Origin of the sequence: Caballeronia sp. S22 (assembly GCF_964261745.1) — a bacterium.
Taxonomy (GTDB): Bacteria; Pseudomonadota; Gammaproteobacteria; order Burkholderiales; family Burkholderiaceae; genus Caballeronia; species Caballeronia jiangsuensis.
In genome coordinates this window covers 57,672-113,282 of the sequence record NZ_OZ180035.1, presented here as the reverse complement: position 1 = coordinate 113,282, position 55,611 = coordinate 57,672, and the positions used below count along the sequence as shown (strand labels likewise).

The following is a 55,611-nucleotide window of genomic DNA, read 5'->3' as shown; positions in this document are numbered from 1 at the left end:
CGCCCGATTCGAAGGACGCGCCGGGCGGCCATACGGTGCGGCGTCTTCTGGACGCCTACGTGCGACATCCGCTCTTCGCGGAATTCGCGACATCGCCCGACGTGCGCGGATGGATGGAGCTGTATTTCGGCGAGACGCCGTATCTGTCGCGCGCGCATCACAACTGCATGATGACGAAGCACCCGGCGTACGGCAGCCTGACCGGCTGGCATCGTGATGTGCGCTACTGGGCGTTCGAGCGCGACGATCTGGTGTCCGCGTGGGTCGCGCTCGGCGACGAAACGGTGGATAACGGCGCGCTGTGGTTCGTGCCGACTTCGCACAAGCTGCCGTTCACGTCCGATCGTTTCGACGAAGCCAAGTTCTTCCGCTCCGATCTGCCCGAGAACGCCGCGCTGATCCGCACGGCGGTGTCGCCCGAACTGGAACCGGGCGATGTCGTCTTCTTCCACTGCAACACGTTGCACTCGGCGGGCAAGAATTTGACCGATCAGGTGAAGTTCTCGCTCGTGTTCACGTATCGCGGCGCGAGCAACGTGGCGTTGCCCGGCACGCGCTCGGCATCGAAACCGGAAGTGCCGCTGGTCTGAAGGTCAGCGCTTCGAAGGAATCGCGAGGCCGATCAGCCCCGCGAGCGACGCGACGATCCCGCCCGCGATCAGCCAGATGGTCTTGTTCGTGGGCGAGCCGGTGAAGAAGCGCGCGACGTCGTTGGAGAGCGAATGAAACGACTGGCCGCCGAAATACAGCAGCACGACGCCGCCGACAAGCAGCGCAACGGAAATCGCTCGGGTCATATCGTGTTCTCGTAACTTGAGGGCGCGTCAGGTTAGCGGGTCTGCGCGGGCGCGTCCACTGCGCTCAGGCGGCTTGCGCTTCCTCGCGCGTGTAGGGCTGGATCTTGCGCAGCAAATCGGCCATCACGTACTGATGATCGCTCCTGTTCGTCCACGCGCCGAGGTTGTACTTGACGCCGGTATCCGTGTAATCGGTGACCGCGACCCACGGCGCCGACGGCCCGTCCTGCACGATGCGCGAATCTTCGCTCATCAGGCTGCGCAATTCCGCGAGCACGTGCTCGACCTTCAGCCCATGCTGCGCCTGAAAATTGATGACGACGCGACGGCGATCGTTCGCGCTGTAGTTCGTGATGGCATTCGCCCAGATGAGGCTGTTCGGCACGAACATGACGATGCCGTCGGCTTTCGTGAGGCGCGTCGTGAAGAGTCCGATCTCGTTGACCGTGCCCGCCGTCGTGCCAACGCCTTCGATGTAATCGCCCACGCGAAACGGTCGCAGCAGCAGAAGCATCAGACCGGCCGCGATGTTCTGCAGCGTGCCTTGCAGCGCGAGGCCGATGGCGAGGCCGGCGGCGCCGAGCACGGTCAGGATGCTGGCCGCGGCGATGCCGAATTTGCCGAGCGCCGCGACAATGGCGACGACGCGGATCGCCCACATCGCCAGACTGGCCAGCACCGGCGTGAGCGTGGCGTCCACATTGGTGCGGGCGAGCGCGCGACGCATGGCGTTCGCGACGGTGTTCGAAATCCACCATCCCACTGCGAGAATCAGCAGCGCCAACAAGATGTCGATGCCGTAAGTCACGGCGATGGCGGTGAAGGAATCGTAGGCGGGGCGCAGTCGGTCGATTGAATCCATGGGTCAGGCTCCTTGCAAAAGAATCTGCATTGGTCCGGATTCGCGTTGGATCGTTCCCCTTGCTGACCATCCGGCCGATGCCGAATAACGGGACGTCGCGCGTGCCGTGCGCGCTCAGCCCCGATTGGCTTACCATTGACGCCCTTGGCAGGGCGCGGGCGCGTGCTCGTTTCCTGTCGGTCGCCGTCCGATCAATTAGCAATCCGCAGAGGAAATCCGTCATGGCCTACGAAGCAGCGTCCGAGCGATATACGCAGATGCAATACCGCACCTGCGGCAGGAGCGGGCTGAAACTGCCCGCGTTGTCGCTTGGTTTGTGGCATAACTTCGGCGATACCACACCGATCTCCACGCAACGCGACATTCTTCGCGCCGCGTTCGATCTCGGCGTCACCCATTTCGATCTCGCGAACAACTACGGCCCGCCGTACGGCAGCGCAGAGGCGAACTTCGGGCGCATTTTCAAGGACGACTTCCGGCCGTATCGCGACGAACTGCTGATTTCGTCGAAAGCGGGCTGGGATATGTGGCCCGGTCCGTACGGTCAGGGCGGCGGCTCGCGCAAGTACGTGCTCGCGAGCCTGGATCAGAGCCTGAAGCGCATGGGCCTCGATTACGTCGATATTTTCTACTCGCACCGCTTCGACGCCGATACGCCGCTCGAAGAAACCGCCGGCGCCCTCGCGACCGCCGTGCATTCGGGCAAGGCGCTGTACGTCGGCATCTCGTCGTATTCGGCGACGAAAACGCGTGAAATGGCCAAGCTGCTCGCCGAGCACAAGGTGCCGCTCCTGATCCATCAGCCGTCGTACAACATGCTGAACCGGTGGATCGAGGAAGAACTGCTCGACACGCTCGACGATGTCGGCGCCGGCAGCATCGCGTTCACGCCGCTCGCGCAAGGACTGCTGACGAGCAAATACCTGAACGGCGTGCCGCAGGACGCGCGCGTGAACAAGCCGGGCGGCGGCTCGCTCAAGCAGGAGCATTTGAGCGACGCGAATCTCGCGCACGTGCGCAAGCTCAACGAACTCGCGCAGAAGCGCGGCCAGAGCCTCGCCCAGATGGCGCTCGCGTGGGCGCTGCGCGGCGGGCGCGTGACCTCGGTGCTGATCGGTGCGAGCCGGCCGGAACAGGTCGCGGAGAACGTCGGCGCGCTGAAGAACCTCGAGTTCACGAAGGAAGAGCTCGCGGAGATCGACCAGCACGCGCAGGAAGGCGGCATCAACCTGTGGGAAAAACCTTCGACGGATCAACGCGTCTGACGCGCCGAGCCTTTCGGCAGAAGGGTATTTCGGGATAGGACGGCATCCGTTGCTATCATGCGGGCTCGGCGGCTTGTCGGCAGCGATTGCGATCGCAGCCAATTCAGGCCGCCGTCCGTGCAGCCAGCCGAAAGCGCATTTCTTCAGCACGCACGTTCGCCCACGAGGCGCACGTGCGCGCCTTTGCCGCCGAAACGACGTTCGGACCGCGAAACGACTATCGGGTTAAAATAGCCGATTGCGCCGGGCTGTCTGGTTTTTTGCGCGATCTTCACGCATGGCGCGGCGTGAAACGCTGTCTTCGAATCTCGGGTTTCGGGTCAAATCGGCAACCTTCACCATTCGATCGTCCTGTTCGGGCAGCGCAGCGCCCTCGTAGCGCCCTTTATGTTCGACGCCGGCCCGGCGTGGCATCGGCTGCAATCAGCCGCGAGCGTCAGAGCGTCACCGCTTTCGCACAGTTAGAGCACAGTTCAAGAAGCCATGAGCAACCTTAATTCTCAAACCGTTCTGAGCGTCCATCACTGGACCGACACGCTTTTCAGTTTCACCTGCACCCGCGACAGCTCGTTCCGCTTTGAGAACGGCCAGTTCACGATGGTGGGTCTCGAAGTCGAGGGCAAGCCGCTTCTGCGCGCCTACAGCCTCGCGAGCGCGAACTACGAAGAGCATCTCGAATTTCTGAGCATCAAGGTTCCCGACGGCCCGCTCACCTCGCGCCTGCAACACTTGAAAGTGGGCGATTCGGTGCTGATCGGCAAGAAGCCGACGGGCACGCTCGTCGCCGACAACCTGCTCCCCGGCAGGACGCTGTGGCTCCTGTCGACCGGCACCGGCCTCGCGCCGTTCATGTCGATCATCAAGGATCCGGACGTCTACGACCGCTACGAAAAGATCGTGCTAACGCACACCTGCCGTTTCGTCGATGAACTCGCGTATAAGGATTTCATCACCGAGCACCTTCCGGCGCACGAGCATATCGGCGAAATCGTCTCCGAGAAGCTCGTGTATTACCCGACGGTCACGCGCGAAGAATTCGCGAACCGCGGCCGCATCACCGATCTGATCGAGACGAAGAAGCTGTTCGCGGATCTCGCGCTCGAGCCGTTCTCGATCGAAAACGATCGCGTGATGCTCTGCGGCAGCCCGCACATGCTGCGCGACACCCGCGAGTTGCTCGACTCGATGGGCTTCCAGGAAGGCAGCAACAACCATCCTGGCCACTATGTCGTGGAAAAGGCGTTCGTCGGCTGAGTCGATACGACAGCACGTTCGCAAAGACCGGAGCCTCGCGCTCCGGTTTTTTTTCGCCTGCGCCAAATTCGCCTTGTTACAAATTGGCGGTCGCCAGTAAGTGTTTTTCCTACGCATTAGATGCAGCGAACTTGGTAAACGACATGAAGTTCACCCGTCGAAGCCTTGTCGGACATGGATTTATAATATTTTTGAGATATGATCCGTTTACGCTGAGACGGCGCGCACGACCGTGTAGTCCGTCATCGATGTTACAGAGTGTAAATTCAGTTACGCCTCTCGTGAGTTGGCCGAGGACGTAGCTCCAGTTGCGCTCAACGCGAGGATAGTGAATGAATCCGTCGGCCACGATCACGCTCGATGAGAGCCCGATTCGCCGCGCCCCGCTGCGCGGGGTTCCGTCACCGTTGCCGGAACGCTCCGGCGCGTCGTTTGCCTCTCCGTATTCCGCGCTGATCGACGCCAAGCTCAAGGGCGATCGTCAGATCCAGCGCCTCGCCGCCCGCGTCCAGGAACTCGCCGCGCTGCTCGCCGTCACGGAAGAGCGCGCGCGTCAGGCGCTTGCGCAGGATTTCCATGACGGAACCGGCGCCGCGCTCACCGTCGCCAGTCTCGCGCTCGCGCGCGCCGAGCATCGCCTGCCCACCGACGCGCCCGCCGCGTTCGGCGACGCGCTGCTTCAGGCGCGCGCGGCGCTTGCGGAAGTCTGCGAGACGAGCCATCGCATCGTCGAGGGGCTGCAGACGCCGGCCTTCGACGCGAACTTCGCCGCCACGCTTACCGACTGGATCGCGAGCTTCGGCGCCCGCACGGCGATTTCCGTCGATTTCTCCTGTCCCGACGATGCGCGGCTGGATCGCATGTCGCACGACATGTCGCTCGCGCTCTTTCGCGTGATGCAGGAAGCGCTCGGCAACGTCGCGCGTCACGCGCAGGCCGCGCACACGAGCGTGACCGTTTCGCTCGACGGCCAGGGCGTGACGCTCACCGTCACCGACGACGGCGTCGGCATCAGCGCGGCCGCGCGGCGCAAGAGCGGGCGCTTCGGTCTCTCGGGGATGCGCGCGCGTTGCGAGGCGCTCGGCGGCACTCTGCGCGTCGCGGCGGCGAAGCCCGTCGGCGCATGCGTGCGCGCGCGTCTGCCGTGGTCCGCGGCGCGTCCCGGTCTTTTCACGCTCGGCTCGCTGCACGTGTTCAGCGCCTGAGGCCGCCCGCGATGCTCCGAATTCTGCTCGCCGACGACCACGCCATCGTACGCCGCGGCGTCGCGCAATTGCTGCTGGAACGCGGCGTTGCATCCGAAGTGTCCGAGGCTGAGACCGGCATGCAGGCGCTCGCGCTGGCCGCGCGCCGTCCGCTCGATGTCGCGATGCTCGATATCTCGCTGCCGGACGTCAATGGTATCGACGTGCTCAAGCGTCTCAAGCGCGAAAACCCGCGTTTGCCCGTGCTGATGTTCTCGATGTACCGGGAGGATCAATACGCGGTCCGCGCGCTGAAGGCTGGCGCGTCGGGTTATTTGTCGAAGACGGCGGACCCCGCGCTGATGATCGGCGCGATCCAGCAGGTCGCGGCGGGCCGCAAGTATGTGAGCCCGGAAATGGCCGAAGCGCTCGCGACCTACGTTTCGCTCGACACCGACCGCCTTCCGCACGAAAAGCTGTCGGACCGCGAATATCAGACGCTTTGCATGCTGGCGTCGGGCAAGCGGCTGACCGATATCGCTCTCGCTTTATCGCTGTCAGTTAAAACGGTGAGCGTTTATCGCGCGCGGTTGTTGGAGAAGATGAAGCTCGCCAATAACGCCGAGCTTACGTTCTATGTGATGAGCAACCGTCTCGTCGATATGAACCCGGCGATCGCGGGATAGCTTTATCTTAATCAAGATAAATTTGTAGCAAATCACCGCAACATTGCGTCGCGTGCCCGATAACCGGGCAATCTTCGAGTCTCCGATAAAATGTCGGGTTTTCCCGCAGCCGGGCGCCCGCGCGCGCCAGAAGGAGACTCATCGCAATGTCGTTGTTCCGCAAGAAAAATATCGAGCACATGCTGGCCGGCGCGCACAGCACGTCGCTCAAGAAGACGCTCGGCGCCCTCGATCTCAGTTTTCTCGGGATCGGGGCCATCATCGGCACGGGGATTTTCGTGCTGACCGGCACCGGCGCCGTGCAAGCCGGTCCGGCGCTCATGATTTCGTTCATCGTCGCGGCGATCGCGTGCTGTTTCGCCGCCCTCGCGTACGCCGAATTTTCCTCGACGATTCCCGTCGCCGGCTCCATCTACACCTATTCGTACGCGACGCTCGGCGAACTCGCGGCGTGGATCATCGGCTGGGATCTGATGCTCGAGTACGGGCTCGCGACGTCGGCGGTGTCGGTCGGATGGTCGGGCTATCTGCAATCGCTGCTGTCGGGCTTCGGCATTTCGCTGCCGACGGCCCTGTCCGCCGCGCCCGGCGCGCTGCCCGGCCATGCGACGCTCTTCAATCTTCCCGCGTTTCTCGTGATGATGGCGATCACCGCGCTGCTGTCAGTCGGCGTGAAGGAATCCACGCGCATCAACAACATCATGGTCGCGATCAAGGTGACGGTCGTGCTGCTCGTGATCGCCGTGGGCGTGTTCCATGTCAAGCCGGCGAACTGGCATCCGTTCATGCCGCACGGCTGGTCCGGCGTGTTCGGCGCGGCGGCGGTGATGTTCTTCGCGTTCATCGGCTTCGATTCGGTGTCGTCGGCGGCGGAGGAAGTGAAGAATCCGAAGCGCGATCTGCCGATCGGCATCATCTCGTCGCTCGCGGTGTGCGCGGTGCTGTACGTGGCGGTCGCCGCTGTCGTGACGGGTATCGTGCCGGCAGCGCAGTTCGCGAACAATCCGCATCCGGTCTCGTTCGCGCTTCAAATGGCGGGACAGAACTGGGTCGCGGGCTTCATCGATCTCGGCGCCGTGCTCGGCATGCTCACCGTGATTCTCGTGATGAGCTACGGCCAGACGCGCGTCATCTACGCGATGTCGCGCGACGGCCTTTTGCCCGCGCGGCTGTCGAAGGTGCATCCGCGCTTCGCGACGCCGTTCTTCACGACATGGATCGTCGGCATCTTCTTCGGGCTGATCGGCGCGCTCGTGCCGCTCAACGTGCTCGCCGAACTGGTCAACATCGGCACGCTCGCCGCGTTCTCGATGGTCTCCATCGCCGTGCTGATCCTGCGCCGCACGCATCCGGAACTGCCGCGCGCGTTCCGCTGCCCGGGCGTGCCCGTGGTGCCCGTTCTTGCCGTGGCGTCGTGCCTGTTCCTGATGGCGAATCTTCAGGCGATGACGTGGATCGCGTTCGCGGTGTGGCTGGTGATCGGCCTCGCGATCTACTTCGCGTACTCGCGCCGTCACTCCGTGCTCGGACGCGCGCCGCTCGAAGCGCCGCACGCCGCCGCCTCCGCCACGCAGAAGAAGCGTGAAACCGTGACGCACTGAGCGTCGTCGTTCCTCGCGAAAGCGCCGCCCGAGAGGCGGCGCTTTGCTTTTGCGGCCGAGTTTCCGTGAATATGGGACGGACGTTCGCGCCGATAGCGAGGCCCGCCGATTTGTGTTTTACTCGATGTCACAAACACATAACACCAAATCCGGCTGAACGCTCACGGCGGCAGTAGGCGGTGCGTGGCGTGAAGCTGGTCATCCCCTAGGAGACAGTGAAAATGGCGCTCAGCATCAGCCTGACGGTCAACGGGAAATCCGTGACCGCCACCGTCGAACCGCATCTGCTTCTCGTCCAGTTTCTCCGCGATCAACTCAGGCTCACCGGCACGCATATCGGCTGCGACACCGCGCAGTGCGGCGCGTGCACCGTTCATCTCGACGGCCGCGCGATCAAGTCGTGCAACATCCTCGCCGCGCAGGCGGACGGCATGAGCGTGACAACCATCGAAGGCATGGCGAAAGACGGCCAGCTTCATCCGATGCAGGCGGCCTTCAAGGAATGTCACGGTTTGCAGTGCGGCTTCTGTACCCCCGGCATGGTGATGAGCGCGTGCGCACTCGCCACGCAATCGCCCGATCTTTCCGAGGAAGACGTGCGCGAACAGCTCGACGGCAATCTGTGTCGCTGCACGGGGTATCACAACATCGTGAAAGCGGTTCTCCAGGGCGCGCAGGCGATGAAATCCAGCGCCTAACGCCACCCAGACTCCCTCCCGAAAACGATGAATCGCGCCTTGAACAGGAGACCGCGATGAATGCCCCTGAGCAACAGAAATTGATCGGCGCCGGCGTCAAACGCAAGGAAGACTATCGCTTCCTGACGGGCGCGGGCCAGTACACCGACGATGTCGTGATGCCGCAGCAAAGCTACGGCGTATTCCTGCGCTCGCCGCATGCGCACGCGAAGATCAAGCGCATCGATATCGACGCGGCGATGAAGTCGCCGGGCGTGATCGGCATTTTCACCGGCAAGGATATGGCGGGCGAGAACGTCGGCGGCCTGCCATGCGGCTGGCTCATCCACAGCACCGACGGCTCGCCGATGCACGAGCCGCCGCATCCCGTCATCGCGCACGACAAGGTGCTACATGTGGGCGATCAGGTGGCGCTCGTCGTCGCGGAATCGGTGAAGGAGGCAAAGGACGCGCTCGAACTGATCGAAGTCGACTACGACGAACTGCCCGCGACCGTCGATACCGGAAGCGCATCGGATGCCGGCCGGCCGCTCGTGCACGACAGCGTGCCGAACAACGTCTGCTACAACTGGGGCCACGGCGACAAGGCGAAGACCGACGCCGCGTTCGCGCAGGCCGCGCACGTGACGACGCTCGATATCGTGAACCAGCGCCTCATGCCGAACGCGATCGAGCCGCGCGCCGTCAACGCGAGCTATTCGAGGCACGACGACAGCTACACGGTCTATGTCGCGAATCAGAATCCGCACGTCGAGCGTTTGCTGATGGCGGCGTTCGTGCTGCAACTGCCGGAATCGAAACTGCGCGTGATCGCGCCGGATGTGGGCGGCGGCTTCGGCTCGAAGATTTTCCTGTATCCGGAAGATGTCGCGCTAACGTGGGCATCGAAGAAAGTCGGGCGGCCGATCAAGTGGACCGCCGAGCGTTCCGAAGCATTCCTCTCCGACGCGCACGGCCGCGATCACGTGACCAAAGCCGAGCTCGCGCTGGACAAGGACGGCAAGTTCATCGGCATGCGCGTGCACACGACGGCGAACATGGGCGCGTATCTGTCGACGTTCGCATCGTCGATTCCGACCGTGCTCTATGCAACGCTGCTCGCCGGTCAGTACACGACACCCGCGATCTACGCCGAAGTCAAAGCCGTGTTCACGAACACGGTGCCCGTCGATGCATATCGCGGCGCGGGCCGTCCGGAAGCGACGTATGTCGTCGAACGCCTCGTGGAAACGGCGGCGCGCGAGCTGAACATCGATCCGGTCGAATTGCGCCGCCGCAACTTCATCCGCGAGTTTCCGTACGCGACGCCGGTCGGTCTCACCTACGACACCGGCGATTACGACGCGTGTCTCGATCGCGCGCTCGAACTCGCCGATGTGAAAGGCTTCGCGGCGCGCAAGGAGGAATCGAAGAAGAACGGCAAGCTGCGCGGCATCGGCTATTCGTGCTACATCGAGGCTTGCGGGCTCGCGCCGTCGAACGTGGCGGGCGCGCTCGGCGCGCGTGCGGGCCTCTTCGAAGCGGGCGAGGTGCGCGTTCATCCGACCGGCTCGGTCACGGTCTTCACCGGCTCGCATAGTCACGGGCAAGGGCACGAAACGACTTTCGCGCAGGTCGTCGCGGACCGGCTCGGCGTCTCGATCGAGAACGTCGAGATCATTCACGGCGATACCGGCCGCATTCCGTTCGGCATGGGCACGTACGGCTCGCGCTCGATCTCAGTCGGCGGCTCGGCGATCATGAAGGCGCTCGACAAGGTCGAAGCGAAGGCGAAGAAGATCGCCGCGCACCTGCTCGAAGCGGCGGCGGAGGACATCGAGTTCAAGAACGGCATATTCAGCGTCGCGGGCACGGATCGCACGAAGACCTTCGTCGATGTATCGCTCGCCGCGTACGTGCCGCACAACTTCCCGCTCGAAACGATGGAGCCGGGCCTCAACGAAAACGCGTTCTACGATCCGACCAACTTCACCTATCCGTCGGGCGCGTATGTGTGCGAAGTCGAAGTCGATCAGGACACGGGCGAAACGCGCATCCAGAAGTTCACGGCGGTCGATGACTTCGGCAACGTGATCAACCCGATGATCGTCGAAGGACAGGTGCATGGCGGGCTCGGGCAGGGCATCGGCCAGGCGATGCTGGAACGCTGCGTCTACGACGACAGCACCGGCCAGTTGCTGTCCGGCTCGTTCATGGATTACGCGATGCCGCACGCGATCGATCTGCCGAGCTTCACCGTCGAGACCGCGAAGGGCACGCCGTGCACGCATAACCCGCTCGGCGTGAAGGGTTGCGGCGAGGCGGGCGCGATCGGCTCGCCGCCGGCGGTCATCAACGCGATTCTCGATGCGCTCGCGCCGGTCGGCGTGAAGGATTTGCAGATGCCCGCGACGCCGCACCGCGTCTGGACCGCGATGCACAACGCTGCTCAAAACGCCTGAGGGGACCGACATGTATTCGTTCGATTATCAAAAGGCCGACGAAGCGAAAGCGGCGGTCGCGGCGCTCGGCGCGGACGGCGACGCCAAGTTTCTCGCGGGCGGCCAGAGCCTTCTGCCGACGATGCGCCTGCGTCTCGCGCAGCCATCGGCGCTGATCGACGTGACGCGCATCGCGTCGATGAAAAGCGTCACGCTCGATGGCGACAAACTCACCATCGGCGGCGCGGTGTGCCATGCGGACGTCGCGTCGAACGCCGACGTGAAAAAGGCGCTGCCGGGCCTCGCGGACCTCGCGAGCCGCATCGGCGATCGACAGGTGCGCGAGCGCGGGACGATCGGCGGCTCGCTCGCGAACGACGATCCGGCGGCGTGCTATCCGTCCGCCGTGCTCGCGCTGAACGCGACCGTCGTGACGGACAGGCGGCGCATCGGCGCGGACGATTTCTTCATCGACATGTACACGACCGCGCTCGAACCCGATGAACTCATCACGGCCGTCGAGTTTCCGCTCGCCGAGCGCGCGGGCTACGAGAAGTTTCGCAACCCGGCATCGCACTTTGCGCTCGTCGGCGTGTTCGTCGCGAAGTTCAAGGATGGCGTGCGCGTCGGCGTGACGGGCGCGGCCTCGTCGGTGTTTCGGCCGGCCGAGCTGGAAGCGGCGTTGTCGAAGGACTTTTCGGTGGCATCGGCGCGCGGCGTCAAGATCCTGCCCGACGAACTGAACTCGGACATGCACGCGAGCGCCGAATATCGCGCGCATCTGATTCCGGTGCTCGCGGGCCGCGCGATCGAGCGCGCGATGTCCTTCTGATCGCGATGCAGGGCGAGCCCGCTTCCATCGACGATACGCTCGCGCGTCTGCGCGAGCATCAGTACTTCGCGAACCGCGAACTCGCGACGGCGCTCTTTCTCGCGTTCAGGATGCAGCGGCCGCTGTTTCTCGAAGGCGAGCCGGGCGTCGGCAAGACCGAGCTCGCGAAAGCGGCGGCGGGCCTGTGCGGCACCACGTTGTTGCGCCTGCAATGTTACGAAGGACTCGATACGGCGAGCGCGCTCTACGAGTGGGACTATCCGCGGCAGATCATGGCGCTGCGGCTCGCGGAGGCATCGGGTGAAACGCCGTCGAACGATTCGCTGTATCGCGGCGAGTTTCTGCTGAAGCGTCCCTTGCTTCAGGCGTTGCTGCCCGATCCCGCGAATCCCGACGCGCGCCGCGTGTTGCTGATCGACGAAATCGATCGCGCCGACGAGCCGTTCGAAGCCTTCCTGCTCGAATTGCTGTCGGACTTTCAGGTATCGATTCCGGAGTACGGCACGGTGCGCGCGGCGCGGCCGCCGCTCGTCGTGATGACGTCGAACCGCACGCGCGAAGTGCACGATGCGTTGAAGCGCCGCTGTCTCTATCAGTGGATCGGTTATCCCGAGCGGGACGTGGAACTCGCGATCGTCGCGGCGCGCGCGCCGGAAGCGGGGCAGGCTTTGCAGAAGCGCGCCGTCGAGTTCGTGCACGCGTTGCGCACGCTGGATCTGTTCAAGGCGCCGGGCGTCGCGGAGACGATCGACTGGTGCCGCGCGCTCGCGGCGTTGTCGGTGTCGGAGCTCGATCCGCAATCGGTTCAGGACACGCTCGGCGTGCTGCTGAAGTATCAGGACGATCTCGCGCGCATGGACGCCGACACGCTCGCGCACTGCCTCTCCGCCACGCCATGACGATGCAACCGTTCGCCCGCAACGTCGTGCACTTCGTGAGGCTCCTGCGGGGCGCGGGTCTCGGCATGTCGCCCGCTCACGCGGTGGACGCGCTCGATGCGCTGCGCTTCGTCGATCTGAACCGCCGCGACGACGTGCGCGCGACGCTCGCGTGCCTGCTCGTTCACGCGAGCGACGAACGCGATATCTTCGACGCCGCATTCGATCTCTTCTGGCGCGATCCCGATTGGGAAGGCAAGCTGCGCGCGCTGTTGCTGCCGAAGGTGAAGGGCGGCATACCGCCGCCGAAGCGCAACAACCGTCTCGCCGATGCGCTGGCGGCGCGCGCCGCGGCATCGAAGGCGCAGACGTCGGAATCGAAACCGGAAGAGGCGCACGCGCGCATCACGTTCAGTTCGCAGGAACGGCTGAGTCACCGCGATTTCGATACGCTCAGCGCCGACGAATGGCGCACGCTGCGGCATCAGATCCGCGCGCACCGCATGCCGCTCGCGACGGAGCCTACGCGCAGGCTGAAGGCGGCATCGCGCGGCACGCACGCCGATCTCAAGGAAAGCGCGCGTCATGCCGTGCGCTCGGGCGGCGACTGGACCGTGTGGAAGTATCGCGCGGCGGTCGAGCGCAGGCCGCCGCTCGTCTTGCTGCTCGACATATCCGGATCGATGAGCGCGTACTCGCGCGCCGTGCTCTATTTCTGCCACGCGCTTTTGCAGTCGCGCGAGCGCCTGCAGGTATTCCTGTTCGGCACGCGCCTGACCAACGCGACGCGCGCATTGCGCGAACGCGATCCCGATGTCGCCATCGCGGCGCTCGGGCAGAACGTGGCGGACTGGTCGGGCGGCACGCGCATCGGCGCGACGCTCGCGGAGTTCAATCGACGCTGGGCGCGCCGCGTGCTGGCAGGTCGGGCGACGGTGCTGCTCGTCACCGATGGCCTCGATCACGAAGCCATCGACGTGCTCGACGCCGAGATGCAGCGGCTCAGACGCTTCGCGCATCGGCTCGTGTGGCTCAATCCGTTGTTGCGCTTCGCCGATTTCACGCCGCGCGCGCGAGGCGTGCGCGCGATCCTGCCGCACGTCGATGCGATGCTCGCGGCCCATAACCTCGACAGCCTCGGCGCCGTGGGCCGCGAACTCGCCGTCCTGTCGCAACACAAGCCACTGGGAGCACCGCGATGGAACTGACCGAAACACACACGTTGCCGGTGCCGCAGGCGCGCGCGTGGGAAGCGCTCAACGACACGTCGATCCTGAAGGCCTGCATTCCGGGCTGCGACAGCATCGACGCCGACGGCGAGAATGCCTACAACGTCGCGATGACGGCGGCGGTCGGACCGGTGAAGGCGCGCTTCAAGGGCAGAATGGAGCTCACGAATATCGATGCTCCGCATACTTACACGATCGTGTTCGAAGGGCAGGGCGGCGCGGCCGGCTTCAGCAAGGGCAGCGCGACCGTGAACCTCGAACCCGGCGACGAGGCCGACACGACGAAGCTCAGCTACAGTGCGAACGCGCAGGTCGGCGGCAAGCTCGCGCAAATCGGCTCCCGGCTCGTCGACGGCGCGGCGCGTAAGATTGCGGGTGAATTTTTCAAGCGGTTCGGCGCGCAGTTGCAGGGCGCGCCGGAATCACAGGATGCAGCTGCCGCCGATGAAAACGGCGGAGAAGTGCAGGAAGGGCAGGAGAAAGGGAAGAAATCATGGACAGCGTGGATCTCGAAGTCCTGAAGAACAGCGCGCGATGGCTCGAAGAGGGGCATCGCGTGTTGCTCGTGACGGTGGTGAAGACGTGGGGTTCGTCGCCGCGGCCCGAAGGTGCGATGCTCGCCGTGCGAGGCGATGGTCACGTCGTCGGCTCGGTGTCGGGCGGATGTATCGAGGACGATCTCATCGATCGCGTGCGGCAGCGGGGCATCGAGCAGACGAAGCCGGAGGCGGTGAAGTACGGCATCAGCGCGGAAGAAGCGCATCGCTTCGGCCTGCCGTGCGGCGGTACGATCCAGCTCGTGCTGGAACCTTTGACGATGTCGAGCGGCATCGCCGAGCTGTGCGCGACGGTTGAGAGCGGCAGGCTCGTCGCGCGCATTCTCGACATGGCGACGGGCGGCGTGCGCCTCGAACCCGCGCAAGCCACCGATGGCGTCCTTTTCGACGACGAGCGGCTCCTGACGATTCACGGTCCACGCTATCGCATGCTGGTGATCGGCGCGGGGCAGTTGTCGCGCTATCTGTGCAGCATCGCGGTCGGGCTGGACTATCAGGTCACCGTCTGCGATCCGCGCGAGGAATACACGGAAGAGTGGAACGTGCCGGGCACGACGATCGTGCGCTCCATGCCCGACGACACCGTCATGGACATGAAGCTCGACGAGCGCTGCGCGGTGATCGCGCTCACGCATGATCCCAAACTCGATGATCTCGCGCTGATGGAAGCGTTGAAGACGCCCGCGTTCTATGTCGGCGCGCTCGGTTCGCGGCGCAATAACGCGGCGCGTCGCGAGCGTCTGAAGGAGTTCGATCTGAGCGAAGCCGAGCTCGCGCGGCTGCACGGGCCGGTGGGAATCTATATCGGCAGCAGGACGCCGCCGGAGATCGCCGTGTCGATCCTCGCGGAGGTGACGGCGGCGAAGAACGGCGTGTCGTTGCCCGAACTGCTTCAGGTCGAAGGCGCGAAGGCGGCGCGCGAGGTCGCGGGGAAAGGCGAGGTGTGCGGCGTCTGAGTGCGTCGCACGGCTATATAATAATCGTTCTCATTTGCTCGGCCGGATCGGCTGACGCGAAGCCTTTTCCTCTCAGTTCAACGTCTTCATCGAATGCCCGGCAAGGTTTTGACCGGCGACGACCGGCGCGCTGTCGCGTCGGCCGCATCGCCTCGCGTCGCCGACGAACATACGGCCCGGCGCCACATGAGCCAGCGCGCGCTGCGCATCTGGTCGATCGTGCATCGCTGGACGAGTCTCGTGTGCACGGCGTTCATGTTGCTGCTGTGTCTGACCGGGCTGCCGCTCGTGTTCGGCCACGAGCTCGACATCCTTACCGGCGATGCGATCGAAGCGCCCGAGCTGCCTGCATCGCAGGCAAATGCGCGCGCGAGCTACGACGCCGTGCTGCGCGCCGCGCTTGCGGGGCATCCCGGACATGTGCCGCAATACATGATCTGGGAGCCGGATGACCCGCTCTTGCCGATCGTCGTCACGGCGCCGCACGCCGACACGCCGCCCGACGATACGTTGAGCACGACCGTCGACGCACGCACCGCGCGGCCGCTCGGCATGCCGCCGGGCAAGGGTTCGCTCAAGTTCGTTCTGCTGAAGCTGCACGTCGACATGTTCGCTGGACTCTTCGGCAAACTCTTTCTCGGCGCGATGGGTGTGGTGTTTCTTGCCGCGATCGTGTCGGGCGTCGTCGTGTATTTGCCGTTCTGGCGCAAGGTCGGTCTGGGGCGCGTGCGCCTGAAAAAGAAGCGGCGAGTCGTCTGGCTCGACTGGCACAACGCGATCGGCATGTTGACGCTTGCGTGGGCGTTGCTCGTCGGCGCGACCGGATCGATCAACACGCTCGCCGATCTGATGCTCGAAGCGTGGCGCAACGACCAGCTCGCGCAGATGGTCGCGCCGTATCGCGGGCAGCCGCCGGTGACCGTGCGCGCTTCAGTCGATGACGCCGTGAAGACCGCGCGGCAGGTCGCGCCGGACATGATTCCGTCGTTCGTCGCGTTTCCGGGGACGCGTTTTGCCAGCCCGCATCACTATGCGGTGTGGATGCGCGGCGACGGTATCCTCACGACGCGCATGCTGCGGCCGGTGCTCGTCGACGCATCGACGGGCGCGCTCACCGACGCACGTGAGTTGCCGTGGTATCTGAAGGTGCTGCTCGGCTCGCAGCCGCTGCATTTCGGCGATTTCGGCGGGATGCCGCTCAAGATCTTCTGGGCGGCGTTCGATGTGCTGACGATCGTCGTGCTGGGGAGCGGGCTTTATTTGTGGCTTACGCGGCATAACCGGGGGAAGGGAAAGCGCGCCGCGTAACCGGGAATCACATCAACCCGCAAACAATCGCCGCGATCAGCGATGCCGCCACGATCACCACGCCCGCCGTGCGTTTCTTGTTCAACTCCGTCCACAGCAGCACACCCGTCAGTGAAAGCAGAATGATGCTGCCCGCGAACGTATCGATGAGCAGCACCCAGCCCACGCTGAGCCCCACGCCCTTGTGCAGGTTGGTCATCATCGCGAGGAAGGTGTTTTCGGTGCGTTTCACCGACACGAAGTTATTGCCCACCCAATACTCGGCCATCACGCTGCCGCCCGGCGATGCGACCATCACCGACCATTGCTCCGGCTGCATCGTGGTCTTGTCGCCCCAGCCGACCGGATGCGCCGGCTCGCGGCGCGTGCGCCCGAGATTGCCTTCGATCTTCAATTCCTTCTTCAGCCACGCGCCCATGTCGCGCGGTGTCTTGAAGCCGTCGGCAGGCAGCGGCATCTGCATCTGCGAAACCTGCGGCTCGCCGGTGGAAATGCGCAGCGGCGGCGCGCGGTGATTCAGCAGAAAGCCCGTCGTCCCGAAAAGCAGACCAAGCAGCGCGCCCCACAAGCCGATCCAGCCGTGCACCTTGCGCAGCCACTTCAGGAACGTCGAGCGGCGCGAGCGGTTTTTGCGCACGAATTGCTCGGCATCGTCGATGAGGCGCCCGTGCGGACGATAGTGCGTCGGGCCGCTCGTCGTGGGCGGCTGCGGATTGAGGGTTTCAGGCGCGTTCACGCGTCTCTCCAGAATTCGGGCGTTGGCAGGCAAAGCCGCGCCCCGATCCGCTAGTCGCGAATGAACGCGCAGCAATCGACGAAAGGCGGGCAAATGAGAATTGTTATCATTACATGCGCAAAAGCACTTTTCAATGGTTTGCGATTGCCTGACAGTTCGTGAATGTCACGAAAAATTTCAGACGGGCCAGAGCGGCCCTTCCTGCATCGCGCCGACTTGCTCGCGCAATTCGAGGATGCGGTCTTCCCAATAGCGCTGCGTGTTGAACCACGGGAAGGCGGCGGGAAACGCCGGATCGTTCCAGCGCCGCGCGAGCCACGCGGAATAGTGGATTAGCCGCAGCGTACGCAAGGCTTCGACCAGATGCAGCTCGCGCGGATCGAACTCGCAGAAATCTTCGTAGCCGGCGAGCAAATCCGTGAGCGCGCGCGATGCGTCCGCCCGTCCCGCTGGAAGCAGCAGCCATAGGTCCTGGATCGCCGGGGCCATGCGGCTATCGTCGAAATCGACGAAATGCGGACCCGCGTCGGTCCACAACACATTGCTCGGATGACAGTCGCCGTGCACGCGCAAATGCCGCACGTCGCCCGCGCGGTCGAAGCAATGCGCGACGCCTTCCAGCGCCATCGATACGACGGTTTCCCAGGCTTCGCGCACATCGTCGGGGACGAAGGCGTGCGTCAGCAGAAAGTCGCGCGGCTCGTGGCCGAACGTGTCGATATCGAGCGTCGGCCGCTCGCGATAAGGCTCGATCCCGCCCACCGCATGAATGCGCCCGATGAAGCGCCCGAGCCATTCGAGCGTATCGCTGCGGTCGAGATCGGGCGCGCGTCCGCCGCGCCGCTCGAAGATCGAAAACCGAAAACCCTCGAATTCGTGCAGCGTCGCGCCTTCGAGCACGCGCGCCGGAACTGCCGGAATTTCGCGCGCAACGAGCTCGGCGACGAACGCGTGTTCTTCGAGAATGGCCGCATTCGACCAGCGTTTCGGACGATAAAACTTGGCGACCACCGGCGCGCCATCTTCGACGCCCACCTGATACACGCGGTTTTCGTAGCTGTTGAGGGGCAGCAGGCGGCCATCGGTGCGCGTGCCCGTGGGAAGCAGCACGCTGTCGAGCGCATCGAGCACGCGCTCGGGCGTGAGGCCGGAGAAGGGCGGCGCGTCATCGGCGGGCGCGCCCTGGGAATCGGGCTGGATCGAGTTCATCCCGGCATTGTGCCCGGCCTTCGCGCGGGCGGCATCATTACATCAATGCGATGCGGCGCCGTTCAATGCACGACCGTGTTCGACGGGCGCACAACATCGCCCGTGTCGATCAGATCTTCGAGGAAGAACGGCTCCGTGTTGAGCAACTGGGTCACGCCGGGCTCGCCCGCGTACCAGGCGACCATCGCCATGTCACCGAGAATGCGCATCACGATGCCGCGCGCCCCTTGAGGCACGGCAATATGCACAGAGCGGACAATCGAACCGATTTGCATGATGAATCCCCGTTTCAACGCCGGCTGAGGATAAAACGCCGGTCATATATTTCACCAAGCACAGGCTTTTAACGGCTCGTGCACCAGACAATCGCCGCGTCTTTGTGGCGGGAAGCGCGACATGCGGCTTTCATGAACGATTGTGCTCTTACTTTAGCGCATCGCGACGCGTCGGCGCGACGCCATTCGCCTCGTTATGTTGCCGATCGCAGACGGCTAGCACTAATTACTGGTGATCGTCGGCGAAATGCGTGTGTCGCATTAGGCAAAACCCTTAGGATCGGCGTATCGTTGAAAGTTTTTCAGCGGAGACTTCATTCGTGAACGCTTCACCGGCGCCGCAGCGCCCTAACGCCGACGACAACGCAGCCCGGACCGCCGACGCCGCGCCGTATCTCGAACGCGGTTCGCGTGCCTACTGGCGTGCATCGCTCGCGCTGCTGTTCGCCGGCTACGCGACGTTCTCGCTGCTGTATTGCGTGCAGCCGCTGCTTCCCGAGTTCACGAAGGCGTTCGGCGTCAGTTCGGCGGTCAGCGCGCTCACGGTATCGGTGAGCACGGCGGCGCTCGCGATCGCGATCTTCATCGCGGGATTCGTTTCGGAAAGCTGGAGCCGCCATCGTTTGATGACGCTTTCGCTGCTTGCATCGTCGGTGCTGACGGTTGTCGCGGCCGTGTTGCCCGACTGGCACGCGCTGCTCGTCGTCCGCGCGCTCGAAGGCTTCGCGCTCGGCGGCGTGCCCGCCGTTGCAATGGCGTATCTCGCGGAGGAAGTGCATCCGGAAGGCCTCGGTCTCGCGATGGGCCTCTATGTCGGCGGGACGGCCATCGGCGGAATGGCCGGGCGGGTGATCAGCGGCATCCTCGCGGATCTCTTCGGCTGGCGCATCGCGATCGGCGGCATCGGGCTGCTCGGTTTGCTCGCCACGTTCGCGTTCCGCTCGCTCCTGCCGCCGTCGCGACGGTTCAAGCCGCGGCGCGGCGTCGGGTTTGCGCATCATCGGCGCTCGCTTGCCGGTCATCTGCGGCACGGCGGTTTGCCGTTCCTGTTTCTCATCGGCTTCGTGCTGATGGGCAGCTTCGTCACGCTCTATAACTACGTCGGTTATCGGTTGCTAGGCGCGCCGTTTGAGTTGAATCAGACGCAGATTGGCGCGATCTTCACGGTGTATCTGGCGGGCGTCGTCGCGTCGCCATGGTCCGGCAAGATGGCCGATGCCTTCGGACGCGGCCGCGTGCTGATCGCGAGTCTCGTACTGATGATGCTCGGCATTGCGCTGACATTGTCGAGCGCGTTGGCGGTGATCATCGCCGGAATCGCGTGTTTGACGTTCGGGTTCTTCGCGGGGCACGCGGTCGCGAGCAGCTGGGTCGGGCGTCTCGCCGCGCAGGCCAAAGGGCAGGCGGCAGCGCTTTATCTGCTCGCTTATTACGTCGGGTCGAGTGTGATCGGATCGTATGGCGGCCACTTCTGGACCGCGTTCGGATGGACGGGCGTGGCCGGGCTGATCGGCGCGCTGCTGCTTGTCGGGCTCGCGGGCGCGGCGTACCTGAATCGGCGCGAGCGCGCGACCTTCTTCTGAAAATCGAAAGCCGGTTGAAATGGAACGAAGCTAAGGGTTTTCCGCGCCCGCTTAAAAAGATCCGCCTCTAAATCCTTGTTACGCAAGGCTTTCGTATATCGGGCAGGTTTCTCATCGCACGAAGATCGGCCGACGTCTTCGACAGAGACGCCTATACTCGAATCGTCGATGCAGGTTTCAACGCGCGACGCTCGAAGCCAGAAAGCAAGACGATGGGAGACGCACTATGACGTACTTCACGATCGGCGACTTCATCCTGATCATCCCGATGGCGCTCGCTGGCGCGCTCTTCCTCGGGGCCATTCCATGCGCGACGCATTTCAAGAACAACGCGCTACGTGTGTTCGGCGCGCTGCTCGGCGTGCTCGCGGCATTTCTCCTCGTCGAAGGCTTGCCCGCACTGATATAGCGAGCGCCCCGTGCGGGCGCGCTCGCCATAGCGGTCGATTACACGTGCTCGCCGAGGAAGCTCAGCGTGCGCCCGTGCGCGAGCGCTGAAGCCTTGGCGTTGTACGACGCGCGATCGCCGCAGTTGAAGCCGTGATCGGCCTGCGCATAAACGTAGAGTTCCGAATTCTCACGGCCAGCGAATTTCTGACGCACGGCGTCCACCGCATCGGGAGGAATGTGCGCATCGAGTTCGCCGTAGTGGAACTGCATCGGAACCTTCACTTGATCGGCTTTATCCAGCGCGTTCTGGATGCCGCCGCCGTAGTAGGCCACCGCCACATCCACCGAACCCTGCGCCGCCGCGAGATACGCGAGCCGGCCGCCGAAGCAATAGCCGATCGCCGCGATCTTGCCCGTTACCTCGGGTAGCGCGCGCAGCGCCTTCGCGGCCGCGCCGACATCGGCGACCGCGGTATCGAGCTTGGTCTTTTGCAGCAGTTCCATCGCCTTTTCACGATCCGCGCCTTCGTAGCCCAGCTCGACGCGCGGCTGCGTGCGCCAGAAGACATCGGGCGCGAGCGCGACATAGCCATCGGCGGCGTATTGATCGGCGACGCTGCGAATGTGCGCATTCACGCCGAATATCTCCTGGAGGATGATCACGGCGGGTCCGGTGCCTGTCTTGGGCAGCGCGAGATAGCCCTGGAAGCTGTCGCCATCGGCCGGAATGTCGATCCAGCGGGAAGTCACGGATACGGTCACGTCGATACTCCTTGCGTTTGTAAATAGGTTGGCCGGGTGAGTTTGCCAGCTTTCCCTTTCAGTCGCCCTGAACGCTCGCGCGCGCTTGGCACGCGGTTTGACGCGTGGCCGGTTTTTAGAGGCATCGATCTAAACGCAAGCTGAAAAAAGCCTTAATAAACAGGCTAATGACGCAGGCGGGCAGGGATTATCGGCGCGCGCCTGTCAAACTTGAATGACGGTCAAACCTTTGCCCGCCGATGTCGCGGAAACCCGCATGTACAGGGCGTCTTCGCGGGAACACCACCACAAATGGCGGCGCATCACAACTAGCCGTTAATTGGTAGTGACACCAGTATCTTAAAAAACTTCCCTAAATTAATTTGACAACCCTACACTTGCGCGCAGTGCGGATGGCGGCTGCCACGAACGGCCTGCCGGAAGGACTTGCCAAGTGCATGACGATGCATCCGGCGTGGTCGTCCACGGGACTGAGCGATCGTGATGAAAGACGGGGCACAGGGCGATTACGTTGTTTTTGGGACCGAAACTGGAGACTTACATGAACACCAAGCTTCACAAACTGTTGCCGATCAGCGCTGCAGCCGTGCTGTTCGCTACGTTGGCAACGTCCGCAGCAGCCGACCAGGTCGTCAAGATCGGTCACGTCGCTCCGCTGACCGGCGGCATTGCTCACCTGGGCAAGGATAACGAAAACGGCGCGCGGCTCGCAGTCGAAGAGATCAACGCCAAGGGTCTGACGATCGGCGGCCAGAAGATCACGCTGGAACTCGACGCGCAGGATGACGCGGCCGACCCGCGTACGGCTACTCAGGTCGCACAGAAGCTCGTGGATGACAAGGTCGTCGGCGTTGTCGGTCACCTGAACTCCGGTACGTCCATTCCGGCTTCGAAGATTTACAGCGACGCGGGCATCGTGCAGATTTCCCCGTCGGCGACGAACCCGACCTACACGCAGCAAGGCTTCAAGACGACGTATCGCGTCGTCGCGACCGATGCGCAGCAAGGCCCGGCGCTCGCCAACTACGCGGCGAAGCAACTGAAGGTGAAGACCGTCGCCGTCGTCGATGATTCGACCGCTTACGGCCAAGGTCTCGCGAACGAATTCGAGAAGACCGCCAAGTCGCTCGGCTTGAAGGTGATCTCGCATGACGCGACCAACGACAAGGCTGTCGACTTCCGCGCCATTCTGACCAAGATCAAGGGCGAAAACCCCGACGCGGTGATGTACGGCGGCATGGACGCGACCGGCGGCCCGTTCGCCAAGCAGGCGAAGCAGCTCGGCCTGCGCGCGAAGGTTCTCGCGGGTGACGGCGTCTGTACCGAAAAGCTGTCGGATCTGGCAGGCGACGCAACCGACAACGTCGTGTGCTCGGAAGCGGGCATGGCGCTCGAAAAGATGGACGGCGGCAAGGCTTTCGCGGACAAGTTCCAGAAGCGCTTCGGCCAGCCGATCCAGATCTACGCGCCGTTCACGTATGACGCGGTGTACATCATCGTCGACGCGATGAAGCGCGCGAACTCGACCGATCCGGCCAAGATCGTCGCCGCCATGCCGAACACGGACTACAAGGGCGTGATCGGCCAGACGACCTTCGATTCGAAGGGCGACCTGAAGCACGGCGTGATCTCGTTGTACAACTACAAGGGCGGCAAGAAGACGCTGCTCGACGTCGTGAAGATGTAATCGACGCGGGACTTCGGTCTCAAGAAGCGCGCGGAGCCGAAAGGCCCGCGCGCTTTATATTTTCCAGCGCTTCAGAATGCGCGGCCCGATTACGGTGATGACCAGGCAGCACGCCGCCACGACGCACAGGCCGATCGGCAGCGTGCTGATCTGCGCGACGCCGCCGATCAGCACCGGCCCGAGCAGCAGGCCGAAGTACGCGAGGCCCGCGACCTGCGCGAGTCCTTCGGCCGCCGTGACCCCTTCAACGCGCGCCGCGGCCGCGAAAAGCACCGGCATCATGTTCGCGAGACCGAGGCCCATCAGCGTGAAGCCGGTCATCGTGACGATGGTGTTCGGCAGCACGAGCGCCATCACCATGCCGATGAACGCGAGACCCGCGCTGCCGAAGATCAATTGCGGCGCGCCGAAACGCGCGCGCACCGCGTCGCCGCCGAAGCGGCCGGCTGCCATGCCGCCGGAAAACGCCGCGTAGGCCGCGCTCGACACCGACGGCGTGGCCTCGACGATATCGCGCATATAGACGGTGGCCCAGTCGTACATCGCGCCTTCCGCGATCAGCGCAATCAGCGCGAGACCGCCGAGCGCCCACAGCGCGCCCGATCGCCAGCGATTCGACGACGACGCCTTCGCGTGCTCGTCGTGATGAGGAACGTGCGGCAGCACGGCGGGCATCGAAACGAGCAGGACGACCAGACTTATGCCCGATGCCAGCGCGAGATGCGCGGCGGGCGAGAGTCCGTGCGCGAGCAGCGCGCCGCCCACGGCCGCGCCCGCCATGCCGCCGATGCTGAACATGCCGTGCAGCGACGACATGATCGGACGACTCAATGCCTGCTCCACCGCGCTCGCCTCGGCGTTCATCGCGACGTCGAGCGTCGCCATGCCGAAGCCGAAGATCGCAAGGACGATCAGCAGCAACCAGAAATTGGGCGTCACCAGAATCAGCGAGCCGCAGATCATCATCGTGATGCCGCCCGCCAGGCAGGCGGTGCGCGTGCCGGCGCGCGCGATCCACGGTCCGGCCGTGAGCATCGCGAAGATCGAACCGCCCGCGACGGCGAGCAGCGCGAACGAAAGCATGCCGGGGCTAAGCGCGAACTTGTCGCGCACGGTCGGCACGTGCACGCCCCACGACGCGTACATCATGCCCGCGATAAAGAAGACGGCCATCGTCGCGTAGCGCGCGCGCACGCGCGTGCCGTGCGGAAGGCTGCGATGCAGCGCGAGCGTCGGATTGGATTCGCAGGCGGCGGAAGCGGTAGTCGAGTCGGACACGAGAGAAGCCGTTTGAAGATTGCGTGAAACGAGAAAGCGACCGGACATGATGCCATCGGACGCGAAGGCTTTCGATTCTATCGAACGGCCAGGCGACACGCTCGCACGCGCTGCATTACCATCGTTCGACGATCGACCAACGAACGAGAACCGGATGAACATTCCGTCGCAAGCGCCGCTTCATCTGCTGCATCGCGTGTCCGAAGGCACGCTTGCCACGCATTCGCGCGAGCCGCGCGGCTTTCCCTATCCGACCGCGCTGCCGTTTGCGCCCACCGCTCGCCACGTGCCGATGTTGCTCATCAGCCATCTCGCCGAGCACACGCGCAATCTTCACGCCGATGCGCGCGCCGGTTTTTTGGTCGCGCACGCCGCGGAAGGCGGCGTGCTGGACGGCCAGCGCCTGACCATGCTCGGCAGCTTTGCGCCAGCGCGGCCGGAGGAAAGCGGGGAACTCGCGCAGCGTTATCTGCGCTATCACCCGGATGCGGCGCGATATCTGGAACTCGGCGATTTCTCCTTCTGGGTGATGTCGGTGGAACGCATGCGGTATATCGGCGGATTCGGTGCAATGGGCTGGCTCGCCGGCGAAGAACTCGATTCGCTGCCGCCGCTTTGTGCAGCGGACGAATCGTCGCTCTGCGAATATTTTGATGCTTACACGGGCCAGCCGGAGAATCTCCGTTTATTGGGGGTCGACCGGTACGGCTGCGATTTGCTGCTTACCGGGACGCGCAATCGTTTTACTTTCGATTACCCGAAACAAACGAACGAGGATTTGAAGGCTGCGCTTATCGATTGCTTCGAGCGGCAAGGCGACTTTTCCGTGCGATAAATCCGAATTTGTTGCGACCCGATTTCGCTTCGAGTGACCAGATGTCTCAACGATTCGCCGCAAGTTGCCATCTCATGAAATTTTCCGGTCGAGTTTATTGGCCTTGTTTTCATTCGATGCCATGACGCCAACGAAGGATCGTTTCATCAACGCGTTTTAGATCGGATCAACAACCGCTCCAATCTCAGAATTTTCGGCAAATGTTACGAAGAAAGTCGCTAAACTTTTTATTAAGTGGCAATACGCACATGCCGCGTTAATGGGAACTGTGTTAATCTGCGTCCCAGTCCGAGGCTTTACAGATACTGATAACTGAAAGCGAGCGCGTTGATTCGCAAAGTCAGCAAACCACTTAGGGAATTGCCATGCCGTCATACAAGGAACTCCTCGCACAACGCGAGTCTCTCGAACGTCAGATTGAAGAAGCGAAGTCGCGCGAATACGCCGAAGTGCTTAATGAGATCAAGCAGAAGATGGCGGATTATGGCATCACGCTTCAGGAACTGGCTGGCGGTCGGAGTGCGAAAGGCGCGAAGGCCGCGCGTAGCCGTTCGGGCGTGGCGCCGAAATATCGTGATCCGGAAAGCGGCAGCACCTGGTCGGGCCGCGGCAAGCCGCCGAAGTGGATCGCCGGACAAGATCGGGACAGCTTCCTGATCGGCAAGTAAATTCTGAGCCGAATCATGCGAAAAATAGGCCGCGTTACATGACGCGGCCTTTTTTATTTCGCAGGCTGATAAATTGGTATCGCCGGTCGCTCGACGGCTGATCCTGAACCAAAATACCGCAGGCGCCCAGAAGCTCCGAGACGCACCCGCTGATAAAATTCGAAGGTGAAAGGCTCGAGTTCAGTTACATGTCGCTTTCGACGACGCGCACCGCGGAAAAACAGGAGGTCGCCCGACGAACCACCTGGCGGAGCATTGCGCTAAATAGCGTGCTAACCACGGCGCAACTCGTCGTAGGCTTTCTTGCTCACTCTCAGGCACTGATAGCGGATGGCGTTCATTCGCTGGCGGACATTGTGTCTGATTTTATCGTGCTGATTGCGAACGAGCACGCGGGCGCTGCCCCGGACGTCGATCATAACTACGGCCATAACCGTTATGAGACGGTGGCTTCATTGTTCCTCGGCGGATTACTGGTCGCGGTGGGCGTCGGAATGTTGTGGCGCGCCGGGTCGCGAATCGTCAACCTTCAGGATATTCCGCCGGTAAAGGTCGGCGCGCTGGCGGTTGCGATAATCGTGCTCGTTTCCAAGGAAGCGCTGTTTCGCTATATGCTGCGCGCCGCTGAACGGGTGCGTTCCGCGATGCTCGTCGCAAATGCGTGGCATGCGCGCTCGGATGCCGCTTCTTCGCTGGTCGTCGCACTCGGGATAATCGGCAGTTTGGCGGGATTCCGGATTTTGGACCCGATCGCCGCCGCGCTCGTCGGCTTCCTGATCGGCAAAATGGGATGGACGTTCGCGTGGGACGCATTACAAGATCTTTCAGATCGGGCACTCGATCAAGCGACCACCGAAGATTTGCGAGCCATTTTGCTGACGACGCCCGGCGTGCGCGAAGTACACGAGTTCCGGACGCGCAAAATGGGCGATCTCGCCATCGTCGATGCCCACATTCTCGTCGACCCGCTCATTTCGGTTTCGGAAGGTCATTACATCGCCGAATCGGCGCGCGCGAACATGCTGGCCGACACGCGGGTCATCGATGCGCTCATTCATGTCGATCCCGAACTCGATGAACTCAATCCGTTGCCGGGCAATTTCCCGTTGCGTTCGACCGTCAGCGACGCTGTGCGCGCGGCGTTCGCGCGACAGGGTTTGGCAGTGGAGACCTTGAATCTGCACTATCTGAGCAGCGGCTTCAATGTGGATGTCATGCTGCCCGCGCCAGGCGCAGAGGACACCGCCGCGAAGCTGAAGTCGATCGATCTCGATGCGCTCAAACGCAAGATCGGCGCGCGTGAAATTAACATCGCGCAGGCGCTCGATCCCGCGCCCGCGTCGACGACGAAGCGCGCGATCGATACGCCACGCTGAACGCCGCTCAGAGCGGCAATTGCGTGTCGAACTTGATTTCGCGAAGCACGACGCTCGTTCGCACCTGCGCGACGGCAGGAATTTTGAAGATGCGATCGTGCAGGAACGCGTCGTACGCCTTGATATCCGGCGCAACGATCTTGAGGATGTAATCGGACTCGCCGGTCGTGCTGTAGCACTCGGTCACTTCCGGGCAGGTGGCGATCTCGCGCTCGAACTGCTCGACGCCGCCCTCGGTATGACGCGTCAGGTGTATATGTGCGAGCGCGCAGACGTGCAGGCCGAGCTTCTCGCGGTCGAGCAGCGCCGTATAGCGCTGAATGACGCCCGATTGCTCCATGTCCTTGATGCGCCGCCAGCACGGCGTACTCGACAAGCCGACCTGGTCGGAGATTTCCTGAACGGAGCGCCGTGCGTCGAGCTGCAGAAGACGCAGGATTTTTTGTGAGAATGTATCGAGAGTCAACTGCGCCTCCGTTCGGTCGCGATTTGACTCTCATGGTAGAGGCGCCGGAAAAGAAACGCAATGCAAAGCGCCTGCACTGAGGGAGTTTCCCTAACTCATTGGCCTGACTGCGCGGTTTTACCTTCGCCGATGTCGTCCGATCCGGCCGATGTCCGCGCCAGCGCGGCCTGCGACGTCCGCAGTTCCGCGAGCATGTTGCAAAAGAGCGCGCCTTGCTCGATCGCGTCGTCGAGCGCGACGTGCGTATGCGGCAACTCGTCGAACCAATGTTTCGGCAGGCGCGGCTTGATCGCCTTCCGGTATGGCAGGCCGGTCATCGCGAAGGCGAGCGTCTTGATGTCGAGCGCCGACCACGAGAAAGGACAGCGCTCGGCAAAACGCATCATGTACCAGAACATATAGGTGAAGTCGAAGCCCGCCGGATACGCGACGAACACCGGCTTGCCCGGCAGCGCCTCCACCCATTCGACATAAGCCGGCAGTGCGATCTCCGGCTTTTGCAAATCCTTGCGGCACGCGGCCCACGCGTCGGGCTGCGTTTTCCACCATGCGGCCTGAACCGGATGCGGCGCCGCGCCTTCCAGCGTTTCGAGATTCGCGGAGAAGGTGCCGATGAGCTGCTTGTCGGCCGTGAAGGCTGCCGAGGCGAAGCTCAGCATCGAATGCGGGCCGGGAATCGGGCCGTCGGCTTCGACATCGGTGCTGACATAGATTTCGGGAATCGCGTTCACGCTGTCACTCCGTCGCGCACGAACGGGTTGGTGCGCCGCTCTTCGCCGAATGTCGATGCCGGGCCGTGACCGGGAACGAAGGTGACGTCGTCGCCGAGCGGCCAGAGCTTTTCGCGGATCGAACGGATGAGTTCCGCGTGATTGCCGCGCGGAAAATCGGTGCGGCCGATGGAGCCGGCGAACAGCACATCGCCGACGAACGCGAGCTGGTGCGCGCGGCTGAAAAACACGACGTGGCCCGGCGTGTGACCCGGACAGAAATAGACTTCCATCGACTCGTCGCCGAACTGCACGGTGTCGCCGTCGGCCAGCCAGCGTTCGGATGTGAACGCCTCGGCGTTCGAAAAGCCGAAGCGCTGAGTCTGCGCGGGCAGCTGATCGATCCAGAACGCATCCTCACGATGCGGTCCTTCTATTTGTATGCCGTAATGGTTGGCGAGCGCCTTCGCGCCGCCGCAATGGTCTAGGTGACCATGCGTCAGAAGAATCTTTTCGACGGTCACGCCCTGCCGCTCCACTTCCGCGATGATGCGTTCGATGTCGCCGCCCGGGTCCACGATGGCGGCGCGCCTGGTCGCCTCGCAGATCACGATGGAACAGTTTTGCTGGAAGGGCGTCACGGGAACGAGAATGACTTTCATATGACTGTCGTCGGTACACGCAGGCCTGTAAAAACGTTCATTGTACCGGTGCCATAACGCGCGCAAGGGTGACGGTTCGAGCGCTGGAAAACCCGTAAATATCGGCAATTCTTACGCTCATAGCGAAAATCAATGACTGATCGTTGGGTTTGGCGAGACGAACCGCTGTTTTTTTGTATAATGGCACTACTTGTGCATGGATCCAACCATGCCGTCAATAAGCGATGGTTAAAACGCTAGTGCGTTTTTACAATCGCTGTCAGTACGCTGTTCGGGGCCAAAAGCCTCGCAATTGCAACTCAAGCACCTCCAGTGGGTGCACACGTCTTGTCCGGCCAGACGCGGCGCGTCTGTCAGATGGCTTTGCAGCCGTTACGCCGGATGGGGCCTACGCCGCCGTTCCTGCGCTTAGATGAATTTTTCAGCGCACGAATGTGATGCCACGTTCGATGGCGGCTTGTGGGGTCTGGTCAGGCTGCCGGGGACAGGTTGCGCCAGACGTGAACAATAACCGGGCGTTTGCGGCACGAGTGCGCCGCATCCGAGCACAGTTCGCCGTTCGCTTGACCGAGCGGCGTTCTGCTTTGCACGGCAAAGCCTCGAGCAGCCATGCGCGCGCCGACCAGCGCAGCGCGGCCGCTCCTTTTATCGTAAACACGTCTATGAATGCTCGATTTATTCGACATGTCGGAAGCCTGCTGGCAGTTGGTGTGCTGGCGGGTTGCGCCGCGCCGGGTTCGGGCGATGTCGCAGCCAATCCTCAGAAGACAGACTCTCTGAGCACGAGCAGTGCCCGCTCGACGGCGCCGCTCGCGTTCGATTCGCACCTTTCCGCACTTCCGGCCGACAAGCCGAACCAGGCTCAATCGCTTTCGAGCGCCGAGCCGATCACGACCGGTCCCGACGCCGGCAGCTTCGAACAGAAGGGTAAGGCGTCGTGGTACGGCCGCATGTTCCATGGCCGCAAGACCGCGAGCGGCGAAAAGTTCAACATGAACGCGATGACCGCTGCTCACCGCACGCTGCCGCTCGCGTCGTGGGTGCGCGTGACGAACGAGTCCAATCACAAGACGGTCGTCGTGAAGATCAACGACCGTGGACCGTATGTGCGCGGACGCGTGATCGACTTGTCGTACGCCGCCGCGGCGGTGCTCGGCATGCGCGGCGCAGGCACGCAGAAGGTGAAGATCGAAGGTCTCACGCAGCAGGAAGCGCGTGCGGCGCGCGAAGAGCAGGCGCAAGCGCTTGCCGACGACAGCGTCAACTGATCCGACATCGCGCCTTGCAGCACCCGAACGGGCCGTCTCGCGACGGCCCGTTTTCTATTCCGCTTCGCTTTCGTCGCGCTTCGAGAGCTTGAGCGCGCGTTCGTACAACGCGTTGCGCGATGCGCCCGTCAACGTCGCGGCGATGCGCGCAGCGCTTTTCACCGACAACTCTTCCAGCAGCGTCGCGAGCAGCGCATCGTGGGCGTCGTAGGCATCCTGCGTTTCGGGCGCGCCTTCCACCACCAGAACGAATTCCCCGCGCTGACGATTCGTCTCCGCTTCGAGCCACGCTGGCCCTTCGGCCAGGGTGCAACGATGCAGGCTCTCATGTAACTTCGTCAGCTCACGGGCGATCAGCAACTGCCGTTCGCCGCCGAATGCCTCGCCGAGCGCACGCGTCGTTTCGACGATGCGATGCGGCGCTTCGTAGAACACCAACGCCATCGGATGGTTCGCGAGCGTGCGCAATTGCGTGGCGCGCTGCTTCGACTTCGTCGGCAGGAAGCCGATGAACGAGAAGCCGCGCACCCACGCGCCCGCTGCCGAGAGCGCTGTCGTGAGCGCGCTCGGGCCCGGCAGCGGAATGACGGGCAGTCCGGCTTCGCGCACGGCATCGACGAGACGCGCGCCGGGATCGGAAATGCCGGGCGTGCCGGCGTCGGATACGCAGGCGATGCGCTCGCCGTTTCTGAGATGCTCGATTACCCGTTCGGCGGCGCTGCGCTCGTTGTGCTCGTGCACGGCGATCGACGGCTTCGAGATGCCGTAGCGCGCGAGCAGTTGCGCGGTGTTGCGCGTGTCCTCGGCGGCGATGCGATCCGCGAGCTGCAACACGTGCAGCGCGCGCACGGTGATGTCGGCCGCGTTGCCGATGGGCGTTGCGACGACATAGAGCGCGCTTGTCGGATAGTGCTGCCCGGCGGCGAGTTCGGAGATCTGAAGCATGAGCGCGGGCGTCGAAGGAAAGGACGTCATTTTGCCACGCGCGATCCGCATGTCTCGTCGACAACTTTTATGGAGGAGTCTTGTCCAAAACGCTCGGCGATGTTTTCGAGTCGCATGCGCTCGAGTTTCTGCAGCGACAGCGGATGCGCCTCGTCGCGCGCAACGTGACATGCCGGGGCGGCGAGATCGATCTCGTGATGCTCGATGAACGCGGCGCGCTCGTGTTCGTCGAAGTTCGGGCGAGGAAGAGCAGGCGTTACGCGAACGCCGTTGCGAGTGTGGACGCGAGAAAGCGTGCGCGCCTCGTGCATGCCGCGCAGCATTTTCTCGCGAGCTGGCGCGGTGCGTTGCCGGCGTGCCGCTTTGATGTCGTCGCGTTCGATGCGGGTCGTGTGCGCTGGCTGCCCGATGCGTTTCGCGCCGACGAAGCATGAGCGAGGTTCGCTGCATGATGCATGCGGTAAACTGCGCAACAACCGACGCTTTGAGCGTTCAAGTCACATATTGCCGCGCGCCGCGGCCGATGATCGAGAGTCGATGTCAGTCGAACGTATTCAACAGCACTTCCGCGACAGCGCGGCACTCAAACTCGAAGCACTCGACGCGCTGGCGGTTCCGATCGCGGCCGCCGTCGACACGCTGTTCGGCGCACTCGCCAACGGCAACAAGATTCTCGTGTGCGGCAATGGCGGCTCCGCTGCCGATGCGCAGCGCTTCGCCGCGCAGCTGATCGGCCGTTTCGAGCGCGAGCGCCCGGGCTTGCCGGCCATCGCGTTGACGACCGATACATCGATTCTCACGGCCATCGGCAACGACTATGCGTTCGAACAGATCTTCTCGAACCAGGTTCGCGCGCTCGGTCAGTCGGGCGATGTGCTGCTCGCGATCAGCACGTCGGGCAACTCGGTCAATGTGCTCGCGGCGATTCAGGAAGCGCACGAGCGCGAGATGATCGTGATCGCGCTGTCGGGCAAGGGCGGCGGCGCGATGTCCGAAGTACTCGCCGAAACCGACATTCACATCTGCGTGCCGTCCGATCGAACGGCGCGCATCCAGGAAGTCCATCTGCTGACCATTCACTGTCTGTGCGACGGCATCGATGCGATGCTGCTCGGAGACGACTGAAACTGAAAAGGGGAACGGAGTTGACGAACAAGACACGCGTCAAGGCGACGCTGGCCCAGGCCACGCTCGTGGTGAGCATGTTGTCCGGAGTCGCATTGACGTTGCAGGGCTGCGCCCTCGCGGTCGTCGGCGCGGCGGCGGGCGGCACGTTGATCGCCACGGATCGCCGCACGCTCGGTGCGCAGACCGAAGACCGCGAGATTCAGGTGAAGGCGCTTTCGCGGATCAACGAGAACCTGCCCGATACGGCGCATGTCAACGTGACCGTGTTCAACCGGCGCGTGCTGCTGACTGGCGAGGTGCCTGATGAGGCGTCGAAGCAGAAGGCCGAGGCCGTCGTACGCGACATCAACAACGTGGGCAGCATCGTCAACGAACTGTCGATTCAGGGCGCGAGTTCGATCTCCTCGCGCGCGAACGACTCCTATCTCGAGACTCGCGTGAAGACCGCGATGGTCGGCGAGAAGGACTTGCGTGCGAACTACTACAAGGTGGTGTGCGAGCGCAGCGTCGTCTATCTGATGGGACTCGTCACGACGGACGAAGGCGCGCATGGCGCGGATGTCGCCGCGCGCGTGCCGGGCGTGGAGCAGGTCGTGAAGGTGTACCAGTACATCAAGCCTGAAGAAGCGCAGGCGCTGGAAGCGGCGGCCGCATCCGATGCGAGCGCGGTCTCCGCGTCGAATCCGCCCGCGCCTGCTGATGCGACGGTCGGCACGGTGCCTGATTCGGGCGTGACGTCGCGTCCGCTCGATTCGCAGTCGCCCGCACCCGTGAAGAACTCGGATGTGCATCCGGGCAATCCCAATCCGGTTCCCGCGACGAAATGAGCATGGCGCGTTTGATTTGCGGCGTGGCGTTGATCGCCGCGTCTTTCGGTGTTGTCGCGGCAGAGCAGGCCGTGTCATCCGCGAATGCGATGGCGATCGCGCGAAGCAATGCGTGCATGGGCTGTCACGCGATCGATCGCAAGCTCGTGGGACCGTCGTTTCAGCAGGTCGCCGAGAAGTACAAGGGCGATCCGCAAGCGAGCGCGAAGCTTGAAAAGAAGGTGAAGAACGGTGGCGCGGGCGTGTGGGGTTCCATTCCGATGCCGTCACATCCCAGGATGAACGATGCGGATATCAAGGTCGTCGTCGCGTGGATTTTGGCGGGGGCGCCGTTGAAGTAGTGCTGCGGCGAATCGTCGGGAGGCTTGCCTGCAGGCGATTTCGCTGTGATACAATTTTGGTTCGTTGGGGGGGTAGCTCAGCTGGGAGAGCGTCGCGTTCGCAATGCGAAGGTCGGGAGTTCGATCCTCCTCCTCTCCACCACGAATTCAAAGGGCTTGGCTTAAACGCCAAGCCCTTTTTCATTCCCCCGCCCGCCTGCCTCTTCACCCCATCGCGCTAAACTGAATCTCACATCGACCGTGAGAGAGCGCCATGCATATCCACATCCGCGAAATCGATCACGTCGTGATCCGCTGCGCCGATCTCGACAACATGGTGAACTTCTATAACACCGTGTTGGGCTGTCCAGTCGAGAAAGAACAGCGCGAACTCGGCCTCGTGCAGATGCGCGCAGGCCGTTCGCTGATCGACTTGCTGGCGGTCGGCGCGAAGATCGATCGGCCCGAGAGCGGCCAGCCCGGCGCGGGCCGCAACATGGATCACCTTTGTGTGCGCGTCGAGCCGTTCGATGCAGATGCGCTGCGCGCGCATCTGGAAAAGCACGGCGCGCGCATCGGCGATGGGGCGCGGCGCTACGGCGCTGAAGGCTTCGGGCCGTCCCTCTATCTGTTCGATCCCGAGGGCAACATGGTCGAACTCAAAGGGCCGCCCGACGCCTGAACGCCGGCCATCAAGCCGCCCCTGCCTTGAGCACGTTCCAGCGAATCGCGACGGCATCGACGGTCTCGCTGCTCAGCGACACGTCGGCGTCCTGCACCATTAACTGCAAACGCATCGTCCGTGCGGCCAGCTTGCCAAGCGCTTCGGCGACGCCCTCGGCGAGCGACCAAACAGTCACGTTCTGCAGTCGCTCGACCTTGCCCTTCACGCCGTTCCACCAGATGTCCGCGGTCCTGCCGGCGTAGGCGATGACGATCACGCGATCCGAGCGCCCGCTCGCTTTCGAGATGCGTCGCTCGTCAGGCTGACCGACTTCGATCCAGGTCTGAATCTGGCCGGTGAGATCTTTCTGCCACAGATCGGGCTCGTCGGTATCGGAAAGGCCCTTGCAGAATTCAAGTCGCTCGTCGGCGAACAGCCCGAACGCGGCAACACGAACCATCATGCGGTCGTCGGTCTCCGACGGATGGCGTGCAATGGTCAGGGAATGATCGCCGTAGTAGTGGCGGTCCATGTCGGCAACCTGAAGGTCAGCCTTGTAGATGGTGGATTTGAGAGCCATTCAGCGTGATGCGCCGGTTCGTTGGCCGGCGGAGAAGGAATGTCGAGGCGCGGCGGTCTATTGCGCGCGAAACCGACATTGTGCGGCGAATCGGCGGAAATGTGGAAGGCAGCGAGAGACGCGCGCTCGAAAGCGCGGGGAGAAGACCGCATCCGATTCATCCCGACGATTAATTCGCCGATAAATCGAAACGCCGGCACGATTCAGAGAATCGCGCCGGACTGCGGAAATGAATTAAACGCGAAAACCGCTTATTGGTCGATGAATCGATCCGCGGTCCACATGCCTTGCGTGTCGCTATTGGCGGCGTTGACGAATTCGACGTCATGGCCCACCACGCGAATCACGCGAAAATGCGAATCGACTGGAGTCGAAATGCATTCGAAGCCTTCGAAAAACTGCTGCATCTGTTGATGCTCGCCGGCTTTCGCGTGCTGATCGGCCGAATCGAACTTGTCCTTGGACAAGCAGCCATACGAATTAGGCCTGAAAGTGAATGTCTGCTGAGCCTGAATGACGCTGTCCTGGGCCTGCGCCGTGGAAACGACTGCACACAAACCCATCATCGCGAAAAGAGTGCCGACGCGTTTCTGCATGTATAGCCTCCCAAACGAAGCCGTTTCGAAATTAGCTATGTATTTAAAAGCGGAAGACCGCAAGACTCATGCTAGATGAGTAAGGCAAACTTGCAAGCATATGTTGTGTGCGATCGCAACACGACAGACTGTCGCAGGGTTTTTAAGCGAATCTGACAAACAGCGGATTAATTGAAAATCATCGAAATGCCGCTTAGAGCAGAACGAAAGGCCGCGTATATGCGAGCGAAAGTGCGGCAATTTGCCTCGCCTGCGTTTTGGTGCACCGCATTAGGCGATATCGAGGTGCATCCAACAGTTCGCGAGCGGAGGCGCCGTGGCGTCAAGCTGACTGAACGGCCTATTGCAAGTGCTCCACGTTCATGGATAAATCCACCCATCCAACTCAGGAGAACACGCGTGACCCTTGCTCAATGGCTGCCGTTTGCGATCGCGTCGGCGATTCTCGTCGCGATTCCAGGCCCGACCGTGCTGCTCGTTGTGTCCTACGCGCTCGGCCACGGTCGCAAATATGCATTCGCGACGACCATCGGTGTCGCGCTCGGCGACCTTACCGCGATGACCGCGTCGATGCTCGGCCTCGGCGTGCTGCTGGCGGCATCCGCTGAACTGTTCATGGTGGTGAAGTGGATCGGCGCGGCGTATCTCGTCTACCTCGGCATCAAGTTGTGGAGCGCGCCGGTCGTCGATACGGACGCCGTGCAGCCCACCGGCGAACTGCGCACGAGCCGCATCATGGCGCACGCCTACGCTGTCACGACGCTGAATCCGAAGAGCATCATTTTCTTCGTCGCGTTCGTACCGCAATTCGTCGATGCGCACACGGCGAGCGTCTCGCAGATCGCGATTCTCGAAGCGACCTTCGTCGGGCTCGCGGCGGCCAACGCGTTCGCTTACGCGCTGCTCGCGTCGGGCGCGCGCAAGGCGATTCGCAAGCCTTCCGTGCAGCGCGCGGTGAACCGCACGGGCGGCGCGCTGCTGATGGGCGCGGGTGTTTTCGCAGCGGCGTGGAAGAAGGCGACATGAGCCAGCCCGACGATTGGACCGCAAGCGCACGGCGCGTGTATGCCGGCCTGCTCCACGACTGGAACAGGCAGGACGCCGCCGCGATGGCAGCGCGTTTCACCGAGCGCGGCAGCCTGGTCGGCTTCGACGGCAGCGCGATCGATGGGCGTGCCGCCATCGAGACGCATCTTCGGCCGATCTTCGCCCAGCATCCGACACCGCGTTTCGTCGCGAAGGTGCGTGAGGTGAGACGCATGGCGAACGGGCAGACGTTGCTGTTGCGCGCCGTCGCGGGGATGTGGCCGCGCGGCGCGACGGAACTCGAACCGAGTCTGAGCGCGATTCAGACGGTGGTCCTGTCGCTCTGCGATGGCGTGTATCGGATCGAGATGTTTCAGAACACGCCGGCGGCGTTTCACGGGCGGCCGGACGAGGCAGAGAAACTCAACGCGGAATTGCGTGAAATCGGCAAACCCGAGGGCGCCTAGTCCGTCTACGTTATTTTCCGATGCAGAAGCGGCTGAAGATCACGCCGAGCAGGTCGTCAGACGTGAATTCTCCCGTAATCGAATTGAGATCGTCCTGCGCGAGCCGCAACTCTTCTGCAAACAGATCGAGCACCTGCGAATTCAGTTCGGCATGTTCGGCGGCGAGTGCGAGATGGTCGCGGGCCTCGCGCAAGGCGATCAAGTGACGTTCGCGCGCGAGATACACGCTTTCCGCGCCCGCCTGCCAGCCAGCGATTTTCAGCAGCACATCGCGCAGCAGCGAAATGCCGTCGCCGGTTTTCGCCGATAGGTTGACCTCGCGCGCGTGTCCTTCAGCGTCGTGGGCCGAGGGCGGCGTGCCCGCGAGATCCGTTTTGTTCATCACCCGCACGACAGGCACGCCCGCCGGAAAGCGCGCCGCGATGGCCCGGTCCTCCGGCGTCGTGCCCTCGCGCGCGTCCAGCAGATGCAACACGACATCGGCGCGCTCGATTTCCCCCCACGTGCGTTCGATGCCGATTCGCTCCACTTCGTCCTGCGTTTCGCGCAGACCGGCCGTATCGATGATGTGCAGCGGGATGCCTTCGACCTGAATCGTTTGCGCGACCTTGTCGCGCGTGGTGCCGGCGATAGGTGTGACGATCGCGAGCTCCGCGCCCGCGAGCGCATTGAGCAGCGACGACTTGCCCACGTTCGGCTGTCCCGCGAGCACGACCGACAAGCCTTCGCGTAAAAGCGCGCCTTGACGCGCATCGGCGAGCACGGTGTCCAGGCGCGTCCGAATCCGCGTGAGTTTGCCCCGCGCATCGGCCGCTTCCAGGAAGTCGATCTCTTCCTCGGGAAAATCCAGCGTCGCTTCGACGAGCATGCGCAGCGTGATCACGTCTTCTACGAGCGCATGAATCTCGCGCGAGAACGCGCCATCCAGCGAACGGCCAGCCGAGCGCGCGGCGGCTTCCGTGCTGGCTTCGATCAGATCGGCGACAGCTTCTGCCTGCGCCAGATCGAGCTTGTCGTTGAGAAAAGCGCGCCGCGTGAATTCGCCGGGCTCTGCGAGTCGCAGGCCGAAATCGCGACCGGCTTCGATCGCTCGTTGCAGCACCAGTTGCAGCACGATCGGGCCGCCGTGGCCTTGCAGCTCCAGCACGTGCTCGCCCGTGTACGAATGCGGCGCAGGGAAATAGAGCGCAATGCCGCGATCGAGTGCCTCGCCGTTACCGTCGATGAACGGCACGTAGCTCGCGTGACGCGGCGCCAGCGCCTGACCGCACAACGCGTGCATCGCTTTTTGCGCGGCGGCTTCGGCTGCACGGCCGAACGACAGACGCACGACGCCGATTCCGCCACGCCCGGGCGCGGTGGCGATTGCGACGATCGGATCGGTGTCGTTGCTCAGCATGTCGGCGATGTATTCGGATGGTTTCGGAGTGCGGGCATTGTATCGCGGGGTGCGGAGCGGGCCGCCTCGCGCTAGCGCTGCGACAGCGCGAGCGTTAGCTTTTTTGAGATAAAAAATTACACTGAAGTCAAAACGGAAACTGTGCACCACTGGAATCGCCAAGGTACGCGGTGACTCGCATCGTGTCGGAAATGCGCTGCCAAGCGGCAATCAAATCGAGTGCTTATTCAAGATAAAAATGTGCGAAGCCGCGACAAATGTAGCGCAATTGGTTGACTGGTAAGCAGCGATTGCCTCGCACAATCCAGCCCATGCCCACACCACAAGAAAAGGCCGATTTCTCCGAGCGGCTTAAATTCTCGATGACCCGTGCACCCGAAAGGATGCGCGGCGCGACTGACCTCGCATTGCATTTCAACCTGCGCTATCAAGGCGAATCGGTTTCGCCACAGACGGCGCACAAGTGGCTCACCGGCCGCTCGATTCCAACGGTCGACAAGCTGGAGACGCTCGCCGATTGGTTCAAGGTCGATCAGCACTGGCTGCATTACGGGCCGCCGCCAAGCGGCAACCCGCAAGTGACGCCGAAGCCGCTCGCGCGCGACGAGCGGTATCCCGCGTCCGAGGAGACGCTCGAGCTGGCGACGAAGATCGAGGCGCTGTCGCCGCATCATCGGTACTTGCTCGAAGAACTCATCGATCAGTTTTATGGTTCGATGAAGCGGTAAATTCTGTCCCACAAAAGCAAAACGCCCGGCGAGCCGGGCGTTTCCACATCGGGGAGCGAAGCAGCCGCTTACGCCGGCTTCTTCCTGTTCTTGCCCATCATGCGCGTGATGTAGTACTGCTGCGCGATCGACAGCACGTTGTTCACCACGTAGTACAGCACGAGACCGGCGGGGAAGAAGAAGAACATGACCGAGAACGCGATCGGCATGAACATCATCATCTTTGCCTGAACGGGGTCCGGCGGCGTCGGGTTCAGCTTGGTCTGCACGAACATCGAGACGGCCATCAGCACCGGCAGGATGAAGTACGGGTCTTGCTGCGACAGATCGTGAATCCAGAGAATCCACGGCGCGCCGCGCATTTCCACCGACGACAGCAGCACCCAGTACAGCGAGATGAACACCGGAATCTGCACGACCACCGGCAGACAGCCGCCGAACGGATTCACCTTCTCGGTCTTGTAGAGCTCCATCAGTGCGGCGTTCATCTTCTGCGGATCGCTCTTGAAGCGCTCGCGAAGCTGCTGCATGCGCGGCGTGATTTCCTTCATGCGCGCCATCGACTTGTAGCTCGCCGCCGACAGCGGGAAGAACACGGCCTTGATGAGCAGCGTCAGGAGCACGATCGCCCAGCCCCAGTTGCCGACGTAGCTGTGAATCTTCTCGAGCAGCCAGAAGAGCGGCTTGGCGATGATCGTCACCATGCCGTAGTCCTTCACCAGCTCCAGACCCGGCGCGATGCCTTCGAGCATGCGCTCTTCCTCCGGACCGGCGAAAAGACGCGCATCGACGTTCGCGGACTGTCCCGGCGCGATGGTCTGCGCGGGCAGCGTCATGCCGACGCGATACAGGTCCGGATCGATCTTCTGCACGTAGATATCGCGCTTCACGCCTTGCTGCGGAATCCACGCGGACGCGAAGTAGTGCTGGACCATCGCGACCCAGCCGTTATCCGACGAAGGCTCGAACGTTGCCTTGTTCTTGTCGATGTCGGAGAAGTCGATCTTCTGGAAGTGCTTCTGATCCGTGTAGACCGCCGGCCCGATGAACGTGTGCGAGAAGCGCGGCGTCTCGACCGGCGTGTTGTCGCGCACGAGCTCCATGTAGAGCTTCGGCGAAACCGGCGCGGTGCCGACGTTCTCGATCTTCGTGTCGACGTTGATCACGTAGCTGCCACGCGTGAACGTGTAGGTCTTGATGACCTTCACGCCACCCTTCACCGGCGATTCGAACGCGATCTTCAGCGTCTTCTGGTCGCCCGTCAGCGACGTCTGGCCGGGAACCGGCGTGAAGATGTCGTTGTGGTTCGGGAAGTCGCCGCCCAGGAGGCCCGTGCGCGCGAGGTACGTGTGGTTCGCGGTGTGATCGAAGAGCGTGATGTAGAGATCCGGCTGCTTGCCGTCACCTTCCTTCATCAGCGCGAGCTTCGAGAGCGTGCCGCCGCGCGTGTCGATTTCACCGGAGTAGACGTCCGTCGTGAACTTCACTACCTGGGCTTGCGCCGTGGCGGGGGGCGTCGTCGTGCCGGGCGCGGCCGTGCCTGCGGGCGCGTTCGGCAGCTCGGACGGCTGCGCGCCGGATGCGGCCGAGCCCGGTGCCGGGTTGCTGGCGGTCTTGGCCGGTTGCGTCGCGCTCGGGAAGAACATCGACGGGCGCCCATGGTCCCGTTGCCAGTTGTCGAACAGCAGGACAACTGACACGAAGAAGATGACCCATAGGACGGTGCGTTTGATATCCATGCGTTGTCTCAGTGTCGATCGGAAAGCGCTTCAGCGCCGTTTAGTGTTGAAAACTTGTCTTGCCCCGAGTCCGGGCGCGATTCGGACGCGTCGTCAGAGCCGACGTGTCCGCGGGGAGGCGGCACGAGATCGACGCCGCCCGCCGAAAGGGGATGGCAGCGGCACAGCCGCTTTACGGCGAGATACGTGCCATGCGCGGCGCCATGATACTGGATTGCTTCGCGCGCGTAGTCGGAACAGGAAGGATAAAAACGGCACCGGTTGCCGAGCAGCGGGCTCACAGCAACCTTGTAGAAGCGCAACAACGCGATGAGTGCCGTTTGCATAGTCTTCGCGCCGCACGCCAGACACGCCGTGAAAGGCAAACGTCTGGCGCAACCGCGCTTCATGACCCTGACGGGCCGGGTGATTCGTCGACGGCGGGCGCCTCGGGCGGCACCGCCACGGTTTCGGCCCTGCGGCGCGCGGCTTCGCGCACGGCACGGTCGAACAATGTTTCCAGCTCGCTGCCGACGAGCGCCCGAAGCGGCGGAGAGCTCGCGCTCGGCATCGCCTTGCGGTCGATCTTCGCGTGCAGCCGCACGAGGATATCGAACCCGTTCAACTGCGCGCGCCGCAGCCGGAATATGTCGCGCGCAAGCCGTTTGATCAGATTGCGCGTGACGGCGCGCGGCGCCTGCTTTTTGCCGATCACCAGCCCGAGCCGCGCTTCCTGCCCGGACGGCTTGCCGTACAGAACGAAGTGCGGCGAACGCCGCCAGGGGCGCAAACGAAAAACGGATGAGAACTCATCCGTTTTCAGCAGCCTTGCGGCCTTGGGGAACGTGGCCTGCGCCGGCAACTGAACGATGTCCTGTCTCAAGACTTCTGTGCGGCGCGTAAGCGGCTCGCCGTCGAGTGCAAGATCCAAACGCGAGCGTGCACTCGGCAGACTTAGATGGCCAGGCGCTTGCGACCCTTCGCGCGGCGAGCGTTGATGACCTTGCGGCCGCCAGCGGTCTTCATGCGAACGCGGAAGCCATGGGTGCGCTTGCGGCGCGTCACGGAAGGTTGGTAAGTACGTTTCATGGTGCTCTCACTTGAGTTGATTGACCGCGCGGGCTTGGCTCCAGTGTGGTCACTGCAAGCGCGATGGCCGGAGGTTCAGGAATTCTGTTTTCGCGGAACCCGCTATTTAAACCGTTTTCCTATTGACCGTCAATAGGTTAGCGCAAGCGAGCGCGTATTCCGGCAGATTTCCGGCCTGTTGGACGTGCTGATTTGACCCTGTGGATAACTCGCGCGCCACCCTCTTTTGGCGTTAGAATCTCGCCTTACTCCCAAATATCCGCCCGCTGCTTCGGCCCGCCATCCGCCCGCAAACCCTTGCGGCGTAAGCCTCCGGAGCATGCCTGCTTGGCTGTGCCGGGACTTGTCCGAACGTTCGGCAAGCACGGCCCGCAGGTGCGGAGCAACCATAACGACCGCACTCGATGAACGATTTCTGGGAACACTGTTCCGCACTGCTTGCGCGTGAACTCACGCCGCAGCAGTACGTCACGTGGATCAAGCCGCTGACCCCGGTCGACTTCGATGCCGACGCGAACACTCTGCGCATCGCCGCTCCCAACCGCTTCAAGCTCGACTGGGTGAAGAGCCAGTTTTCGGGCCGTATCGCCGATGTTGCGCGCGATTTCTTCAGCGCGCCTGTCGATGTTCAATTCGTGCTCGATCCCAAAGCGACCGCGCGCAACGCGATCGGCGGCGGCCTGAGCGCCGCGCCGCGCCCGACCGCGAGCGCGCCCGCCGCGCCGCGCGCTCCGGCGCCGTCGGCGGCCGTGCCGCAGGCGCCTTCCGTCGTCGCGCACGCGAACGCCACCGCGCACATCAACGCGCTCGCAGCCGAAGCGGCACAGCAGGCGCAAGCCATGCAGGAAGACCAGGCCGATCTCGATCTCCCGAGCCTCGACGCCAACGAAGCCGCCGCAGGCCGACGCACGTGGCGCCCCGGCGGCGCTCCGTCGGCGGGTGGTGAAACCGATTCCGCCTACGAGCGTTCCAAGCTGAACCCGGTGCTGACGTTCGACAACTTCGTCACCGGTAAGGCGAACCAGCTCGCGCGCGCGGCCGCCATTCAGGTCGCCGACAATCCGGGCATCTCGTACAACCCGCTCTTCCTGTATGGCGGCGTGGGTCTCGGCAAGACGCACCTGATTCACGCCATCGGCAATCAGTTGCTGATGGACAAGGCAGGCGCGCGAATCCGCTACATCCACGCGGAACAATATGTATCGGATGTCGTGAAGGCGTACCAGCGCAAGGCGTTCGACGACTTCAAGCGCTACTACCATTCGCTCGATCTGCTGCTCATCGACGATATTCAATTCTTCTCGGGCAAGTCGCGCACACAGGAAGAGTTCTTCTACGCGTTCGAGGCGCTCGTCGCCAACAAGGCGCAGGTCATCATCACGAGCGATACCTATCCGAAGGAAATCTCCGGCATCGACGATCGCCTGATCTCGCGTTTCGACTCCGGCCTGACGGTCGCGATCGAGCCGCCCGAGCTGGAAATGCGCGTCGCGATTCTGATGCGGAAGGCGCAGTCCGAAGGCGTGAGCCTCTCGGAAGACGTCGCGTTCTTCGTCGCGAAGCATCTGCGTTCGAACGTGCGTGAGCTCGAAGGCGCGCTGCGCAAGATCCTGGCGTACTCGAAGTTCCATGGCCGCGACATCACGATCGAGCTGACCAAGGAAGCGCTCAAAGACCTGTTGACGGTGCAGAACCGGCAGATCTCGGTGGAGAACATCCAGAAGACCGTGGCCGATTTCTACAACATCAAGGTCGCCGACATGTACTCGAAAAAGAGGCCGGCCAACATTGCGCGCCCGCGCCAGATCGCGATGTATCTGGCGAAGGAGCTGACGCAGAAAAGCCTGCCCGAGATCGGCGAACTGTTCGGCGGGCGCGATCACACTACCGTGCTGCACGCGGTGCGCAAGATCGGCGCCGAGCGCGGCACCGATGCGCAGTTGAACCACGAACTGCACGTGCTCGAACAGACGCTGAAGGGCTGACGAGCCAACAAACGCTTTGCCGTGAACGCACGCGTCATTTATTGCGTTCGACAGCCTGTTTTTTGGTGAAATCGCCCCCAATTTTAGGGGGCGGTTCCGTTTTGAGGCACAATATAGGTTTAGCCGTCCGTGGCCTGGGCGGCTTTCGAGCGAAGTTTTCGCGAGTGACCGGCGGGGGGCCGGCAACGCGTGTTACGAGGTTGTCCGCTGGGCAAATCTGGTGGCGAAACCGGCGGACAGGCCGTCACATCAACGAAGGAACTCTATGCAACTGGTCAAGACCGAACGAGATAATCTTCTAAGGCCGCTGCAAACCGTGAGCGGCATCGTAGAACGCCGCCATACGTTGCCGATCCTCGCGAATTTGCTGATTACCAAGAACGGCGCCGATGTGTCGTTCCTCTCGACCGACCTCGAACTCCAGATCACGACACGCGCCGATTTCGGCGTCGGCAGCGACCAGGTTGCCACCACGGTCGCCGCGCGCAAACTGCTCGACATTCTGCGCGCGATGCCCTCGGGCGAAGTGGTGCTGGACCTCTCCGACAAGCGCCTCACGGTGCGTTCCGGCAAAAGCCGTTTCGCGCTGCAGACGCTCGCCGCCGACGAATTTCCCACCGTCAACCAGGCTACTGACTTCGGCGCGAGCCTTTCGGTTCCGCAGAAGACGTTCCGCCAGTTGCTCGGCATGGTCTATTTCGCGATGGCCCAGCAGGACATTCGCTACTACCTGAACGGCATGCTGCTCGTGGTCGATGGCGACGAATTGATGGCGGTCGCGACCGACGGCCACCGTCTCGCGTTTTCGTCGATGAAGATCGAAGGCTCGTTCCCGCGCCAGGAAGTGATCATCCCGCGCAAGACGATTCTCGAGCTCCAGCGTCTGCTCGAAGACATCGACGATTCCCTGAACATCGACATCGCGGCGACGCAGGTGAAGTTCAGCTTCGGCCAGGTGGAACTCGTGTCGAAGCTCGTCGAGGGCAAGTTCCCCGACTTCCAGCGCGTGATTCCGAAGTCGCACAAGAACACGTTCGAAATCGGCCGTGAAGAATTGCAGCGTTCGCTGCAGCGCGCGGCCATCCTGACTTCGGACAAATTCAAGGGCGTGCGTTGCCTCGTCGAGCCGGGCCAGTTGAAGATCATGTCGACCAACGCCGACCAGGAAGAGGCGCAGGAAGAGCTGGAGATCGCATATCAGGGCGATACCGTCGATATCGGATTCAACGTCACGTATCTGCTCGATGTGCTCGCGAATCTGAAGGTCGACACGCTCAAGGTGAGCCTCGGCGATGCCAATTCCAGCGCGCTCATCACGATTCCCGAGAACGAGGAATTCAAGTACGTGGTGATGCCGATGCGCATCTGACGCACGCAATACCGAGAACACTCCAAGGGGCGGCGCGCCCCTTTGGCGTTTTTAAGGTGATTTGAAAAGTTCGAGCAGCAACCCAGGCAGTGACGCAGAACCGGAAAATTCCATGACTGAAAACACAAATTCGCAGCCCGACAACAAGCCTGACAATAGCTATGGCGCGTCGTCCATTCAGATCCTCGAAGGTCTGGAGGCGGTGCGCAAGCGCCCGGGCATGTACATCGGCGATACGTCGGATGGCACCGGTTTGCATCACCTCGTTTTCGAAGTGCTGGACAACTCCATCGACGAAGCGCTCGCCGGCTATTGCGACGACATCCACGTCACCATTCACGCCGACAACTCGATTTCCGTGACCGACAACGGCCGCGGCGTGCCGACTGGTCTGAAGCGCGACGACAAGCACGATCCGAAGCGCAGCGCCGCCGAAATCGTGATGACCGAGCTGCACGCGGGCGGCAAGTTCGACCAGAACAGCTACAAGGTGTCCGGCGGCCTGCACGGCGTGGGCGTGTCGTGCGTGAACGCGCTGTCGGCATGGCTGCGCCTCACGGTGCGCCGCGACGGCAAGAAACACTTCATGGAATTCGCGCGCGGCGTCGTGCAGAACCGCGAGATCGTCGAAGAGAACGGCGTGCAGTATTCGCCGATGCCCGTCGTCGGCGATACCGAGAATCGCGGCACCGAAGTGCACTTCCTCGCCGACGCCACTATCTTCGGCAATGTCGAATTTCACTACGACATTCTCGCGAAGCGCATGCGCGAACTCTCGTTCCTGAACAACGGCGTGCGTATCCGTTTGACGGATCAGCGCACCGGCAAGGAAGACGATTTCGCTTTCGCGGGCGGCGTGAAGGGCTTTGTCGAGTACATCAACAAGGCGAAGCAGGTGCTGCATCCGACCGTGTTCCATGCGGTTGGCGAGCGCGAGAACGTGACCGTCGAAGTGGCGATGCAGTGGAACGACAGCTTCAACGAAAGCGTGTTGTGCTTCACGAACAACATTCCGCAGCGCGATGGCGGCACGCACCTGACCGGTCTGCGCGCGGCGATGACGCGCGTCATCAACAAGTACATCGTCGATAACGAGATCGCGAAGAAGGCGAAGGTCGAAACCACCGGCGACGATATGCGCGAGGGTCTGTCGTGCGTGCTGTCGGTGAAGGTGCCGGAGCCGAAGTTCAGTTCGCAGACGAAGGACAAGCTGGTGTCGTCGGAAGTGCGCGCGCCGGTCGAGGAAGTCGTGGCGAAGGCGCTCGAAGATTATCTGCAGGAGACGCCGAGCGACGCGAAGATCATCACGGGCAAGATTGTCGACGCCGCGCGTGCCCGCGATGCGGCGCGCAAGGCGCGTGAGATGACGCGTCGAAAGGGCGTCCTCGATGGCGTCGGCTTGCCGGGCAAGCTCGCGGATTGCCAGGAGAAGGATCCGGCGAAGTCCGAGATTTATATCGTCGAGGGCGACTCGGCGGGCGGATCGGCCAAGCAAGGGCGCGATCGCAAGTTCCAGGCCATTTTGCCGTTGCGCGGGAAGGTGCTGAACGTCGAGAAGGCGCGCTTCGACAAGCTGATTTCGTCCGAGCAGATCGTCACGCTGGTCACGGCGCTCGGCTGCGGTATCGGCAAGGATGATTACAACCTCGACAAGCTGCGCTATCACCGCATCATCATCATGACCGATGCGGACGTCGACGGCGCGCACATCCGGACGCTGCTGCTGACGTTCTTCTATCGGCAGATGCCGGAGATCGTCGAGCGCGGGTTTATCTATATCGCGCAGCCGCCGCTTTACAAGATCAAGGCGGGCAAAGACGAGCGGTATATGAAGGACGCGCACGAGCTCAATCAGCACATGCTGAAGCTGGCGCTGCAAGGGTCCGAACTTATTCCGAACGAGGGCGCCGATCCCATTTCAGGCGATGCGCTGGGTGAGTTGGCGCGTGCGTATTTGCTCGCGCAGGCGGTCGTCGATCGTTTGAGCCGTATTTACGACGCGGCCGCGCTCGAATCGGTGATGGATGGCATCGTCATCGATCTTTCGTCGCAGGAGGCGGCCGATGCTTCGGCGAAGCGTCTGCAAGAGCGGTTGCGCGCCGATCCGTTGAAGCCTGAAGTGACCGTCGAAGCGGCTTATGATCAGGTGCGCGAGTTGCGCTCGCTGCACGTCAAGCGGCGTCATCATGGCAACGTGAAGGTCACCGTGCTCGATGAAGACCTCCAGTTGACGGCGGACTACAAGCAGCTCGTCTCGACGGCGGATACGTTCAAGGGCTTGATCGGCGAAGGCGCGTTGATCAAGCGCGGCGAACGGTCGATGGCCGTGACGGATTTCAAGACCGCGATGAAGTGGCTGATCGCCGATGCGGAACGCAATGTCAGCAAGCAGCGGTATAAGGGGCTCGGAGAGATGAACCCCGAGCAGCTCTGGGAAACGACGATGGATCCGAATGTGCGGCGTCTGTTGCGCGTGCAGATCGAAGACGCGATTGCGGCGGATGGCATCTTCACGACGCTCATGGGTGATGATGTCGAACCGCGCAGAGCGTTTATCGAGAGCAATGCGTTGCGGGCGGGGAATATCGACGTTTGAGTGTCTGCTTGACCCACTCCGCTTCATTCAAACCCGTGTGCGCGCAGAGCCACACGGGTTTTTCTTCGTCGCTGATCAGGATGAAAGATCGCTTGGCAAAGCTTGCCGTCACGCCTCCGTTCTCAAAGGCATCCAGATCTCCGTAACCAACTCACTCGCCACCGTCTCCCTCGGATCGTTGACATAAACCTCGAACACCGGCGCCTCGCCCGTTTCCCTTCCCGACTTCGGCAGCCATTCCCCATAAAGCCACTGATACGCGAAGCAAAGCTGCGCATACGGCCCGACGTGCGTCAGCACCGCGAACTCCCCGCCCGCGACCTCCACGCGCGACACCGGCGCTTCGAACTTCACGGCATCCGCATCGAACAATTCACAACAGGCCATCGAACGCAAATCGTCTTCTGCGACGGCGGAAGGGTCATCGAAATAAATGCCGAGCGAACGCGCGCGAGGATCGATCAACTCGCGCGTCGCGAGCCAATGAAACAGCATTTCGAACGCCCGCCCGATGTTCATATACGACCCGCGATGCTCCATCGCGGCGACGGTAAAACCATTCTGGGTACGAATATCGACTTGATGCATCGCCGTATCTCCTGATCGAACTTCATCGAAAGGGACAAACATGGAAGCGCCGCCTTCGTTGCGAAACTGCCCCGGCGCCATCCGGTAACTCGCCTGAAACGCCCGCGAAAACGCCTGCACGCTGCTATATCCGGCGCGCTCGGCAATAGAGTCGATGGGCACGGCGCCATGCACCAGCTCATTGGCCGCCCGATGCAACCGCAACCGCCGCACGGTTGCCGCCGCCGTCTCGCCATAAAACGCGTGATAGATCCGATGCCAGTGATAAGGCGACAAACAAGCGACCTCCGCGAGCCGATTGAGATCCAGTTCATCATCGAGATGATCGTGGATATGTGCGACCACGCGCGCGAGCCGCGCCTCATAGAGCCTGCTGCTCATCGTTCGCTCCGGAAAGAAAACTCGATGAAAGAAAAGTAGCACGACCCGCTTTAGCATTTCTTGCGGACTTGCGTGGACCGCGTCGGCACGATAGACGCGTACACTTTCGCCTTTGAGCGCACGATCGCGCCACGAACCAGAGAATTACGAACATGTTTACCTGTCGAAACCAGTCCTGCGGCGCAGAGTGGGCGCTATCGGACGTCGTCATCAAGAACGAGGGCCAGGGCCTGCTGTTCCGCTGCCCGATGTGCGGCGCGCGCAACTACGTCTCGCGCACCGACGCCGACGACGGCACCGCCACGTACGAGCAGATCACCGAAATCCCGCCGCGCGGAACACGCTGAAATCATGACGACCGAAACTTCCTTCAGCAGTCTGCCGCTCTCGCCGGCGATGCAGTCGAACCTGCAGCAACTCGGCTATCTGTCGATGACGCCGATCCAGGCCGCGAGCCTGCCGCCGGCGCTCGCGGGCCACGATCTCATCGCGCAGGCGAAAACGGGCAGCGGCAAGACGGCGGCCTTTACGCTGCCGCTGCTTTCCAAGCTCGACGCAAGCCAGTTCGATGTGCAAGCGCTCGTGCTCTGCCCGACACGCGAACTCGCCGATCAGGTCACGCAGGAAATCCGCCGCCTCGCGCGCGCGGAAGAGAACGTGAAAGTGCTGACGCTGTGCGGCGGCACGCCGATGCGCCCGCAGATCGCGAGCCTGGAACACGGCGCGCATATCGTCGTGGGTACGCCGGGCCGCATCATGGATCATCTCGACCGCGCGACGCTCGCGCTCGACGCCGTGCGCACGCTCGTCCTCGACGAAGCCGACCGCATGCTCGACATGGGCTTCTTCGACGATATCGCGTCAGTCGCGCGCAAGTGCCCGAAGGATCGCCAGACCTTGCTGTTCTCGGCGACGTATCCCGAAGGCATCGCGAAACTGAGTCAGCAATTCCTGCGCAATCCGCGCGAGATCAAGCTCACCGAACAGCACAGCAACGCGAAGATCAAGCAGCGCTTTTATCAGGTCGAGGATCACGAGCGGCTGCACGCGGTCGGCCTGCTGCTCGATCATTATCGTCCGGTGAGCACGCTCGCGTTCTGCAACACGAAGCAGCAATGCCGCGATCTGCTCGACGTACTGCTCGCGCAAGGCTTCGAAGCCCTGACGCTGCACGGCGAGCTGGAGCAACGCGAGCGCGATCAGGTGCTCGTGCAGTTCGCGAATCGCAGTTGCTCGGTGCTCGTCGCGACCGATGTCGCCGCGCGCGGCCTCGACATCGCGCAACTGGAAGCGGTGATCAACGTCGACGTGACGCCGGACCCGGAAGTGCATGTGCATCGCATCGGCCGCACGGGACGCGGGGAGGAGGAAGGCTGGGCGCTGTCGCTCGCGAGCATGGACGAGATGGGCCGCGTAGGTTCGATCGAACAGGCGCAGCGCGCGGAAGTGGAATGGCATCCGCTCGACGAACTGACATCGGCGGAACCGGGCCATCTGAAGCCGCCGATGGCGACGCTGCAAATCCTCGGCGGCCGCAAGGACAAGATCCGCCCCGGCGACGTGCTCGGCGCGCTCACCGGCGAAGCGGGTTTCGACGGCAAGCAGATCGGCAAGATCAACGTGATGGACATGGTCACCTACGTGGCCGTCGAGCGAAAGGTCGCGGACGACGCGGTGCGCAAGCTGGGCGCGGGAAAGCTCAAGGGCCGCAAGGTGAAAGTGCGGCGGATGTGAGCGCGCTCAGGCCTCGCGCGACGGCCCTCCGACGATTCGTTCCGACGACGGACCGCGCGTCACGAGGCGCAGACCGCTCGCGACACTGCCCGCGCCCGCGAACGCCGCACCCAGCGACAGCGCGAGCGCCGGGCCATGCTTTCCGGCGATGCTGAAGCACAGCGCGACGAGCGCCGCGCCCGTCGCCTGTCCGATCAGCCGCGATGTCGCGATCGTCCCGCTCGCGCCACCGCTGCGTTCGCGCGGTGCGCTCGACATGAACGCCTTCAAATTCGGCGATTGAAAGAACCCGAAGCCGGCACCGCAGATCGCCATGCGGATGCAGATCTCCAGCGCATGCGGCTGCGCCGGCAACATCGCGAGCGACACCATCCCGACGCATAGAATCGCCAGCCCGACGCCGCCCAGCAAGCCGGGCGCGTGGCGATCGGAGAGGCGTCCCGCGATCGGCGCCATCAATGCGACGAGCGCGGACCACGGCGTCATCAGAAATCCCGTCTCGACCTGGCTGCGTCCCAGCACGCTTTCGAAGAAAAACGGCAGCGACACGAACGCGAGCCCTTGCGCGGCGAACGAGCAGATGGCGGTCATCGTCGAGAGCGCGAACATCGGACGGCGAAAAAGATCGACGGGCAGCATCGGCGCGGGATGGCCACGTTCGCGTCGCAGCAGAAGAACGCCGGCGACGAGCGCGACGCCGAACGCCGTCAGCACGGTATGAGCCGGTGCGCGCTGGGCCGCTTCGCCGAGCGCGAAAATCAGCGACGCGAACGTGACGACATTGAGCAGGGCCGCGATACGATCGAAGCCATGCTCGGCGCGCTTGGTCTGCGGCAGCGATGGCCACGCGATCATCAGCGCGAACACGCCGACGGGCAGGTTGACCGCGAAGAGCCACGGCCACGTGCCGAGCGAGAGCACGATCGACGCGACGGTCGGTCCGACTGCGAACGCGATGCCGACGACGAGCGCATTCAGCCCGACGCCGCGCCCCAGCCGATGCGGTGGAAAGATGGCGCTGATGAGCGCCGCGTTCACGCTCATGATCGCGCTCGCGCCGAGGCCTTGCAGCAAGCGCGCGGCGACGAGCGTCGGCAGCGACCAAGCGAAGGCGCACACCGCCGACGCGACGAGAAACACGATGAGTCCGCCGAGATACACGCGCCGATGGCCGAGGATGCCGCCGAGCGCCGCGAGGGGAAGCAGCGTCGCGACCATCGCGAGCTGATAGGCGTTGATGATCCAGACCGACGCGGCGGGCGTCGTATGCAGATCGGCGGCAATGGCGGGCAATGCGGTGTTGGCGATCGCGGTGTCGAGCGTCGCGAGCGCCACCGAGAGCAGGATCGCGGCCATGCCACGGCGCTCGAGCGGGGTCATCGGGGCGTCGGGATCGTGCGGGAGATTTTCGATGCGTTCTTCGGTGGGCACGGCGGCAATTCCGGATGTAAGCGAACGGAGAATAATCCGAAACGATACGGGAAGATGGCGGGTTTTGCTCTGCGGATGCCCGGGAGCTTTCAAAGCGATGTCAGCGGTTATGCTTTGCAGACGAGTATCGAAGGAGACCGGGGAATGAGCATTCGAATCGTCAGATTGGGGACACCGCGCGCTGAGGATGAAGGGTTGCGTATCGGCACGGTGCGTCGGCCGCCGCGCGGGGTGCCGAAGGCCGAATTCGCGAAGCGCGATTTTTACGACGTGTGGTATCCGGTGCTTTCGCCGACGCAGGACTTGGTGACGGAAGCGCTGCACGCTGAAGACGACAAGGCGTGGCGCGCGTTCGTGAAGAAGTTCAAGGCGCAGATGGCCGAGCCGGATGCGAGCAAGACGCTTGACCTGCTCGCGGCGTTATCGCATCGGACGAATATGTCGGTGGGGTGTTATTGCGAGGAGGAGGCGAGATGTCATCGCTCGGTGTTGCGCGAGTTGTTGGCGGCGCGTGGGGGGGATGTGGTGTAGGTTTTTCGCTGCATTCCATCGTTGATCGGCATAGATGCAGGTCGGGCAGTGAAGGAAAAACACCCCGGAGTTGAGCGGAAGGCCACCTTCCGGGGTGCTTTTCCGTTGGCGTGCGGATGGCCAATCCCGCGCGGCTGTCGTCCGACGCAAACGCTACGCGTCTGACTCGAACTGAGATTGCCTGAATTTGAGCGTATGGCAATTTTCACGCAGCGTGCGCTGGAACTCTCCATCAAAGCCCGAGGCCGATTTCGCTTGAATCTCGATCGTGACGGTCACGTCCACGCCTGATTGATCCGTGAGCAACTTAAGCACCTCGTCTGAAACATCGCCGATATGCTTCGTGATCGTGTACGGATTTAGATCAACCGAGGCGAAGAAGCGTGTCTTTGGCCTTGGTGATGGCGCGGGCTTCGGACCCGGCTTGGAATTCGGACTCGGATTCGGCGCTGAGTGAAGCTCAGGCTTAGTGTGAGGGCCAAGGTCAGGGTCGGGTTCTACGACCCTGGTTGCCTCTCGAAATGCCGCCGCCGCCTTGGGCTCGATGAGCAACAACGCGTCATCGAGAATAGGCGCCGCTCGTGTGCCGAACGTGAAGCCTAGATAGCGATTCTCTTCCCTGCCTTGCGCCAGCCCGAAGAAATCCTGGTTATCGGTGCCCATAGCGATCGCGCGCTGAAAGACGCCGTCATCTGCGAGCCGCGGCAGATAGAGATACCGACAACTCTGCTGCCATACAGTCAGCGCTTTTGCGTCTGGCGCATCCTCCTTCCAGAACCAGCGGGCCAACTCTGCATGAAGGTGAATGGGCGACCATTGCGTGATGAGCGCTTCCGTATCCTTCAGCACCCGTTCGATGTCCTGCGCAAGATTCGGCGCGCCCGGATTGATCTCGCACACGTCCCATTCGATGTCCGGCTTTACGCGTCCGCCGCTAACCCCCTGCAATGGCGCAAGCACCCACTTGTACGTTTCGCGCAGCATTCGGCTCAACGCATCCTTGGCGGCGCTGAGGCTCTTGCTTGCATGCTTCGCCTGAATCTGATCGAGGATCAGCTTGGTATTCTCAATGTCGCTGACGATCGATTGCCACGCCAGAACCGAGCGCGTCTGATCCCTGAGACGGCTCACGCTGTCATAGTCGGGTGCAAGAAAGATCAGGCGGTTTTGCTTGTGACGAGGAAGATCGCCGCGATTCTCCAAGATTGTCTGAGCGCGCTCGAATGCTTGTCGATGAGTCGCGCTTCGACTATACGAAGCGTCCGGCGGCAGGACAATGAGCTTCAGAACGAAGTCGTCGGGAACGTCGCTGCTTCTGGTGAACACATGCACGCGGCCAAACACGCCGCCCGCACGCGCCACGCTCCTCATGCCATCTTCGATAGCCTTGAATACGTCGATATTGTCGCTGAAGCGTCTTTTTCGATCTTCCATCTCGCGCCGCAGATTCGGCCGCGTATCGAACCAGAAACGGTTGTTGGCGCTGTTGAGATAGTGCAGGCGATCACCCATGCTACTCAGTCCGTCCTTGAATTTGACGACCTGCTGCCCCGGCTGCACAACGCCCAGCATGACTCGCTCAAGTTCGATTCCGCGCACCATCTGATTCGACGTGCTCGGCGCGCTGCCGAGAAAGATTGCGCGCGCCGATCGCCGACAGGCCTGCACGCTCCCGAGCAGCGTATTGACGTTTTCGATCTCGGTGGTTTCAGCCTTGTCGCCGTCGACGTTGCGTGTGATCACCGGATCCCAGCCCGGCGCCAGGTGATACAGCAACTCGTTGCGGGTTGCGCTGTCCTTCAATGGAAAGCTGCCGGGCATGATGAGCAAGTCCTTGTCATTCTCCTTCCACAAACAATGGATCACCTTCGCCATCAGTTTCAGCACGCCGCGCGTGCGCTGGAAGTTGTCGAGCGACGACCAGTCTTCATACAGGCGATCGAAGACCTCCGGATGAATGGGATACGCGCGCATCAGGCGTTCGAAATAGCGGCTCTCCTGTGTCTCGCGCGGGAAGTCATTGGCATGATCGAGATAATAATCGGCGAAGGCGCGGCAGACGGTTTCGGCGGCGAGCGGGTCGGCGGGCGTTTCGAATAGCCGCCGGCGAACGATCTCGAAGGCTTCCTCCGTGCCGACGGGTTTCCAAAGCGCCTGGACACGGCCGAAGTAACGTTCGAGCGAATCGAGTGCCTTGGCGCCGTGATCGCTGCCGGCTTCCCGCTTCGATTCCGGCAGCGACGCAAGCAGCATGCCGGTCGGCACCGCCTTCAGCGCTTCGGTCAGCGCTTGCACGAAGGTGAGGTTTGAATCGAAACTGCCGCCCGTCAGCGTCTTGCCGTCCTCGAATTGACGCACATAGGCGACGAGTTCGTCGATGAGAATCACGCAGGGCGCGTAGCGAGACAGCAGTGTTTCGAGCACCGCCTTGCCCGGCGATGTGCCGGATGCGTCGGCAGCGGCGACGATCGCGTAGCCTTCGGCCTTGCCGAGTTGCCAGGCGAGGTCGCCCCACAGCGTGTTGATCGCCTGACCGTCGCGAATAACCGGTTGATTCGGCGATGACTTGATGCCATCCAGCACGGCAATCCGTGCGCGCGGAAGTTCGGTGATGCCGGCCGCGTCGAGGATCGATCCGATGCCGGGCATGTCGCGCGGCGACGCCTCGCCTTTTGCGAGGTGATAGACCGCAAGCATGGTGTGCGTTTTGCCGCCGCCGAACGCGGTCTGCAACTGGATGACGGGATCGCCGCCTTTGCCGCTCAGCCGCTTGACGACGGATTCGAGCAGGAGGCGCATGCCTTCTGTGATGAAGGTGCGCTCGAAGAAGAGCGTGGGGCTCTGATATTCGGCCGTGGCTGTGCCGTCGTGAACACGCGACAGGTCCGCTGCGAATTCGGACTGCTGGAACATGTTCTCCCGAACGTCCTTGTGAGGAACGGCGATTTCACGCCAGGGTTTCAGGTTCATTTTTATTGTCCTCTTGAAGATTGAATTCGCCTTGTGAGTACAGCTCGCCCGCTTCCTCCGAGGCCTTGTCGATGCCCGGCCACGCCATGACCAGTTCGTTGTATGCG

At 62.7% G+C, this 55,611-nt stretch carries 57 protein-coding genes and 1 tRNA gene (2 of these 58 running past the window's edge); 36 read left to right on the top strand and 22 right to left on the bottom strand.

The window, feature by feature from the left end:
- Positions 1-590, top strand: the 3' portion of a protein-coding gene (locus ACEN42_RS00525) for a phytanoyl-CoA dioxygenase family protein (protein WP_187608137.1). Its footprint begins 187 nt before the window's first position; the window shows 590 of its 777 coding nt (coding positions 188-777); the start codon falls outside the window, past its left edge; its stop codon occupies positions 588-590.
- A gap of 3 nt (positions 591-593) precedes the next feature.
- Here the strand turns inward: ACEN42_RS00525 and ACEN42_RS00520 are convergent, their stop codons facing one another.
- Together ACEN42_RS00520 and ACEN42_RS00515 are read right to left on the bottom strand one after the other, a co-directional pair.
- Positions 594-797 carry a DUF3185 family protein gene (locus ACEN42_RS00520; RefSeq protein ID WP_035499468.1) on the bottom strand — a complete coding sequence of 68 codons (204 nt, stop codon included), beginning with the start codon at positions 795-797 and terminating at the stop codon, positions 594-596.
- A gap of 64 nt (positions 798-861) precedes the next feature.
- On the bottom strand, positions 862-1,659 hold the full coding sequence (locus tag ACEN42_RS00515) for a mechanosensitive ion channel family protein (protein ID WP_035499470.1): 798 nt from the start codon (positions 1,657-1,659) through the stop codon (positions 862-864).
- 221 nt (positions 1,660-1,880) lie between these two features.
- Between ACEN42_RS00515 and mgrA the strand changes: the two genes are divergently transcribed.
- The 13 genes from mgrA to ACEN42_RS00450 all read left to right on the top strand — a co-directional run bounded on the left by mgrA (position 1,881) and on the right by ACEN42_RS00450 (position 16,527).
- Complete coding sequence (gene mgrA, locus ACEN42_RS00510) at positions 1,881-2,924, top strand: L-glyceraldehyde 3-phosphate reductase (protein WP_238209406.1); 1,044 nt, start codon at positions 1,881-1,883, stop codon at positions 2,922-2,924.
- A gap of 483 nt (positions 2,925-3,407) precedes the next feature.
- Complete coding sequence (locus tag ACEN42_RS00505; RefSeq protein WP_371880410.1) at positions 3,408-4,178, top strand: ferredoxin--NADP reductase; 771 nt, start codon at positions 3,408-3,410, stop codon at positions 4,176-4,178.
- Positions 4,179-4,510: 332 nt separating this feature from the next.
- Positions 4,511-5,383: a sensor histidine kinase gene (locus ACEN42_RS00500; RefSeq protein WP_371880409.1), complete on the top strand. Its 873-nt coding sequence runs from the start codon at positions 4,511-4,513 to the stop codon at positions 5,381-5,383.
- A gap of 11 nt (positions 5,384-5,394) precedes the next feature.
- Positions 5,395-6,048, top strand: coding sequence for a response regulator transcription factor RqpR (rqpR, locus tag ACEN42_RS00495; RefSeq protein ID WP_238285897.1), 654 nt, complete (start codon positions 5,395-5,397; stop codon positions 6,046-6,048).
- A 146-nt stretch (positions 6,049-6,194) separates the two neighbouring features.
- A complete protein-coding gene (locus ACEN42_RS00490; protein ID WP_371880408.1) occupies positions 6,195-7,649 on the top strand; it encodes an amino acid permease in 1,455 nt (484 codons plus the stop codon).
- Positions 7,650-7,870: 221 nt separating this feature from the next.
- Positions 7,871-8,347: a (2Fe-2S)-binding protein gene (locus tag ACEN42_RS00485; protein WP_187608142.1), complete on the top strand. Its 477-nt coding sequence runs from the start codon at positions 7,871-7,873 to the stop codon at positions 8,345-8,347.
- 56 nt (positions 8,348-8,403) lie between these two features.
- Positions 8,404-10,788: a xanthine dehydrogenase family protein molybdopterin-binding subunit gene (locus ACEN42_RS00480; protein WP_371880407.1), complete on the top strand. Its 2,385-nt coding sequence runs from the start codon at positions 8,404-8,406 to the stop codon at positions 10,786-10,788.
- Positions 10,789-10,798: 10 nt separating this feature from the next.
- A complete protein-coding gene (locus tag ACEN42_RS00475; RefSeq protein WP_187608144.1) occupies positions 10,799-11,599 on the top strand; it encodes a xanthine dehydrogenase family protein subunit M in 801 nt (266 codons plus the stop codon).
- Between the two features lie 5 nt (positions 11,600-11,604).
- Positions 11,605-12,498, top strand: coding sequence for a MoxR family ATPase (locus tag ACEN42_RS00470; RefSeq protein ID WP_187608145.1), 894 nt, complete (start codon positions 11,605-11,607; stop codon positions 12,496-12,498).
- Entirely contained in the window at positions 12,495-13,685 is a 1,191-nt protein-coding gene (locus ACEN42_RS00465) for a VWA domain-containing protein (RefSeq protein WP_371880406.1), read from the top strand. The genes ACEN42_RS00470 and ACEN42_RS00465 overlap by 4 nt, the downstream gene beginning before the upstream one ends.
- The gene (locus tag ACEN42_RS00460) at positions 13,676-14,227 is read left to right on the top strand and encodes a CoxG family protein (RefSeq protein ID WP_187608147.1); all 552 of its coding nucleotides are present in this window, start codon (positions 13,676-13,678) and stop codon (positions 14,225-14,227) included. The genes ACEN42_RS00465 and ACEN42_RS00460 overlap by 10 nt, the downstream gene beginning before the upstream one ends.
- The gene (locus ACEN42_RS00455) at positions 14,200-15,219 is read left to right on the top strand and encodes an XdhC family protein (protein ID WP_187608148.1); all 1,020 of its coding nucleotides are present in this window, start codon (positions 14,200-14,202) and stop codon (positions 15,217-15,219) included. The genes ACEN42_RS00460 and ACEN42_RS00455 overlap by 28 nt, the downstream gene beginning before the upstream one ends.
- 93 nt (positions 15,220-15,312) lie before the next feature.
- The gene (locus tag ACEN42_RS00450) at positions 15,313-16,527 is read left to right on the top strand and encodes a PepSY-associated TM helix domain-containing protein (RefSeq protein WP_371880405.1); all 1,215 of its coding nucleotides are present in this window, start codon (positions 15,313-15,315) and stop codon (positions 16,525-16,527) included.
- A gap of 7 nt (positions 16,528-16,534) precedes the next feature.
- Here ACEN42_RS00450 and ACEN42_RS00445 read toward each other — a convergent pair whose 3' ends face one another.
- From ACEN42_RS00445 to ACEN42_RS00435, 3 genes are all read right to left on the bottom strand, one after another.
- A complete protein-coding gene (locus ACEN42_RS00445) occupies positions 16,535-17,263 on the bottom strand; it encodes a PepSY-associated TM helix domain-containing protein (protein ID WP_187608149.1) in 729 nt (242 codons plus the stop codon).
- Between the two features lie 177 nt (positions 17,264-17,440).
- The gene (locus tag ACEN42_RS00440; protein WP_371880404.1) at positions 17,441-18,472 is read right to left on the bottom strand and encodes a serine/threonine protein kinase; all 1,032 of its coding nucleotides are present in this window, start codon (positions 18,470-18,472) and stop codon (positions 17,441-17,443) included.
- 62 nt (positions 18,473-18,534) lie between these two features.
- A complete protein-coding gene (locus tag ACEN42_RS00435; protein ID WP_014192763.1) occupies positions 18,535-18,747 on the bottom strand; it encodes a hypothetical protein in 213 nt (70 codons plus the stop codon).
- A gap of 320 nt (positions 18,748-19,067) precedes the next feature.
- Between ACEN42_RS00435 and ACEN42_RS00430 the strand changes: the two genes are divergently transcribed.
- Together ACEN42_RS00430 and ACEN42_RS00425 are read left to right on the top strand one after the other, a co-directional pair.
- Complete coding sequence (locus tag ACEN42_RS00430) at positions 19,068-20,330, top strand: MFS transporter (protein ID WP_371880403.1); 1,263 nt, start codon at positions 19,068-19,070, stop codon at positions 20,328-20,330.
- Between the two features lie 226 nt (positions 20,331-20,556).
- A complete protein-coding gene (locus tag ACEN42_RS00425) occupies positions 20,557-20,739 on the top strand; it encodes a hypothetical protein (RefSeq protein WP_016346751.1) in 183 nt (60 codons plus the stop codon).
- A 38-nt stretch (positions 20,740-20,777) separates the two neighbouring features.
- On the opposite strand, the gene ACEN42_RS00420 is transcribed toward ACEN42_RS00425, so the two are convergent.
- The gene (locus ACEN42_RS00420) at positions 20,778-21,482 is read right to left on the bottom strand and encodes a dienelactone hydrolase family protein (protein WP_371880402.1); all 705 of its coding nucleotides are present in this window, start codon (positions 21,480-21,482) and stop codon (positions 20,778-20,780) included.
- A gap of 541 nt (positions 21,483-22,023) precedes the next feature.
- Between ACEN42_RS00420 and ACEN42_RS00415 the strand changes: the two genes are divergently transcribed.
- The gene (locus ACEN42_RS00415; protein ID WP_035499507.1) at positions 22,024-23,169 is read left to right on the top strand and encodes a branched-chain amino acid ABC transporter substrate-binding protein; all 1,146 of its coding nucleotides are present in this window, start codon (positions 22,024-22,026) and stop codon (positions 23,167-23,169) included.
- A gap of 54 nt (positions 23,170-23,223) precedes the next feature.
- Here the strand turns inward: ACEN42_RS00415 and ACEN42_RS00410 are convergent, their stop codons facing one another.
- Positions 23,224-24,447, bottom strand: a complete 1,224-nt coding sequence (locus ACEN42_RS00410) for an MFS transporter (RefSeq protein ID WP_187608153.1) — start codon at positions 24,445-24,447, stop codon at positions 23,224-23,226.
- A gap of 154 nt (positions 24,448-24,601) precedes the next feature.
- Between ACEN42_RS00410 and ACEN42_RS00405 the strand changes: the two genes are divergently transcribed.
- The 3 genes from ACEN42_RS00405 (at position 24,602) to ACEN42_RS00395 (ending at position 27,326) form a co-directional block, all read left to right on the top strand.
- Positions 24,602-25,282, top strand: coding sequence for a HugZ family protein (locus ACEN42_RS00405; protein WP_371880401.1), 681 nt, complete (start codon positions 24,602-24,604; stop codon positions 25,280-25,282).
- 365 nt (positions 25,283-25,647) lie between these two features.
- The gene (locus ACEN42_RS00400) at positions 25,648-25,950 is read left to right on the top strand and encodes an H-NS family nucleoid-associated regulatory protein (protein ID WP_035499508.1); all 303 of its coding nucleotides are present in this window, start codon (positions 25,648-25,650) and stop codon (positions 25,948-25,950) included.
- Positions 25,951-26,138: 188 nt separating this feature from the next.
- Positions 26,139-27,326: a cation diffusion facilitator family transporter gene (locus ACEN42_RS00395; protein ID WP_238285866.1), complete on the top strand. Its 1,188-nt coding sequence runs from the start codon at positions 26,139-26,141 to the stop codon at positions 27,324-27,326.
- 7 nt (positions 27,327-27,333) lie between these two features.
- Here ACEN42_RS00395 and ACEN42_RS00390 read toward each other — a convergent pair whose 3' ends face one another.
- From ACEN42_RS00390 to ACEN42_RS00380, 3 genes are all read right to left on the bottom strand, one after another.
- Positions 27,334-27,792 carry an Lrp/AsnC family transcriptional regulator gene (locus ACEN42_RS00390; protein WP_008352298.1) on the bottom strand — a complete coding sequence of 153 codons (459 nt, stop codon included), beginning with the start codon at positions 27,790-27,792 and terminating at the stop codon, positions 27,334-27,336.
- 95 nt (positions 27,793-27,887) lie between these two features.
- Entirely contained in the window at positions 27,888-28,523 is a 636-nt protein-coding gene (locus tag ACEN42_RS00385) for an exonuclease (protein WP_371880400.1), read from the bottom strand.
- Positions 28,520-29,164, bottom strand: coding sequence for an MBL fold metallo-hydrolase (locus ACEN42_RS00380; protein ID WP_371880399.1), 645 nt, complete (start codon positions 29,162-29,164; stop codon positions 28,520-28,522). The genes ACEN42_RS00385 and ACEN42_RS00380 overlap by 4 nt, the downstream gene beginning before the upstream one ends.
- Positions 29,165-29,826: 662 nt before the next feature.
- On the opposite strand from ACEN42_RS00380, the gene ACEN42_RS00375 reads away from it, so the two are divergent.
- Positions 29,827-30,432, top strand: coding sequence for a septal ring lytic transglycosylase RlpA family protein (locus ACEN42_RS00375; protein WP_187608158.1), 606 nt, complete (start codon positions 29,827-29,829; stop codon positions 30,430-30,432).
- Between the two features lie 54 nt (positions 30,433-30,486).
- On the opposite strand, the gene rsmI is transcribed toward ACEN42_RS00375, so the two are convergent.
- A complete protein-coding gene (gene rsmI / locus ACEN42_RS00370; protein WP_371881137.1) occupies positions 30,487-31,377 on the bottom strand; it encodes a 16S rRNA (cytidine(1402)-2'-O)-methyltransferase in 891 nt (296 codons plus the stop codon).
- Between the two features lie 80 nt (positions 31,378-31,457).
- On the opposite strand from rsmI, the gene ACEN42_RS00365 reads away from it, so the two are divergent.
- The 6 genes from ACEN42_RS00365 to ACEN42_RS00340 all read left to right on the top strand — a co-directional run bounded on the left by ACEN42_RS00365 (position 31,458) and on the right by ACEN42_RS00340 (position 34,334).
- Positions 31,458-31,811, top strand: a complete 354-nt coding sequence (locus ACEN42_RS00365; protein ID WP_371880398.1) for a YraN family protein — start codon at positions 31,458-31,460, stop codon at positions 31,809-31,811.
- Positions 31,812-31,914: 103 nt separating this feature from the next.
- Positions 31,915-32,502 (top strand): phosphoheptose isomerase, encoded by a 588-nt coding sequence (locus ACEN42_RS00360; RefSeq protein ID WP_371880397.1) that lies wholly within the window; start codon positions 31,915-31,917, stop codon positions 32,500-32,502.
- A gap of 77 nt (positions 32,503-32,579) precedes the next feature.
- Positions 32,580-33,332 (top strand): BON domain-containing protein, encoded by a 753-nt coding sequence (locus tag ACEN42_RS00355; RefSeq protein ID WP_238286214.1) that lies wholly within the window; start codon positions 32,580-32,582, stop codon positions 33,330-33,332.
- Positions 33,329-33,673 carry a c-type cytochrome gene (locus tag ACEN42_RS00350; RefSeq protein ID WP_371880396.1) on the top strand — a complete coding sequence of 115 codons (345 nt, stop codon included), beginning with the start codon at positions 33,329-33,331 and terminating at the stop codon, positions 33,671-33,673. The genes ACEN42_RS00355 and ACEN42_RS00350 overlap by 4 nt, the downstream gene beginning before the upstream one ends.
- Positions 33,674-33,739: 66 nt before the next feature.
- Positions 33,740-33,815 (top strand) — tRNA-Ala (locus ACEN42_RS00345).
- 111 nt (positions 33,816-33,926) lie between these two features.
- Positions 33,927-34,334: a VOC family protein gene (locus ACEN42_RS00340; protein WP_371880395.1), complete on the top strand. Its 408-nt coding sequence runs from the start codon at positions 33,927-33,929 to the stop codon at positions 34,332-34,334.
- Between the two features lie 10 nt (positions 34,335-34,344).
- Here the strand turns inward: ACEN42_RS00340 and ACEN42_RS00335 are convergent, their stop codons facing one another.
- Both ACEN42_RS00335 and sap1 read right to left on the bottom strand, forming a co-directional pair.
- Positions 34,345-34,896, bottom strand: a complete 552-nt coding sequence (locus tag ACEN42_RS00335) for a YaeQ family protein (RefSeq protein WP_238209434.1) — start codon at positions 34,894-34,896, stop codon at positions 34,345-34,347.
- 251 nt (positions 34,897-35,147) lie between these two features.
- Positions 35,148-35,492 (bottom strand): surface attachment protein Sap1, encoded by a 345-nt coding sequence (sap1, locus tag ACEN42_RS00330; RefSeq protein ID WP_371880394.1) that lies wholly within the window; start codon positions 35,490-35,492, stop codon positions 35,148-35,150.
- 399 nt (positions 35,493-35,891) lie between these two features.
- Between sap1 and ACEN42_RS00325 the strand changes: the two genes are divergently transcribed.
- Both ACEN42_RS00325 and ACEN42_RS00320 read left to right on the top strand, forming a co-directional pair.
- Positions 35,892-36,518 (top strand): LysE family translocator, encoded by a 627-nt coding sequence (locus ACEN42_RS00325; RefSeq protein WP_187608184.1) that lies wholly within the window; start codon positions 35,892-35,894, stop codon positions 36,516-36,518.
- Positions 36,515-36,985: an SgcJ/EcaC family oxidoreductase gene (locus ACEN42_RS00320; RefSeq protein WP_371880393.1), complete on the top strand. Its 471-nt coding sequence runs from the start codon at positions 36,515-36,517 to the stop codon at positions 36,983-36,985. The genes ACEN42_RS00325 and ACEN42_RS00320 overlap by 4 nt, the downstream gene beginning before the upstream one ends.
- 10 nt (positions 36,986-36,995) lie before the next feature.
- Here the strand turns inward: ACEN42_RS00320 and mnmE are convergent, their stop codons facing one another.
- Positions 36,996-38,384: a tRNA uridine-5-carboxymethylaminomethyl(34) synthesis GTPase MnmE gene (mnmE, locus tag ACEN42_RS00315; protein ID WP_371880392.1), complete on the bottom strand. Its 1,389-nt coding sequence runs from the start codon at positions 38,382-38,384 to the stop codon at positions 36,996-36,998.
- Positions 38,385-38,695: 311 nt separating this feature from the next.
- Between mnmE and ACEN42_RS00310 the strand changes: the two genes are divergently transcribed.
- Positions 38,696-39,112, top strand: coding sequence for a transcriptional regulator (locus ACEN42_RS00310; protein ID WP_187608187.1), 417 nt, complete (start codon positions 38,696-38,698; stop codon positions 39,110-39,112).
- Positions 39,113-39,180: 68 nt separating this feature from the next.
- Here the strand turns inward: ACEN42_RS00310 and yidC are convergent, their stop codons facing one another.
- The 4 genes from yidC to rpmH are packed head-to-tail and all read right to left on the bottom strand — an operon-like array spanning position 39,181 to position 41,919.
- Positions 39,181-40,851 carry a membrane protein insertase YidC gene (gene yidC, locus ACEN42_RS00305; protein WP_187608188.1) on the bottom strand — a complete coding sequence of 557 codons (1,671 nt, stop codon included), beginning with the start codon at positions 40,849-40,851 and terminating at the stop codon, positions 39,181-39,183.
- 8 nt (positions 40,852-40,859) lie between these two features.
- Positions 40,860-41,177 (bottom strand): membrane protein insertion efficiency factor YidD, encoded by a 318-nt coding sequence (gene yidD / locus ACEN42_RS00300; protein WP_371880391.1) that lies wholly within the window; start codon positions 41,175-41,177, stop codon positions 40,860-40,862.
- Positions 41,178-41,236: 59 nt separating this feature from the next.
- Entirely contained in the window at positions 41,237-41,761 is a 525-nt protein-coding gene (rnpA, locus tag ACEN42_RS00295; protein WP_187608190.1) for a ribonuclease P protein component, read from the bottom strand.
- A 23-nt stretch (positions 41,762-41,784) separates the two neighbouring features.
- Positions 41,785-41,919 carry a 50S ribosomal protein L34 gene (gene rpmH / locus ACEN42_RS00290; RefSeq protein ID WP_004198824.1) on the bottom strand — a complete coding sequence of 45 codons (135 nt, stop codon included), beginning with the start codon at positions 41,917-41,919 and terminating at the stop codon, positions 41,785-41,787.
- A 404-nt stretch (positions 41,920-42,323) separates the two neighbouring features.
- Between rpmH and dnaA the strand changes: the two genes are divergently transcribed.
- From dnaA to gyrB, 3 genes are all read left to right on the top strand, one after another.
- Positions 42,324-43,904, top strand: coding sequence for a chromosomal replication initiator protein DnaA (gene dnaA, locus ACEN42_RS00285; protein WP_371880390.1), 1,581 nt, complete (start codon positions 42,324-42,326; stop codon positions 43,902-43,904).
- Between the two features lie 265 nt (positions 43,905-44,169).
- Positions 44,170-45,273: a DNA polymerase III subunit beta gene (dnaN, locus tag ACEN42_RS00280; RefSeq protein ID WP_035508739.1), complete on the top strand. Its 1,104-nt coding sequence runs from the start codon at positions 44,170-44,172 to the stop codon at positions 45,271-45,273.
- A gap of 112 nt (positions 45,274-45,385) precedes the next feature.
- Entirely contained in the window at positions 45,386-47,869 is a 2,484-nt protein-coding gene (gyrB, locus tag ACEN42_RS00275) for a DNA topoisomerase (ATP-hydrolyzing) subunit B (protein WP_238209443.1), read from the top strand.
- Positions 47,870-47,977: 108 nt separating this feature from the next.
- Here gyrB and ACEN42_RS00270 read toward each other — a convergent pair whose 3' ends face one another.
- Positions 47,978-48,838 (bottom strand): GyrI-like domain-containing protein, encoded by an 861-nt coding sequence (locus ACEN42_RS00270; RefSeq protein WP_371880389.1) that lies wholly within the window; start codon positions 48,836-48,838, stop codon positions 47,978-47,980.
- Positions 48,839-48,990: 152 nt separating this feature from the next.
- Here ACEN42_RS00270 and ACEN42_RS00265 point away from each other — a divergent pair, with 152 nt between their 5' ends.
- Together ACEN42_RS00265 and dbpA are read left to right on the top strand one after the other, a co-directional pair.
- Positions 48,991-49,185, top strand: coding sequence for a hypothetical protein (locus ACEN42_RS00265; RefSeq protein ID WP_187608195.1), 195 nt, complete (start codon positions 48,991-48,993; stop codon positions 49,183-49,185).
- Positions 49,186-49,189: 4 nt separating this feature from the next.
- Positions 49,190-50,572 carry an ATP-dependent RNA helicase DbpA gene (dbpA, locus tag ACEN42_RS00260; RefSeq protein ID WP_371880388.1) on the top strand — a complete coding sequence of 461 codons (1,383 nt, stop codon included), beginning with the start codon at positions 49,190-49,192 and terminating at the stop codon, positions 50,570-50,572.
- 6 nt (positions 50,573-50,578) lie between these two features.
- Here the strand turns inward: dbpA and ACEN42_RS00255 are convergent, their stop codons facing one another.
- Entirely contained in the window at positions 50,579-51,952 is a 1,374-nt protein-coding gene (locus ACEN42_RS00255) for an MFS transporter (RefSeq protein ID WP_371881136.1), read from the bottom strand.
- Between the two features lie 195 nt (positions 51,953-52,147).
- Here ACEN42_RS00255 and ACEN42_RS00250 point away from each other — a divergent pair, with 195 nt between their 5' ends.
- Complete coding sequence (locus tag ACEN42_RS00250) at positions 52,148-52,534, top strand: DUF488 domain-containing protein (protein WP_371880387.1); 387 nt, start codon at positions 52,148-52,150, stop codon at positions 52,532-52,534.
- A gap of 153 nt (positions 52,535-52,687) precedes the next feature.
- Here ACEN42_RS00250 and ACEN42_RS00245 read toward each other — a convergent pair whose 3' ends face one another.
- Complete coding sequence (locus tag ACEN42_RS00245; protein ID WP_371880386.1) at positions 52,688-55,504, bottom strand: ATP-binding protein; 2,817 nt, start codon at positions 55,502-55,504, stop codon at positions 52,688-52,690.
- Positions 55,482-55,611: the end of a DUF1156 domain-containing protein gene (locus ACEN42_RS00240; protein WP_371880385.1), read on the bottom strand. It continues 2,786 nt past the right edge of the window; only the last 130 of its 2,916 coding nucleotides appear in the window; its start codon lies beyond the right edge, outside the window; the stop codon is at positions 55,482-55,484. The genes ACEN42_RS00245 and ACEN42_RS00240 overlap by 23 nt, the downstream gene beginning before the upstream one ends.

Excerpts from the sequence above, each read along its gene's own strand:
- ACEN42_RS00335 (WP_238209434.1), bottom strand. The coding sequence starts at position 34,896 with ATGGCTCTCAAATCCACCATCTACAAGGCTGACCTTCAGGTTGCCGAC.
- ACEN42_RS00485 (WP_187608142.1), top strand. The coding sequence starts at position 7,871 with ATGGCGCTCAGCATCAGCCTGACGGTCAACGGGAAATCCGTGACCGCC.
- ACEN42_RS00500 (WP_371880409.1), top strand. The coding sequence starts at position 4,511 with ATGAATCCGTCGGCCACGATCACGCTCGATGAGAGCCCGATTCGCCGC.
- ACEN42_RS00320 (WP_371880393.1), top strand. The coding sequence starts at position 36,515 with ATGAGCCAGCCCGACGATTGGACCGCAAGCGCACGGCGCGTGTATGCC.
- ACEN42_RS00505 (WP_371880410.1), top strand. The coding sequence starts at position 3,408 with ATGAGCAACCTTAATTCTCAAACCGTTCTGAGCGTCCATCACTGGACC.
- ACEN42_RS00245 (WP_371880386.1), bottom strand. The coding sequence starts at position 55,504 with ATGAACCTGAAACCCTGGCGTGAAATCGCCGTTCCTCACAAGGACGTT.
- ACEN42_RS00255 (WP_371881136.1), bottom strand. The coding sequence starts at position 51,952 with ATGACCCCGCTCGAGCGCCGTGGCATGGCCGCGATCCTGCTCTCGGTG.
- ACEN42_RS00480 (WP_371880407.1), top strand. The coding sequence starts at position 8,404 with ATGAATGCCCCTGAGCAACAGAAATTGATCGGCGCCGGCGTCAAACGC.
- ACEN42_RS00380 (WP_371880399.1), bottom strand. The coding sequence starts at position 29,164 with ATGAAAGTCATTCTCGTTCCCGTGACGCCCTTCCAGCAAAACTGTTCC.
- dbpA (WP_371880388.1), top strand. The coding sequence starts at position 49,190 with ATGACGACCGAAACTTCCTTCAGCAGTCTGCCGCTCTCGCCGGCGATG.
- ACEN42_RS00475 (WP_187608144.1), top strand. The coding sequence starts at position 10,799 with ATGTATTCGTTCGATTATCAAAAGGCCGACGAAGCGAAAGCGGCGGTC.
- ACEN42_RS00455 (WP_187608148.1), top strand. The coding sequence starts at position 14,200 with ATGGACAGCGTGGATCTCGAAGTCCTGAAGAACAGCGCGCGATGGCTC.
- ACEN42_RS00310 (WP_187608187.1), top strand. The coding sequence starts at position 38,696 with ATGCCCACACCACAAGAAAAGGCCGATTTCTCCGAGCGGCTTAAATTC.
- ACEN42_RS00520 (WP_035499468.1), bottom strand. The coding sequence starts at position 797 with ATGACCCGAGCGATTTCCGTTGCGCTGCTTGTCGGCGGCGTCGTGCTG.
- rsmI (WP_371881137.1), bottom strand. The coding sequence starts at position 31,377 with ATGCTTCAGATCTCCGAACTCGCCGCCGGGCAGCACTATCCGACAAGC.
- dnaA (WP_371880390.1), top strand. The coding sequence starts at position 42,324 with ATGAACGATTTCTGGGAACACTGTTCCGCACTGCTTGCGCGTGAACTC.
- ACEN42_RS00350 (WP_371880396.1), top strand. The coding sequence starts at position 33,329 with ATGAGCATGGCGCGTTTGATTTGCGGCGTGGCGTTGATCGCCGCGTCT.
- gyrB (WP_238209443.1), top strand. The coding sequence starts at position 45,386 with ATGACTGAAAACACAAATTCGCAGCCCGACAACAAGCCTGACAATAGC.
- ACEN42_RS00265 (WP_187608195.1), top strand. The coding sequence starts at position 48,991 with ATGTTTACCTGTCGAAACCAGTCCTGCGGCGCAGAGTGGGCGCTATCG.
- ACEN42_RS00460 (WP_187608147.1), top strand. The coding sequence starts at position 13,676 with ATGGAACTGACCGAAACACACACGTTGCCGGTGCCGCAGGCGCGCGCG.
- ACEN42_RS00490 (WP_371880408.1), top strand. The coding sequence starts at position 6,195 with ATGTCGTTGTTCCGCAAGAAAAATATCGAGCACATGCTGGCCGGCGCG.
- sap1 (WP_371880394.1), bottom strand. The coding sequence starts at position 35,492 with ATGCAGAAACGCGTCGGCACTCTTTTCGCGATGATGGGTTTGTGTGCA.
- ACEN42_RS00470 (WP_187608145.1), top strand. The coding sequence starts at position 11,605 with ATGCAGGGCGAGCCCGCTTCCATCGACGATACGCTCGCGCGTCTGCGC.
- yidC (WP_187608188.1), bottom strand. The coding sequence starts at position 40,851 with ATGGATATCAAACGCACCGTCCTATGGGTCATCTTCTTCGTGTCAGTT.
- ACEN42_RS00405 (WP_371880401.1), top strand. The coding sequence starts at position 24,602 with ATGAACATTCCGTCGCAAGCGCCGCTTCATCTGCTGCATCGCGTGTCC.
- ACEN42_RS00400 (WP_035499508.1), top strand. The coding sequence starts at position 25,648 with ATGCCGTCATACAAGGAACTCCTCGCACAACGCGAGTCTCTCGAACGT.
- ACEN42_RS00270 (WP_371880389.1), bottom strand. The coding sequence starts at position 48,838 with ATGAGCAGCAGGCTCTATGAGGCGCGGCTCGCGCGCGTGGTCGCACAT.
- ACEN42_RS00465 (WP_371880406.1), top strand. The coding sequence starts at position 12,495 with ATGACGATGCAACCGTTCGCCCGCAACGTCGTGCACTTCGTGAGGCTC.
- ACEN42_RS00440 (WP_371880404.1), bottom strand. The coding sequence starts at position 18,472 with ATGAACTCGATCCAGCCCGATTCCCAGGGCGCGCCCGCCGATGACGCG.
- ACEN42_RS00395 (WP_238285866.1), top strand. The coding sequence starts at position 26,139 with ATGTCGCTTTCGACGACGCGCACCGCGGAAAAACAGGAGGTCGCCCGA.
- ACEN42_RS00355 (WP_238286214.1), top strand. The coding sequence starts at position 32,580 with ATGTTGTCCGGAGTCGCATTGACGTTGCAGGGCTGCGCCCTCGCGGTC.
- ACEN42_RS00415 (WP_035499507.1), top strand. The coding sequence starts at position 22,024 with ATGAACACCAAGCTTCACAAACTGTTGCCGATCAGCGCTGCAGCCGTG.
- ACEN42_RS00425 (WP_016346751.1), top strand. The coding sequence starts at position 20,557 with ATGACGTACTTCACGATCGGCGACTTCATCCTGATCATCCCGATGGCG.
- yidD (WP_371880391.1), bottom strand. The coding sequence starts at position 41,177 with ATGCAAACGGCACTCATCGCGTTGTTGCGCTTCTACAAGGTTGCTGTG.
- rpmH (WP_004198824.1), bottom strand. The coding sequence starts at position 41,919 with ATGAAACGTACTTACCAACCTTCCGTGACGCGCCGCAAGCGCACCCAT.
- ACEN42_RS00375 (WP_187608158.1), top strand. The coding sequence starts at position 29,827 with ATGAATGCTCGATTTATTCGACATGTCGGAAGCCTGCTGGCAGTTGGT.
- ACEN42_RS00360 (WP_371880397.1), top strand. The coding sequence starts at position 31,915 with ATGTCAGTCGAACGTATTCAACAGCACTTCCGCGACAGCGCGGCACTC.
- mnmE (WP_371880392.1), bottom strand. The coding sequence starts at position 38,384 with ATGCTGAGCAACGACACCGATCCGATCGTCGCAATCGCCACCGCGCCC.
- dnaN (WP_035508739.1), top strand. The coding sequence starts at position 44,170 with ATGCAACTGGTCAAGACCGAACGAGATAATCTTCTAAGGCCGCTGCAA.
- ACEN42_RS00340 (WP_371880395.1), top strand. The coding sequence starts at position 33,927 with ATGCATATCCACATCCGCGAAATCGATCACGTCGTGATCCGCTGCGCC.
- ACEN42_RS00250 (WP_371880387.1), top strand. The coding sequence starts at position 52,148 with ATGAGCATTCGAATCGTCAGATTGGGGACACCGCGCGCTGAGGATGAA.
- ACEN42_RS00515 (WP_035499470.1), bottom strand. The coding sequence starts at position 1,659 with ATGGATTCAATCGACCGACTGCGCCCCGCCTACGATTCCTTCACCGCC.
- rqpR (WP_238285897.1), top strand. The coding sequence starts at position 5,395 with ATGCTCCGAATTCTGCTCGCCGACGACCACGCCATCGTACGCCGCGGC.
- ACEN42_RS00450 (WP_371880405.1), top strand. The coding sequence starts at position 15,313 with ATGCCCGGCAAGGTTTTGACCGGCGACGACCGGCGCGCTGTCGCGTCG.
- mgrA (WP_238209406.1), top strand. The coding sequence starts at position 1,881 with ATGGCCTACGAAGCAGCGTCCGAGCGATATACGCAGATGCAATACCGC.
- ACEN42_RS00435 (WP_014192763.1), bottom strand. The coding sequence starts at position 18,747 with ATGCAAATCGGTTCGATTGTCCGCTCTGTGCATATTGCCGTGCCTCAA.